This window comes from Nocardia sp. bgisy134 (assembly GCF_057708325.1).
On record NZ_JBYIRW010000006.1, the window covers coordinates 1 to 54,072 of the forward strand.

Consider the following 54,072-nt stretch of genomic DNA (forward strand, 5'->3'; position numbering starts at 1 on the left):
CGGGCGGGGCGTGGGGGTTGCACCCCCACAAGGAAATACGAAGCGAGCCCCACATGCGCTTTCTGCATGTGAGGCTCGCTTGTGAGCGGAGTGGCAGGTGTAGGATTCGAACCTACGTAGGCTTTCACCGACAGATTTACAGTCTGCTCCCATTGGCCGCTCGGGCAACCTGCCTTACGTGCGCTTTCTCGGCGCGCAGAGCAGAATACAACGAACCCCGGTGTGTAATGCAAACCGGCTGGCCAACGGCCCTGCGGCGAGACTACGGTCGGTCTTCCGGGTAGAACTACGATGCCGGTTGCACCCGGTGTACGTGAGCCCGTCGGACCGTCAGGAACAGGAGCGCAGTGTGGCCGATTCGTCTTTCGATGTCGTCAGCAAGGTCGACCGGCAGGAGGTCGACAACGCTCTGCATCAGGCGGAGAAGGAGCTGAACACCCGCTACGACTTCCGTGGCACCGGCGCGAAGATCGAGTGGTCCGGCGAGGACAAGATCGTGCTGACGGCGGAGGCCGAGGAGCGCGTGAAGGCCGCGCTCGAGGTGTTCAAGGAGAAGCTGATCCGGCGGGACATCTCGCTGAAGGCGTTCGACGCGGGCGAGCCGGTGGCGTCCGGCAAGACCTACAAGATCACCGGCAGTCTGGTGCAGGGCATCGATGCCGAGAAGGCGAAGAAGATCTCGAAGAAGATCCGCGACGAGGGCCCGAAGGGCGTGAAGGCGCAGATTCAGGGCGACGAGCTACGGGTGAGCAGCAAGAAGCGCGACGATCTGCAGGCCGTGATCGCACTGCTGAAGGGCGAGGATTTCGAGATCGCGCTTCAGTTCGTCAACTACCGATAGCGGTTGCGCCGCAACGCCTTTCGTTGCCACACAGCCCAACGCCGACTCGGCGCGATACGAACCGAGCCCGCCAGTCATCCGGCCGGCGGGCTCGCTCGCTCAGTAGTTGCGCGGACCGCCCGCCATCTCCTCGAGCCGGGCTATCCGATCGGCCATCGGCGGGTGCGTGGAGAACCACCGCGCGGCCCGCTCACCGGCACGGAACGGGTTGGCGATCATCAGGTGCGACTGGGCCGTCAACTGCGGCTCAGGGGGCAGCGGAGCGGCCTGTACGCCGCGTTCCAGTTTCCGCAGGGCCGAGGCGAGCGCCAGCGGGTCGCCGGTGAGTTCGGCGCCGGACTGATCGGCCTGGTACTCACGGGAACGGGAGACGGCGAGCTTGATCAGGGTGGCCGCGATCGGGCCGAGCAGCGAGACCAACAACACACCGAGGATGTTGGGGCCGCCGTTGCCGCGGCCGCCGAAGGCCGACGCGAAGAAGGCCAGGTTGGCCAGGCCGGAGATGACCGCGGCCAGCGCGCCCGCGATGGACGAGATGAGGATGTCGCGGTTGTAGACGTGCGAGAGCTCGTGACCGAGCACCGCGCGCAGTTCGCGCTCGTCGAGGATCTGCAGGATGCCGCTGGTACAGCAGACCGCGGCGTGCCGCGGGTTGCGGCCGGTGGCGAAGGCGTTCGGCGCGTTGGTCGGACTGATGTAGAGCCGCGGCATCGGCTGCCGCGCCGCCGTCGCCAGTTCCCGCACGATCCGGTAGATGACCGGCGCTTCCAGCTCACTGACCGGCTGCGCGTGCATCGCCTTCAGCGCGAGCTTGTCGCTGTTGAAGTAGGCCCAGGCGTTCATGCCTACGGCCAGCAGGATGGAAATGACCAGGATCGTCGGGCTGCGGAACATAGCCCCGGCGAACACGATGATGGCCGAGAGCCCGACCATCAGACCGAAAGTCTTGAACCCGTTCGCATACCCGTGCCCGTGCATACGTCTCCTTGCCCACTCCCCCGTCCGTCGAGTGCGTTACGCCTGATCAACGATCGGCGCCGGGGCCAAAGTTCCTGAACGAGTCGGAGGCGCCGCGACGGCGCGTCCATTCACCCGACGCGTTCGATGGTGTAGCGGACGAGCTGTTCGAGCGCGTCGTTGGCCGGGCCGGCGGGCAGCGCGGACAGCTCAGCGTGCGCCAGGTCGGCGTAGCCCTGCAACTTCTCCTTGGCGAGCACCATGCCGCGCGAGCGGGCGAGCAGCGCCAGCGCCTCGTCGACCTCGTCGTCGGTCTCCAGCGGACGCGCCAGCAGCGTGCGCAGCCGGTCGCCCTCGGCGCCTTCGTCGCGCAGCGCGTACAGCACCGGCAGGGTGTGCACGCCTTCGCGCAGGTCGGTGCCAGGGGTCTTGCCGGATTGCTCGGAAGCCGAGGAGATATCGATGATGTCGTCGGAGATCTGGAAGGCGGTGCCGACCGCGTCGCCGAGCCGGGCCAGCCGCTCGATGTGCTCGGGGCCCGCGCCGGAGAAGGTGCCGCCGAAGCGTCCGGCCGCGGCGATCAGCGAGCCGGTCTTCTCCCACACGACCCGCAGGTAGTGCTCGACCGGGTCCTGCGATTCGCGCGCGCCGACGGTCTCGCGCATCTGGCCGGTGACCAGTTCGGCGAAGGTCTCGGCGATGATGCGGACCGCGTCGGGGCCGAGCGTCGAGGTGAGCCTGGACGCGTGCGCGAACAGGTAGTCGCCCGCCAGGATCGCGACGTTGTTGCCCCAGCGCGAGTTCACGCTCGGCGCGCCGCGGCGCATCGGGGCCTCGTCCATCACGTCGTCGTGGTACAGCGTCGCCAGGTGCACGAGTTCGACCACGGTGCCCGCGGTGATCAGATCGGGATCGGTCGGGCGCGGACCGAGCTGACCCGTGAGGATGGTGAACAGCGGCCGGAACCGCTTGCCGCCCGCCCGTGCCAGATGTAGTGCGGCGTCCTGGAGGAAGTCCTCGCCGTCGGAGAGCTCGGCGATCAGGAGTTTCTCGACCTCTTCCAGGCCGTTGCGCACGCTCGCCGCGAGCTCGGGGTCACCGAGTTCGACCCCGGCGACCACCGTGCTCTCATCACTAACAGCCGATGTGCTCATCTCATCTCCCAGCGCCGCGTCCGACCCCACGGTAGAGAACCTAGCGTGTCCGACCCGCGTGGCCCATGAACACCGTCACTATGCGGTGTATCAGACACTTTTCCACACGACGGCTCGGCCGGGTACGCCGCCCGGCGAGTGGTCCGGCGTCGACACCGATCCGGCTGTCCTGCAAGTATTGAGCGCATGGGTGCACCGGATGTCACAGCCGACGACCGCGCGGAGAACCCGCTGCCCGATCGCGCCGAGGTCCTGGTCGTCGGCGCTGGTCCGGCCGGTTCCGCCGCGGCCGCCTGGGCCGCGCGCGCGGGCCGCGACGTACTGCTCACCGATGCCGCGGTCTTCCCCAGGGACAAGACCTGCGGCGACGGCTTGACACCGCGGGCAACCAAAGAGCTGGAACACCTCGGGCTCGGCGAGTGGCTGCGCGCGCACACCGTCCACCACGGCCTTCGCATGACCGGCTTCGGCAGGGAAGCCCTGCTCACCTGGCCCGGCGGCTCGTTTCCGAGCTACGGAAGCGCTGTCGCGCGAACCGAACTCGACGACAAGCTGCGCGAGACGGCGGTGAAGTCCGGTGTAAGGATGCTGGACGGCATGAAAGTGGTGGATGTCACCAGGGCGGGCGACCGGGTCGCCGGTGTGACGGTGCAGACGGCGGAGGGCGCGCGCGAGATCGCCTGCGACATCCTGATCGTCGCCGACGGCGTGCGCTCGCCCATCGGGAAACTGCTGGGCCGCACCTGGCATCGCCGTTTCGCCTACGGCACCGCGGCGCGCGCCTACATCAAGTCCGGCCGCAGCGATGACCAGTGGATCACCTCGCACCTCGAATTGCGCGATGCCGACGGCCAGTTGGTGCCCGGTTACGGCTGGGTGTTCCCGCTGGGCAACGGCGAGGTCAACATCGGCGTCGGCTCGCTGGCCACCGAGAAGCGGCCCTCCCACATCGCGCTGAAACCGCTGCTGCGCCACTACACCTCGCAGCGTTATCAGGAGTGGCAGTTCGAGGGCGAGCTGCGCGCGGTGGCTTCGGCGCTGCTGCCGATGGGCGGCGCGGTGTCGAACGTGGCAGGCCGCAACTGGGTGCTGGTCGGCGACGCCGCAGGCTGCGTGAACCCGCTCAACGGCGAGGGCATCGACTACGGCTTGGAGGGCGGGCACATGCTCGCCGATCTGCTGGACGCGCCCGATTTCACCGGGCTCTGGCCGGATCTGCTCCGCGCCCGCTACGGCCGCACCTTCTCGGTGGCGCGCCGGATCGCGGGCCTGGCCACCCATCCGCGCATGGTGCCAACGGGCGGCCCGCCGGTGATGCGTTCGAAGTATTTGCAGCGCACCGCGGTCCGCGTGATGGGCAATCTCGTCACCGACGAGGATCTGGACATGACCGCGCGCGCCTGGCGTCTGGCGGGCCGGGCATCCATGCGCTACGACGACCTGCCGCCCTTCACCTGAGCGCGGGCACATGGGCGAACCCCGCGGATTGCCCGCGCTCTACCTGCTCCCGCACCTGCGCAAGGCGCGTGACCTCGCGGATCGGCACTACGCCGACCCGCTGAATCTCGACGAATTGGCCGCCGCCGCGGGCGTTTCCAAATATCACTTCTTGCGCGCCTTCGCCGCGGTGTACGGCGTGACGCCGGCCGCGTACCTGGCCGAGCGCCGCATCGAGCGCGCCCAGGATCTGCTGCGCGCCACCAACCTGACGGTCACCGAGGTCTGCATGATGGTCGGCTACACCAGTCTCGGCTCGTTCAGCTCCAAGTTCCGTCAGCTGGTCGGCGTCACGCCGTCGGAGTATCAGGCGAAATTCGCGGACGGCGCACCGCGCATTCCCGGCTGCTACGTCTTCATGCACGGCCTGTCCGACCGCAAGCGTCCCTGACGACACCGCAATTTCGGAGAAGCCGAAGCGTCGACAACGCTCATAGCCTGGGAGCATGACGACGATTACGAACATTTCCCTGGTCACCGTCTATGTCACCGATCAGGACGAGGCCAAGCGGTGGTACATCGACAAGCTCGGGTTCGTGGAGACCGGCGACGTCACCATGGGCGAGAACGGCTTCCGCTGGGTGACCGTCGCGCACCCGGATCACCGGGAACTGGAGGTCACGCTGATGATCCCCGGCCCGCCGCTCGACGAGAACATGGCCGAGGCGGTCCGGCGCGCACTGGCCAACGGCACGCACGGCGCGTTGGGTCTGCGGACGGAGAACTGTCAGAAGACCTTCGAGGAGCTCACCGCCAAGGGTGTCGAGTTCATCCAACCGCCTGCCGAGCGTCCGTACGGCACCGAGGCGATCATCCGGGACAACTCGGGCAACTGGCTGGTGCTGGTGGAGAACAAGGAGTTCGATCCGCGGAACTTCACCGAGCAGTGACGGGCGGACGAACGTCGGGCGCCCCGCGCCGGGGCGCCCGACTCGACGGAATAGGTCAGGCGGTCGCCTGCGCGCCGAACCACTCCTCGAAGAACTTGCGCTCGCTGTTGAGCACGCGGTGGAACAGCTGCTCGGCCAGCGGCTCGATGGCCCCGCCGACCAGCGTCACCTTCACCTCGACGGAGCCGACGACCTCGATCTCGCTGCCTTCGGCGGTCGGGCGCAGTTCGTAGGAGCCCGACATCCGGGTGGTGATACCCGCGGTGTCGGCCTGGAAGACGCCCTTGGCGATCTCGCCGTCCAACGCCTGCCAGTCGTCGGTGCGCGAGAGCACCAGTTCGTTCTTGAGTACTTTGCGTACGATCCCGGGAATCTTGTCCTGACGAGCCTTTTCGGTCATGTGAATGCGGATGGTGCCCGCGCCGCCCGGATGCGACAGCTCGAGTGTCGCGGTCTCGGCCCCCGCGAAGCGGGAGCGCCAGACGTCGTCGGTGGTGAGTGCCCGGTGAAGATCTTCGACCGGAACGGTGTAAGGCACGGTGAAGCTGAATTTTCGGGACATGGGCGCACACGCTAGCCGAGTCCATCGGTAGCCTGTTGCGGTGTCGGAAACCACCCAGTCCGTAAGGCGGACCGTCCGCCTGCGGCGGGCGAGAATCGGCGTACTCACCGCCGCGGCTGTTGTCAGTGTGCTCATGGTGCTGCTGGTGCTCGCGGCCTGGCGCAACGACTATCTGATCAGTTCCGACCGCGGGGTGACCACCGGCGAGGTGCTCTCGGCGGGCAGGCTGCGCTCGGCGGTCATCTACGTCACGCCCGACGGCGAGACGCACAATCCGAAGGTCGGCGTGCTGTATCCGACCAACCTGACCGCGGGCGAGCGCATCAACGTCGAGTACAGCCGCAGCGATCCCGATCTGGTCCGGGTGGCGGGTCGTGACGTCCGGGTCGCGATCCAGCCCGCCCTCTCGGTGATCGTGGTGGTGTGGGCGCTGGCCCTGCCCGCGCTGTGGTTGATCGTCCGCGCGGGCAGGCGCGAGCCCGAGCAGCGGGTCACTGCGCCCACGGCGGGCTGAGCTTGCTGCCGTCGGCCATGGTGGCCTGGAATCCGGCGGCGATCGCGACGTGCGCCACGGCCGGTTCGCCGGACGGGTTGGCGACCGAGATCGGCTCGCCCGCGGGCACGATGGCGACATCGCCCACGGCGAGCCGCTGACCGCTGACCTCCAGTACTCCGGAGAGCACGAGGAAGATCTCGTCGCGGTCCAGGACGTGCGCGTCGTCGCTGTCGCGGTGCGGCGCGACGGTGAGACGCCAGGTACAGATGTCCGCCGAGCCGCGGCTCGGCGCCGCCATGGCGCTGAACTCGATGCCGGGAAGCTCGAAGCGCTGCGCTTCGGCGGCCTTGATGACATGCATGGAAACTCCCACGAAAAGATAGACAAGCCAACTTGATCAAGTTGGCTTGTCTATCATGACGGGATGGCATCCACACCGCAAGACCCGGATCTCGGCATCCTGCTCGGCCTCGCCTGGGAGCAGTTCGTCGTCGAACTGCGAGCGTCCTTGGCGGAGCAGGGTTTCGACGACACGGGCCGTTCCGACGGCTATGTGTTCCGCTGCCTGACGAAACGGCCGATGAACGTCAGCGAGCTGGCCGAACGGCTCGCGATCAGCAAGCAGGGCGCCGCACAGATCGTCGACGACATGCAGCAGCGCGGGTACGTGGAACGCCGCCCCGATCCGGCCGACGGCCGCGCCAAACTCCTCTACCTCACCGAACGCGGCAACGCCGCACTCGCCGCCGCGCGGCGCTTCCACCGGAACCGGGAGCAGCGCCTCGTGCGCGAACTCGGCGCGGATGCGGTGAATACGCTGCGTACGGCGCTGGGTGCGATCGCGACCGAGGAGCGGCTGGCCGACCCGCAGCTGCGGGCGCTGCACATCTGACGCGCTGGGGACTGTCTGCGACAGCGCGAGGAGTTCGCCGGAACTTTCCGCGCCCTTCATGTCCGCGTGGCTGCGGCGCGCGCTGCGCGGGTCACGCTGAGGTGGTGCGCGTAGCCATCGTTTCGGAGTCCTTCCTGCCGAACATGAACGGCGTCGTCAACTCGGTGCTCCGGGTGCTCGATCATCTGGACAAGCACGGACACGAGGCGCTGGTGATCGCACCCGACACACCGCGCGGCCTGCCCGCCGCCGCATGGGCGCACGGTCGTTTCCCGGTACACCGGGTGCCCGCGGTGATGGTGCCCAAGGTCAGCTCGCTGCCGGTCGGGTTGCCGCAGCCGGGTATCACCGCCGCGATCGCCGAATTCGACGCCGACGTGGTGCATCTGGCCTCCCCCTTCCTGCTCGGCGCGGGCGGGCTCGGTGCGGCCCTGCGACTGGATCTGCCGACGGTCGCGGTGTATCAGACCGATGTGGCCGGCTTCGCCAAGAGCTACGGACTCGGACTGGCCAGCCGCGCGGCATGGGTCTGGACCAAGCGCATCCACGAGGGCGCCACCCGCACGCTGGCGCCGTCGCGCGCGGCCGCGGAAGACCTGGCCAGGCACGGCATCCCGCGCGTGCACCGGTGGGGCCGCGGCGTGGACATCGGCCGGTTCACCCCCTCGGCCCACCGCGCGGACCTGCGCGAACGCTGGCTGGGCGGACACGAGCGGCTGCTGGTCGGATTCGTGGGTCGGCTGGCCCCGGAGAAGCACGTCGAGCGACTGGCCGTACTGGCCGACGACCCCGGCATTCAGCTGGTGATCGTCGGCGACGGCCCGGAACGCGACCGGCTGGCCCGGCTCATGCCCGGCGCGGTCTTCACCGGCGAACTGGGCGGCGACGAACTCGCGCAGGCGTACGCGAGCCTGGATGTGATGGTGCACGCGGGCGAGCACGAGACCTTCTGCCAGGGCGTGCAGGAGGCGCTCGCCTCCGGCGTCCCGGTCATCGGGCCCGACGCGGGCGGTCCGCGCGACCTCATCGCGCACTGCCGCAACGGCTATCTGCTTCCGGTCGACCGCTTCACCGAACTGCTACCCAGCGCCGTGGCCGCGTTGCGCGACCCGGCACTGCGCGCCCGTTTCGCCAGCGCCGCCCGCAAGTCCGTACTGCACCGAACCTGGCCTGCCATTTGTGACGAGTTGATGGCGCACTACACCGACGTCACCGGCCAGGACTTCCGCCTGTCGAATACGGCGTGAGCCCGGCGCCCGACGGGCGAATATCGGCTCTGTGAGCGGTCACACGCGGGTCCGTAAAGGGCAGTCCCTTAAGGTCGTTGACGTGGCGAATACGCATGCAGGTCGAGCCTCACTGGACAAGCGGCCGAGCGAGGTCGCGTCGATGTTCGACGGGGTCGCGAAGCGGTACGACCTCACCAACACCGTCATTTCCGCCGGCCAGGACCGCTACTGGCGCTGGGCGACCCGCAAGGCGCTCGGGCTCCGGCCGGGCGAGCGGGTGCTGGACTTGGCGGCGGGCACCGGCGTCTCCACCTTGGAATTCGGCAAGTCCGGCGCCTGGTGCGTGGCGGCCGACTTCTCCAAGGGCATGCTCGCGGCGGGACGGTTCCGCGGTGTGCCGATGGTCGCGGGCGATGCCATGGCGCTGCCCTTCGCCGACGATTCCTTCGACGCGGTGACCATCTCCTACGGTCTGCGCAATGTCGCCGATCCCGATCTGGCGCTGCGCGAGATGCTGCGCGTCACCAAGCCGGGCGGGCGGCTGGTGGTCGCCGAGTTCTCGACGCCGATCGTGCCGGTGTTCCGCACCGTGTACATGGAGTACCTGATGAAGGCGCTGCCGCAGGTGGCGCGGGCGGTCAGCAGCAACCCCGACGCGTACGTGTATCTGGCGGAATCGATTCGGGCCTGGCCGAACCAGCGGCAGCTGGCCATGCGGATCGCCAAGGCGGGATGGTCGTCGGTCAAGTGGCGCAACCTCACCGGCGGTGTCGTCGCACTGCACCGGGGTTACAAACTGGGCTGAGCGCCGGATCTTCCCCAGGGCGGCCGCGTCGAACCGGCCGCGCTGGGGCTTTCAGGCCACGGCCTGGGGGCTTTCAGGCCACGGCCTGGGACTTTCAGGCCACCGCCGGGCGGCGACCGAGGCCGAGGCGGCGGGCGACGCGAGTCATCAGATGCGACATCCGCGAGGGGAAGGATTCCGGGGCGGGAACCGTGACCGGGCGGACGCGTCCGTTGTGGATGGCGGCGATGCGCCAGCCGTCGGGGGTGCGCGCCACGACGACGGTCTGCCGGGAGAGCCTGCGCTTCGGCAGCCGGGAACGCCACGGCATCAGCACCGACGCGGTGCCGTACAGGACGGCGACGTCGGGCGTGAGGTAGCGGATCGATTCGAGGTCACCCACCAGTGCCGAGTCCGCGAGCACGCCGCGGAACAACTGGTCGTGGTTGCGCTGATGCTCCGCGCGTCCGATGGCGCGGGTGCCGTCGTAGGAGACGTAGTCGGAGTCCTCGGTGAACAGCGCGCCGAAGGCGGCCGCGTCGTTGTCGGTCCACGCCCGCATGAAGCGCTGGAACAGGTCGCGGATCAGGGTGTCGTCGCCGGTGCGATCGAGAGTGTGGTTCATGGTGCGTTGCTCCGTGCTAATGTTTTGACTGTCGAACAATAAGATAACAGAAAGGTTCGAATGTCGAAAGATGAGAGGATCGACGCGGTCGGCGAACAGCTGCGACTGCTCCAGCGCAGCTTCGACACCTTCGACGAGGCCGCCGCCGCCCGGCTCGGCCTCAACCGCACGGATCTGCGCTGCCTGGACATCGTGCTCGGACGCGGACCGCTGCCCGCGGGCGAACTGAGCGCCGAGCTGAAACTCAGCCCCGGCGCCACCACAACGGTCATCGATCGGCTGCAACGCGCGGGATTCGTCACCCGCAATCAAGACCCGGCCAGCCGCCGCCGGGTGCTCGTCGAGGCCACCGACGCCGCACGCGCCGCCGCGGCCGACATCTTCGTACCCGTCGGCATCGCGGGAGCCCAGGCGCTGCGCCGCTACGACGCCGACCAGCTCGACCTCATCCTCGACTTCCTCGGCACCGCACTCGCCGTCCACCGCGCCGAGACCGAACGGCTCACGGCCGAAACATCGGAGCAACCGCGCTGAGCTGCGGCGACGTGACCGACGACACAGCTCACAGCCGCGATTGTTGGCTGTGAGGAGAATTGTCACCTGGCGATAACGTCCGGTAAATCCGGCGCAATCGGCGTTCCGCATGATCGGTGGCATGTCGGACGCAGCCAGCAGCCCCGCGCCGGGCACCGCCAGAACGGCGTGCTCGTACTGCGGCGTGGGTTGCGGCATCACGGTCGAGACCAAGCCGGGCGCCGAAGGGGCGCCGGTGATCGCCAAGGTCAGCGGCGACAAGCTGCATCCCGCGAACGCGGGCAGGCTCTGCACCAAGGGCGCCACCCACGCGGAGCTGATGCGGACGCCCGGCCGAATGGCCACCGCCTATCGGCGTCCCGAGCGCGGGCAGGAGCCGACGCCGATCGCCGTGGACGCCGCGGTGCGCGAGGCGGCCGATCGGCTGCGCGCGATCCTGGACGAGCACGGGCCCGACGCCATCGCGCTGTACGTCTCCGGGCAGATGTCGCTGGAAGCGCAGTACTTGGCCACCAAACTGGCCAAGGGCTACCTGCGGACCGTGCACATCGAGGCCAACTCGCGACTGTGCATGGCCAGCGCGGGCACCGGCTACAAACAGTCGCTAGGCGCCGACGGGCCGCCCGGCTCCTACGACGATTTCGAGCACGCCGACCTGTTCTTCGTCATCGGCGCGAACATGGCCGACTGCCATCCGATCCTCTACCTGCGCATGGCCGACCGGCTGAAGACGGGCGCCAAGCTGATCGTCGCCGACCCGCGCCGCACCGACACCGCCGCGCGCGCCGACCTGTACCTCCAGCTGCGCCCCGGCACCGACCTCGCGCTGCTCAACGGCCTGCTGCACCTGCTCGTCGCCAACGGCGACATCGACAAGGAATTCATCGCCGAGCACACCGAGGGCTGGGACGCCATGCCCGACTTCCTCACCGACTATCCACCCGCCGAAGTCGCCGAGATCACCGGCCTCGCCGAACAGGACATCCGCACCGCGGCGCGCTGGATCGCCGAGGCAGGCGAGTGGATGACGCTGTGGACGATGGGACTCAACCAGTCCACCCACGGCACCTGGAACACCAACGCGATCTGCAACCTGCACCTGGCCACCGGGGCCATCTGCCGTCCCGGCAGCGGGCCCTTCTCGCTGACCGGCCAGCCCAATGCCATGGGCGGACGCGAGATGGGCTACATGGGCCCCGGCCTGCCCGGTCAGCGCTCACTGCTCTCGCCCGCCGACCGCACCTTCGTGGAGACGGCATGGGGCGTGCACCCCGGCACCATTCGCACCGAGGCGGGGCCGGGCACCATCGAGATGTTCCGCGGCATGGCCGAGGGCGAGATCAAGGCGGCGTGGATCATCTGCACCAATCCGGTTGCCTCCGTGGCCAACCGGAAGACGGTGATCGCGGGCCTCGAAGCCGCCGAGCTGGTGATCGCGCAGGACGCCTACACCGACACCGCCACCAACTCCTACGCCGACCTGCTGCTACCCGCCACGCTGTGGGCCGAGGCCGACGCGGTGATGGTGAACTCCGAACGCAATGTCACGCTGTTGCAGCGCTCGGTCGACCCGGTCGGCGACGCGCGGCCGGACTGGCTGCTGATCGCGCAGGTGGCCACGGCCATGGGCTTCCCCGGCTTCGAATACGCTTCCAGCGCCGAGGTTTTCGCCGAGATCCAGGGCTTCGCCAATCCGGCGACCGGCTACGACCTGCGCGGCATGAGCTTCGACGCGCTGCGCGATGGCCCGATGCAGTGGCCGTGCGCCGAACCCGGCAAGCGCCGCAACCCGATCCGCTACTTGAACGACGGCGTCAGCCAGGATCTTTTCGTCGACGACGAGGGCCACCGCCCGCGTCTGGCCTTCGCCACCGCGAGCCGCCGCGCGATGTTCTGGCCGCGCCCGCACCTGCCGCCGGAGGAAATGCCCGACGATGACTACCCGTTCGTGCTGAACACCGGTCGCCTGCAACACCAGTGGCACACCATGACCAAGACCGGCAAGATCGCCAAGCTCACCAAGCTGACCGGGCAGCCGTTCCTCGAGGTGCATCCGGAGGACGCCGAGCGGCTCGGCGTCGGCGCTGGTGACCAGCTCGAAATCGCTTCCCGCCGTGGCCGAGCCGTGCTTCCGGTGCAGATCAGCGACCGGGTGCGCCCAGGCGACTGCTTCGCGCCATTCCATTGGAACGACGAACAGGGTGAGTACCTGACCATCAACGCCGTCACCAACGACGCCGTCGACCCGGCCTCGCTGCAACCCGAGTTCAAGCAGTGCGCCGTCTCGCTGCGCCGCGTCGCGCCGATGAAGCAGGCCGAGACTCCGGTCGCCGAAGGGGTTTCCGCGTCGCAGGCGGGCGCGCATCCGCTCGCGGTGATGCTCGGGCTGGACAGCGGGGTCGCGCCGACGCTCACCGACACCGAACAGATCTACCTCAGCGGGTATCTGGCCGCGCTGCACTCGCTGCCGGTGGTCGGTCAGCCGGTGCTGCCGGAGACCGCGCCGCTGTCCACCCGCAGCAGGCTCTGGATCGACGGACTGCTCGCGGGCATGTACTCGCGCGGCGCGCTGTCGTCCGAGGTCCCGGCTCCCCCGGCGGAGCAGCGGCCGGTCACGGTGCTGTGGGCCTCGCAGACCGGCAACGCCGAGGAGTTCGCCGCGGCGGCGGCCGAGCGCCTGGCCGAATCCGGCTTCACGCCGCGGCTTTTCGAGATGGATTCCTACGATCTCGGCGCGCTCACCGGCGACGCCCTGTTCATCAGCAGCACCTTCGGCGACGGCGGTCCGCCGGACAACGGCGTGGACTTCTGGGCCAGGCTCACCGACAGCGCGACCCGGCTCACCGGCCTGCGCTACGCCGTTCTCGCGCTCGGCGACTCCTCCTACGACGACTTCTGCGGGCACGGCCGCAAGCTGGACGAGAAGCTGGCCGAACGCGGCGCGACCCGGCTGCTGCCCCGGGTGGATTGCGAACCCGACTACGACGAGCCCGCGGCGCGCTGGCTCGACGCGGTGCTCGGCGCGTTCGGCGGCGGGAACGACAACGGCGGCGGCGGGAACGACGGCGGCCCCGACGACCGTGACGGTCCGGCTCCCTCTGGTGGTTCAGGCCTGCGCCCACCGGTGCGCGCCGCGAGTTCCGGCGGCACCATGGTGCTCACCAGGCCCGATGCCCCGGCTCCGGCACGTTCCCTGCGCGCCGCGCCCGCCCGGTTCACCCGCAACGCGCCGGTGGCCGCACCGCTCGTGCGCAACGAACAGCTCTCGCGCGCCGGATCGCCGAAAGAGGTGCGCCAGTTCGGTTTCGATCTGCGAGGCCTGGACGCGGGCTACGAGGTGGGCGATTCGCTCGGCGTGTGGCCGTCGAACTGTCCGTCGCTGGTCGAGGAGTGGCTCACCGCCACGGGCCTGGACGGCAGGCGCGTCATCGAGGTGGACGACCTGGAGATGCCGCTGACCGAAGCGCTGCGCACCCGGTACGACATCACCAAGGTCAGCCACGACCTGCTCGGCTTCATCGGCGAACGCAACCCGAGCAACCAGCTCGCCAAGCTGCTGCGCAGGGACAACCGCAACGAGCTGGACAGCTATCTGTGGGATCGCCAGGGCGTCGACGTGCTGCGCGACTTCCCGGTGCGCGCCGATCTGGTGGAATGGCTCGGCGCGCTGAAAAAGCTCCAGCCGCGCCAGTATTCGATCTCGTCGAGTCCGCTGGTCAGCCCGGACGAGGTGCAGCTGACGGTCGGCGTGGTGCGCTACGGCGAGCCCTCCGGCCCGACCGCCCGGCGCGGCGGAGTGTGTTCCACCTTCCTCGCCGACCGGGTGTCGGACGAGTCCGCCGACGCCACCGTGCCGATCTTCCTGCAGCGCGCACCGCATTTCCGGCCGCCGCTCGACCCGACGGCGCCGATGATCATGGTGGGACCCGGCACCGGCATCGCCCCGTTCCGCGGCTTCCTGCACGAGCGCAGGGCGCTGGGCGCGACGGGCCGCAACTGGCTGTTCTTCGGCGAACAGCACGCGGCGCAGAACTTCTACTACCGCGCGGAGCTGGAGGACATGTTCCGCACCGGTTTCCTGACCCGTCTCGACCTGGCGTTCTCCCGCGACCAGCGGGAGCGGATCTACGTGCAGCACCGGATGATCGAGCACGGCGCCGAGTTGTGGTCGTGGCTGCGCGACGGCGCCCACTTCTACGTGTGCGGCGATGCGGCGCGCATGGCCAAGGACGTCGACGACACGCTGCTCGCCATCGCCCGTATCCACGGCAAGCTGGACGAGGACGGCGCGCTGGCGTTCCGCAAGCAGCTCGTCGCCGAAAAGCGTTACGTGCGCGACGTGTACTGAGCCACCGCGGAGCGGCCCGCCCAGAGGCGGGCCGAATCCCGCTACACCACAGGCGGATTGAGCCGGGTGAAGTCCGGCAGGCGGTAGTACGGGTAGTAGGGGTACGGCGGGGTGACGGCGCCTGCCTTGTCCAGGCGGGCGAGCTGCTCCGGGTCCAGGCGCCAGCCGACGGCGCCGAGGTTCTGACGCAACTGTTCCTCGTTGCGCGCGCCGACGATGACCGTCGCCACGGTGGGGCGCGTGAGCAGCCAGTTGAGCGCGATCTGCGGGACGGTCCTGCCGGTCTCGGCGGCGATCTCGTCCAGCACGTCGACCACGTCGTAGAGCAGCTCGTCGTCGACGGGCGGACCGGCCTCGGCGGTCCGGTGCAGCCTGCTGCCCGCCGGAAGTGGTTGGCCGCGCCGGATCTTGCCGGTGAGCCTGCCCCAGCCGAGCGGGCTCCAGACCACCGCGCCGACGCCTTGGTCCCGGCCGAGCGGCATCAGCTCCCACTCGTAGTCGCGGCCGACCAGCGAGTAGTACACCTGGTGCGCGACGTAGCGGGTCAGTCCGTTGCGATCTGCGGCGGCAAGGGATTTCATCAGCTGCCAGCCCGCGAAGTTGGAGGCCCCGAGGTAGCGGATCTTGCCCGCGCGCACCAGGTCGTCGAGTGCGGCGAGCGTCTCCTCGACCGGGGTGTGCGCGTCGAAGGCGTGCAGCTGGAACAGGTCGATGTGGTCGACGCCGAGGCGGCGCAGCGAGCCTTCGACCGCGCCGATCAGCCGGGCGCGGCCCGAACCCGCGTCGCTGGGTCCCGGCCCGGTCGGCAGACCCGCCTTGGTGGACAGCAGCAGCCGCTCCCGCCTGCCCTTGATGGCCGCGCCCAGGACTTCCTCCGAGGCGCCGTCGGAGTAGACGTCGGCCGTGTCGAACATCGTGACGCCCGCGTCCAGGCTGATATCGATCAGCCGCCGCGCCTGCTCCACATCGGTGTCGCCCCACGCGCCGAACAGTTCGCCGCGACCGCCGAAGGTGCCCGCGCCGAAGCTCAGCGCCGGGACGAGCAGACCCGATGCGCCCAGCCGCCGGTACTCCATCTGCGTGTCCACAGTCCGAAGATTCACAGGACCGCCCTCCTAAAGGGTCTATAGTTCCGTTAACACCTTCGAACGGTACACGCCGTTCGGCACAAATGGAACTGGAGTCCCGTTATGACCTCCGAAGACCCCGCTCCCGGCTCGGTTCGCCCAGGTGGGCGCACCGCGCGCATACGCGAGGCCGTCCTGCGCACCGCGGGCGACCTGCTCGCCGAACGCGGTTTCGCGACACTGGATCTGGCGGAGATCGCCGCGGCGTCGGGCGTCGGCAAGACCACCGTCTACCGCCGCTGGGGCACCCCGGCCGGGCTCGTCGCCGATCTGCTCGACGACATGGCCGAGCAGTCGCTGCCGCGCGCCGACACCGGTTCGCTGCGCGGCGATCTCACCGCCAACGCGCGCCTGGTCGCCGAGACGCTGACCGACCCGCGCCAGAGCCGCCTCTTCCAGGCCGTGATCGCCGCGGCCACCGGCGACCCGGTCACCTCGGCGGCGCTGCGGCGCTTCTACGACGTCCGCCTCACCGAATGGGCGCCGTGCGTCGAGGACGCGATCGCGCGCGGCGAGGCGCCCGAGAGCACCGATCCGCGCGCGGTCCTCTCCGCGGTCTCCGCTCCGCTCTACTACCGCCTGCTGGCCAGCGGCGACCCCATCGACGAGGCCGTCGCCGACACCGCCGTTCGAGCCGCCATGGACGCCGTCGCCGCGGGCACGTTCGTCACGAGGCCGTCCGCCGACACCGACTGACAGCGCCGCTGGGTGCGACCGGACTTCCGGAACGCGGCCTAGGCGGACCAGCTAGGGGCGCGACCGGTCAGGCCGATCACGCGATCGAGGGCGGACGCGTCGGCGGGGACCTCGACAACCGGACCGAAGAGTCCGGGCGTGCCGGTCGACGGCGTTTCGCGGAGGAATTCGAACAAGATCGCGGCGTCGGAGTCGGCGCAGGTGAACGGCTGGCCGGTGGCGCGAGCCAGGTCCCAGCCGTGCACGACGATCTCGTCCAGCGCGATCACGGCCATCACGATCGCGGCTTCCCGGACGCCGCCCGCCTCGGTCTCGCCTTCCCACGCGCCCGGTTCCCGCCACGCGGCGACCAACTCCTTCAGCTGGGCCGCGATTCGGGTACGCCAGTCCTCGGGCAGTTTCGAGTCCCGCGCGACGGCGGGCGGGACGCTGCGGCCGACGGATTCCTTGGTCGCCGCCTGCCGGAACGCCTCGGTCAGCGCGAGCACGTGGTCGAGCAGCGCGGCGACGGTGCTGCCCACGCACGGCGTCGCGGCGTCGAGCTGGTCGTCGGAGATGCCCGCGACCACGGTCTCCAATGCGGTGGCGGCGGGCTCGAAATCGAACGTGGATGTCATCGGGTCTCCTGCCGGATGCGAGTTGTCTGCGTGAGTTGAGACCGTGCGGGGCCGCGGAATTCATCGGTCCCGCCGCGATCCTGCGCCGCCGAAACGGGCCCGCGAACGCCTCCGCGATCAACTCGTAACCGCGAAAAGTGCTGGAAAAGAGGAGAATTGGTGGATGAAGGGTGATCGAGTGGAGATCGTCGTCGACGTCGGCGACGGCTCTCGCAGTTACGAAATCGCCGCGACCCGTGCGGGGCGGCGGGTCGAGGTGCGCATCGCGCGCGGAGTGGTCGAAGTCAGCGAGGTGACGCGGACCGGGGTCGCCGTCCGCACGGCGCGGTTCATGGCCGGGCGCACGCTGGCGCTGGTCGAACATCCGGTGAACGGGGGCGCGGCCGTCGAGGGGGAATGAAGACATCCGGCGCGGACGGTTGCCGGAAACTCGCTGTCGGAGCATTCTCGACACTGTTGGACTTTTGTCCGCTTCCTCGAATGGGTATACCCGCTGCGGGAGAGCACCAGCGGAGAGGAGCACACGATGATCGATCGCAGCACGCCGCGCACGTTGGACGACGCCCCGGAGGCCGATCGCGTGGAGCAGTCCACGCCCGCCTATCAGACGGACGACACCGACGACCGGGCCGCCGCGGAAACCGGCGTCGAACGCGCGACGCGCGACGCCGTCGATCGCGACGTCTGGCAGGCGAACGAAGCCGACATCATCGAGCAGTCCATTCCCGTGCCGATCGACGACGAGGACCGCGACGCCGAATAGCCTAGGTCGCGATCCTGGCCCGCACCGCGGCGTGCAGCTCGCGCAGGCTCGACCGCTCCGTGGCCACCTCGAGCACCCGCAGACCGTGCGCGTGCCCGGCCAGTTCGGCCGCCAGCTGCTGGGAATCCACCTGCCGGTGCGGGATGCGGTACGCGGCGCACAGCGCGGCCAGATCCATGCCGTGCGGCGTGCCGAAGACGCGCTCGAAGACGCCCGCGTACTGCGGGTCGCCCTGTTCGAGCAGCTCGAAGATGCCGCCGCCGTCGTCGTTGGCGACCACGATCGTCAGGTCGACCGGCCGCGGCTCGCCAGGCCCGATCAGCAGGCCCGAGGCGTCGTGCAGGAAGGTCAGATCGCCGATCAGCGCGACGGTGCGTCCGCCGTGCGCCAACGCCGCGCCGACGGCCGTCGACACAGTTCCGTCGATGCCCGCCACACCGCGGTTCGACAGCACCTTGATGCCGGGCCGCGGATGCGAGACCAGGGCCGCGTCGCGCACCGGATTGGATGCGCCGAGCAGTAGCTGATCGCCCTCGCGCAGTGCGTCCATGACGACCGCCGCCACGTGCAGGCCGGTCGGCTTCGGGTGCCCGGCGAGCGTGGCGCGCACCACCTGCTCGGCGTTGTCGCTCACTTCGCGGCAGTGCGCGAGCCACTCCGCGCGCGGCGCTCCCGCGGTGATCGCGCGGGTGCCGGTGCCGACGACGTTGCCCGACACATCGGGCCAGCGCGGGCCGGTGGTCAACGCGAAGACGGTGACGGACGGATCGGCCAGCACCTTCGACACCTGCCGGTGCAAGGTCGGGCGACCGGTGATGATGGCCTGCTTCGGCTTCAGCAACGGCAGGGCGAGCGGGTGCAGCGCCGGGCCGTGCATGGGCGCGGTCGGCTCCGCGACGGTCGGCAGCTCGGCCAACTCGGGGCGCAGACCCGCGCCGTGCCCGGAGATCACCACGGTGTCCGGGGTCAGATCGATGTCGAGCGGCACATCCAGCGTCGCGTACTGCGTCGCCGTCCACGGCTGCCCGCCTGCGCGTCCTTCGGGACCGGCGGCCGCCACGGGGTCCGGCACCAGCGGCTCGCGCAGCGGAATGTCGAAATGCACCGGGCCCGCGTTGCCCGATCGCGTGCCGCGGGCCGCGGCGAGCACCCGGCACACCGCCGAGCGCCACACGCTGTTCTGCTGTCCGTACGGGCCGCTTCCGTTGCCACTGTGATCGACCTCGGCCAGCCCGAGACTGATGGTGGCGCGCACCTGGCTACCGAACAGACCCAGCTGCTCGACGGTCTGATTGGCGCCGGTTCCGAGCATCTCGTAGGGCCGATTGGCGCTCAGCACGATCAACGGAATCCGCGCGTAGTTCGCCTCCAGCACCGCAGGGCCGAGATTCGCCACCGCGGTACCCGAGGTCATCACCACAGGAACCGGATTGTTGCCTGCGATCGCCAGACCGATGGCGAGAAAACCCGCGGCCCTCTCGTCGATGCGCATGTGCAGCCGCAACCGACCGGCCGCGTCGGCGGCCTGGAGCGCGAAGGCCAGCGGAGCGTTCCGCGAACCGGGACACAACACCACATCGCGGACACCCCCGCGCACAAGTTCGTCGACGACTACTCGAGCCTGAGCGGTAGACGGGTTCACGGCTCCAGCCTCTCAGACAGTGTCCGCGCCGTCTCCGTCACCCTGGTCACAGTGTCTTTGGCGCGCTGGCGCGCGGGGTTCGCGGCCCTTCATGTCTCGCTTCCGAGCGGCCGAGACTCGCGACTTCGTCGCATGCGCTTCGGCCGCTCGGAAGCGAGACGGCCGCGAACGGGCTCGTAAGACTCGCCCTGGGGGTGGTTGGGAGGGTGGGATCGAGCGTTCGGAATTCGGTGTGCGCTGGGGTCGGGTGTGAGAGCGCTACTCGGGTATGTGAGCGGTTGCGCAGACGCACGGCGCATGTGTCTCGGCTACTTGGAAGCGAGACTGCCGGAAAGTGGCTCGTAAGGCTCACCCTCCGAGTGGTTGGGAGGGCGGGATCGAACCTGGATGCGCGGTGACCGCGCGATGAGCACAGTCGCACGCCGAGCTCGGGCGGCCGGGGCTCGGCGTGCGTCTGCTGCGTGCGATCAGTTCGCGTGGCGCTGCACCAGGTCGCCGAGGCGCGGGAGGGCCTCGATGACGTTCTTCTTGGCCGAGGAGCGCATCGAGGAGTACACCTTCTGCAGCGCGGGGCGGCTGGAGGCGTCGGCGCGGGCGTCGGTCACCGAGAGGAGCGCTTCGGCGACCTCGTCGGACTTGGACACGAGCAGGTCGGCGAACTGGCCCGAACCCGCGGCCTGGTACTCCTGCCAGAACGGCTCCAGCTGCTCGACCAGCTTGGGCGCCAAGGACTCCAGCGCGTCCGGCACGATGGACGGGCTGATCTTCTTCACCGCAGCGTAGCCGCCCTTGACCGCAAGGCCGGACGCCCCGCCCTTATCCGACACCTCGGCGTCCAGAACCTCCTTGGCATCGGCAAGGAAGGCCGAGCGCTTCGTGTCGTCGAGCAGGGATTCAGACAGTGCTGCAACCACTTTCAGGTTCCTCCGAAATAGATGTCGATGAACGAGCGCACGCCACTATACGCACTGGTGCGCGCGGTCACACGGGCTAGTTCCGCTCACGGCTGCCACGGCAGCAACTGCACCATCAACCCTTCGCAATCCGCAAGCAAATCGCCCTGCTCATCGCGCAATTCGGCGGTGATGAAGGTTTTGCGGCCTTCGACGCGGTCGACGCGTCCCGATACTGTCAGCGTCCGTTCCAGCGGAGTGATCTTGCGGTAATTCACGTGCAGATAGGCGGTCCGGCTGATCGGTCTTCCCGCGTAGTGCACGATCATGCCGAGCAGGTCGTCGAACAGCAGCGGAAGCACGCCACCGTGCGCCGCGCCGTTGCCGCCGAGATGAAAACGGCGAAACTCGCCCGTCATGGTGATGCCGTCCGGTCCGGCCGAGAGCACCCGCCATGGCAACAGCAACAGGCTGCCGCGCCCTGGCAGTTCCACCGCACGCCCGGCCGGGCCCTGCAATTCCGGCGCGCGATGCGGCTCCAGCAACTCGATGAGCTCGCGTGCCTGCGCCAACGCCGCGCCGAACACCTCGTCGGGCGCGTCGACCGAGACCGCCAGATCCTGCAGCGTGCGCATGGCTTCCACGAAAGGCCCGAAATTCGAACCGATCCGGGCGCGGGAAACCTTCGGGAATCCGCCGTGCGTTTCGTACCGGCTTTCGTCCACCGCGCTGCGATCGATGCGCGGGCGGATCGCCGTCCCCGGGGAACGCGGCGCATCCGATTCGGCGGGCGCCTCCGCGGCGGAATCTGGAACAGGTTTCACTCGCTCGCTCATACCTGCACGGTAACGCGTAGTTTTACACCGTCAAGTCCACGGTGGCGAAATGCACGGAAGTCGCTGGCACCGGATCTTTCGCCGCGGGCAATAATCACAAGCGTGACGTTCAATCCCAAGCTGTGGCGACCGGTCCCCGGATTCGAGAATCTGACCGACATCACCTATCACCGGCATATCGAGCAGGGCACGGTGCGGGTGGCGTTCGATCGGCCCGAGGTGCGCAACGCGTTTCGGCCGCATACGGTCGACGAGCTCTACCGGGCGCTCGACCACGCGCGAATGACTTCCGATGTCGGCGCGGTCCTGATCACCGGCAACGGACCGAGCCCCAAGGACGGCGGCTGGGCCTTCTGCTCCGGCGGTGACCAGCGCATTCGCGGCCGTAGCGGTTACCAGTACGCCGACGGCGAGACCGCCGACACCGTCGACCAAGCGCGGGCGGGCAGGCTGCACATCCTCGAGGTCCAGCGCCTCATCCGCTTCATGCCCAAGGTCGTCATCGCGCTGGTCAACGGCTGGGCCGCGGGCGGAGGGCACAGCTTGCACGTGGTCTGCGACCTGACGCTGGCCAGTCGCGAGCACGCCAGGTTCAAGCAGACCGACGCCGATGTCGGCAGTTTCGACGGCGGCTACGGCAGCGCTTACCTGGCAAAGATGGTCGGCCAGAAGTTCGCCCGCGAGATCTTCTTCCTCGGCCGCCCGTACACCGCCGAGGAAATGCATCAGATGGGCGCGGTCAACAAGGTCGTCGACCACGCCGAGCTGGAAGACGTCGCGCTGGAGTGGACCGCCGACATCAACGGCAAATCCCCACAGGCCCAGCGCATGCTGAAGTACGCGTTCAATCTGCTCGACGACGGCTTGGTCGGCCAGCAGCTGTTCGCGGGCGAAGCCACCCGGATGGCGTACATGACCGACGAAGCGGTGGAAGGCCGCGACGCGTTCCTGGAGAAGCGCAAGCCGGACTGGTCGCCCTACCCTTGGTACTTCTGACGAAGGGACTGGCCCCATGGAGATCCTCAGCAGCCGAGTGATTCTGCGGCCGGCGGACTACGCGAAAACGCTCGAGTTCTATCGCGACGGACTCGGTCTCGCGATCGCCAGGGAATACCCGGGCGGAACCGTTTTCTTCGCTGGACAGTCGCTGGTGGAGGTCGCGGCGCACGGCGGAACGGGCGCGTCGACGGCCTTCGACGGCGCTATCTGGTTGCAGGTGCGCGATGTCGACTCCGCCGCCGTCGAGCTGGCACTGAAGGGAATCCCGATCGACAGGGCGCCGAAACAGGAGCCATGGGGCTTGATCGAAATGTGGATTCGCGACCCGGACGGTGTGCCGGTGGTGCTGGTGGAAATTCCGCCCGAACATCCGATCCGGAGGGATTCCCGCTGGTCGGACGAGTGATCGACGGGCGGGGATCGGACCGAGGTCCGAATGCCGAGTTGCCAAGGGCTGCCTCGGCGAGGACGATAGCGCTCTAGCGGACGCCCGGCCGCCGATGTCCGGGCGACCGCCTTCCGCGACCCGTCCGACGAGTGAATCGCAGTCTCGATGTCTGGCTTAGCCGAGCCCCATTCCTTCGGGGCGGCCGCACGCTGCGCGCGCCGCCCCAGCAAACCGACCCGTTCCCCGCGCGACGGCGCGGGCATGACACGATCCCTATCGTGATGGAACCGAGCGACGGCGAGGTGCGGTCGTGAGTGAGCGCCAGAGCTTCAGCGAGGCGGAGTCGTGAGCAACACTTTGCGGACGCTCCCGATGCCTACCGGGTCCGGACTGGGCGACGTACTACCGCATCTGCGAGAAGCGTTGGAGGGCAACGGCCCCGCGTGGCTGCCCATCCCGACCAGCGACCGCAGGGAGGCTCGTCGGCTCAGCGACGCGCTCTCCCCCGGCGAATCGATCGACGACGACGTGGCGCTGGTGGTCACCACCTCCGGCACCACCGGCGTGCCCAAGGGCGCCATGCTCAGCGCCTCCGCGCTGCGCGCCAGCGGCACCGCGACCCATGACCGCCTCGGCGGCCCGGGCGCCTGGCTGCTCGCGCTGCCCACCCACCACATAGCGGGCCTCCAGGTGCTCTTGCGCAGCATTCTGGCGGGCGCCGAACCCACCGTGCTCGACGTCTCCGGCGGATTCCTCCCCGAGGCGCTGGCGGGCGCGGTGGCAGGCATGCGCGGCCGGCGCCGCTACACCGCCCTGGTGCCGACCCAGTTGATCAAGGCCCTCGACGCACCCGGCGCCGCCGAGGCGCTCGCCGATCTCGATGCCGTGCTGGTCGGCGGCGCGGCCACCCCGCTGCCGGTGTACGAGCGCGCGAAAGCCGCCGGTATCAACGTCGTTCGCACCTACGGCATGAGCGAGACCTGCGGCGGCTGCGTCTACGAGGGCGTGCCGCTCGACGGCGCGAAGGTGCGCATCGAAGACGGCCGCGTCCTGCTCGGCGGCGCCATGATCGCCAGCGGTTACCGAGGCCAGCCCGACCACCCCGCCTTCGCCGAACCCGGCTGGTTCCGCACCGAGGACGCGGGCACTTTCGCCAACGGCGTGCTCCAGATCACCGGACGGCTGGACGAGGCCATCCTGACGGGCGGATTGCTGGTGATCCCGCAGGTCGTCGAGGCCGTGCTGGTGACGCACCCGTCCATCAGCGAGTGCGTGGTGCTCGGCCTGCCCGACGAACGCCTCGGCCAACGCGTCGCGGTCGCGGTCGTCCCCACCGCGGGAGCCACCCCCACGCTCGAGGAACTGCGCGATCACGTCGTCCGCGAGCTCGACGCCATTGCCGCCCCCCGCGAACTGGCGCTCCTGGACGAACTGCCGCTGCACGGCCCCGGCAAACCCAACCGAGCCAAACTCCGCGAACTGCTCCTCGCCCAGTCCCCCAACTGACCTCCTCGCAGACTCTTCGTTCGCCTGTCGGTGTGATGCAAGCGGGCGTGCAATAGCGGTGTAAGGGCGGTGCAAGCGGGGGGCGACAGAGTTCGTGGCATGAAATCTTTCGCACCACATGCGGCACTGGCCGTCGAAGCCGACGCACTGGTCAAGGTGTTCGGGGAGCAGCGGGCCGTGGATGGCGTGAGCCTGGCGGTGCCGCAGGGCTCGGTGTACGGAGTGCTCGGGCCGAACGGGGCGGGCAAGACCACCACCATCCGGATGCTCTCGACGCTGCTGCGTCCCGACGGCGGTCGCGCCAGGATCTTCGGCCACGATGTGGTCGCCGAGCCGACCGCGGTCCGGTCGCTGCTCGGGCTCACCGGGCAGTACGCCTCGGTCGACGAGGATCTGACCGCCACCGAGAACCTGATCGTCTTCTCCCGCCTGCTCGGCCTGAGCCGGGCCGACTCCCGGCGTAAGGCGAGCGAACTGCTCGAGGAGTTCGATCTCACGGAAGCGGCGAACAAGCCGCTGAAGAACTTCTCCGGCGGTATGCGCCGCCGCCTCGACCTCGCGGCGAGCCTGATCGCCACGCCGCCGCTGCTGTTCCTCGACGAGCCGACCACCGGTCTCGATCCGCGCACCCGCGCGCAGATGTGGGACACCATCCGCCGCCTCGTCCGCGACGGCGCGACGGTGCTGCTCACCACGCAGTACCTGGACGAGGCGGATCAGCTGGCCGACCGGATCGCCGTGATCGACCGCGGCAAGGTGATCGCCGACGGCACCGCCGACGAACTCAAGGCCTCGGTCGGCGGTTCCTCCCTGCATCTGACCCTGGTCGACCGAGGCCAGCTCGCCGACGCCCGCCGTATCGTCGGCGATTTCCTCGGCGCCGACGCGCAGATCACCCCCGAGGCCGGTCGGCTCACCGCGCCGCTGCCGGACGCGAGCGTCACCACCGACCTGCTGGTCCGGCTGCGCGAGTGGGACATCGCGATCGACGAGATCACGGTGAGCAAGCCGAGCCTGGACGAAGTCTTCCTGACCATCACCGGCCACCCGGCCGACGACAACGAACGGAGCGCGGCATGACCACCCTCACCGCACCGACCGCCGCCACGGCGGCACCGATCCGAATCCCCGAAGCCAGCAACCGAATCGGCCTCCGCCAGACGGTGTCCAGCTCGTTCACCATGGCCTACCGGGGCATTCTCAAGATCAAGCACAAGCCCGAGCAGCTGTTCGACGTGACGATCCAGCCGATCCTGTTCACGGCGCTGTTCACCTACATCTTCGGCGGCGCCATCGCGGGCAACCCGCACGACTACCTGCCACTCATCATTCCCGGCATCCTGGTGCAGACCGTGGTGCTCACCTCGGTGGTCACCGGCACCCAGCTGCGCGAGGACATGGACAAGGGCGTCTTCGATCGCTTCAAATCGCTTCCGATCGCTCGCATCTCGGCGCTGAGCGGTGCGCTGATCGCCGACATGGTGCGCTATGGCATCGCCACCACGCTCACCGTGATCGTCGGCCTGTGCCTCGGCTACCGTCCCGGCGGCGGCGTGCTCGGCGTTCTGGTCGCCGCGGTGGTCATCGTGCTGTGCTCGTTCGCGATCAGCTGGATCTGGGCGCTGGTCGGCGTGACCGGCAAGAGCGCGGCTGGTGTGCAGGGCATCTCGATGATGGTGATGTTCCCGCTCACCTTCATGTCCGGCGCGTTCGCTCCGGCGCAGACCATGCCCGGCTGGATGCAGGGGATCAACCACGTCAACCCGGTGTACTACATGGTGAACGCGTGCCGAGAGCTGATGAACAGCAACGTCTACGGCAGCAACCTGGCGTGGTCGCTGGTCGGCTCGGCGGTCGTGATCGCCATCTTCGCTCCGCTGACGGTCAAGGCGTACATGCGCAGAGCCTGATCGACATCGCACGGCCGGAACCTCGAAAGGGGTTCCGGCCCTTTGTCGTCTCCGCTGGGCGTATCTCCGCGTTCACTCCGGCCGTGCCGCGGTTTGTGGGCTGACTTCGCCCGACTGTCGCTAAGCGTCCAGCATTCCGCTCAACTCGCGCAGCAGCGCGATGATCCGTGCCGCTCCGGTCCTGCGGCGCAGCCCGGTGGCCGCCCGCAGGGCCGCGTCCATCCGCTCGGCACCGACTCGTGATCGGTGGAAGTCCCTGTGCCGCCGCACCATCATCGAGGGATAGTCCTGCCGGGCGACGACCTTCGCCGACAGCGCGAGCAGCTCCAGACCGGCCGGGGCGTCCGGCTCGATCGCGAGCCGATGCGAGCCGACCGCGCATGCCACCGCGCCGATCTGCGGCAGGTCGTAGAACTGGGCCAGCCTGCCCGCCGCTCCCTCGGTGAGTTCGGCGGCGAGTTCCGTTGCCGCCTCGGCACGTCCGCACAGCACGTGCGCGCCGACCATCGCGCTGGCCAGCATGAGCCCGCCCGGCCCCGGCGTCAGATCCTCGTCCGGCCAGCCCAGCAGCTCCAGCGACCTGCGGTAGTACCGCAATCCGGTGTCCGTGTCGCCCTCGGCCAGTGCGAGTTCCGCGACGCCGCCCGACACGGTGGCCAGCCGATGGTTGCGCCGGACGTTCGGATCGTCGATCGGGGCGACATAGGCCGGGTCGTCGGACGCGCCGAGCGCGAAGTCCAATTCCTCGCGCGCCCGCTCCACCTGACCGACGCCGATCAACGCGACCGCGAGGTAGCTGCGGATCTCCACGGCCTCGTCGTGGGCCCGCAAGGTGCGCAGCACCGCGGCGGCCCTGCGGTAGTAGTCCACCGACTCGGCGTAGCGGGCGGTCTGGCCGCCGAGCTGGCCGAGATGCTGACAGACCATGGCGACGCCCCACAGGTCGTAGGACTCGAGCACCCGCAGGGCGCCGAGTCCGTCACGGGCCGAGCCGTGCACGTCGCCCGCGTTCTCCCTGATGTTCGCGCGGGCGATGAGCGCGGCCACCCGCACGTCCGGGTCGGGGGAACGCGCGCCGTCGGCGAGCATGCGCGCCACGCCTTTTCCGGACGCGTCCACCATCAGCAGTCCGCCGAGGAGGCGCAGCCCGGGGTTCATGCCGACAGCGGTGCGCAGCAGCACCCGGGTGCGCGCCCGCACGGTGGCCAGCGGGCGCGGATCGGCGCTCAGGAAGACCAGGTGTATTCCGATCGTCAGTCCGGCCAGCATCCGCAGATCCGCGAGGACGCCGCGCGCGGGTTCCGGCTCCGGCGCGCAGCGCAGCACTCGCGGCGCCCACGACGTCAGCTCCATGTGCGCGCCGCGCATCATCCACAGCATCGCGAGGACCGGGAACACGCGATACACCGTCGCGGCGTCGTCACGGTCCAGCGCGTAGCGCAGCACCCCCGCCAGATTGTCCTGTTCGGCGGCGACCGAGAGCACCGTCGTCACCTGGTCGTCGGTGCGGTAGCGCAGGGCGGCATCGGCCGAGTATTCGGCCGCCCACCGCGACATCCGCCGCATGACGAGCTCGGCCTCGCCGACGCTGGTCAGCTGTTCCTCGCCGAATTCACGGACCGTCTCCAGCATTCGGTACCGCGTGCCGTCCTCGTCCTCGAGCACGGTAAGCAGCGACTGGCTCACCAGGCCGTCCACCGCGGCGGCCACGTCGTCGATGTCCGGGCCGCCCGCCACCGCCTCGGCGGCGATCGACGTGAAACCCGCTGGAAAACGGCACATTCGGCGCAATGTCGCCTGTTGCGGCGGATCGAGCAGGTTCCAGCTCCACGCGATCACCGCGTGCAGCGTGCGGTGCCGTTCCGGTGACGAACGGTCGCCGCCACGCAGCAGCGCGAATCGGTGCTCGAGCCGGGACTCGATCTCCTCGACGCTCATGGTGCGGGCGCGGGCGGCGGCGAGTTCGATGGCCAGCGGCAGACCATCGAGCATCGCGCACAGCCTGGCGACGGCGTCTTGGTCGAGGCGCACCGTCGGCCGCACCGCGCGGGCTCGCGCGCTGAACAGGTCGGTGGCGGGCGAGCCCGCGGCGTCGATGGCCAAGGGCGCCAAGGGATAGACGCTCTCCGCGGTGATGGCCAGCGGGGCGCGGCTGGTGGTCAGCACGGTGAGCTGGTCGCAGCTGCCGATCAGGTCGGCGACGACCTCGGCGACGGCATCGACGAGATGCTCACAGTTGTCCAGGATCACCAGCATCGGACGGGCCGACAACGCGTCGCGCAGCCGCCTGCCCGTGTCGATTCGCCCCGGCCGCAGCAGACCCGGCTCGCGGACCACCTCGCCGATCCCGAGCGTCGTACTGATCGCCGACTCGATATCGGCCCGCGCGTCGTCGACGGAGGTCGAGCGCACCGACGCGAGCTCCACCAGCACCACGGATTCCTGCCGCGCCACCCTGGCGCCGACTTCGTTGGCCACCCTGGTCTTTCCGGTGCCGCCCGGCCCGAGCACGGTGACCACCCGCGCGGCGCGCAGCAGCCCGACGAGCTGGTCGAGGTCGGCTTCCCTGCCCAGCAGCGCGTTCGGCGCGGCGCGCAAGCCGATGGCCTCGCGCGGGGTGTCGGAGCGGGAACGGGGCTGCGTGTGCAGCGGCGACGTGCTCGTGTCCGGTGCCGGGAGGCCGACGGCTGTGACATGCGCCGACTCGTCCTGGCCGGAAGGGGTTGTCCATTCGGGGTTCTCGACGACGCTGAGCGTCACGGGCCTCCGCCCGTCGGAGGGGACGCTTCCACCGTTCGTCGTAGCTTCCGGGGCGCCCACCGCCTCACCCCGCAGGATGGCGGTGTTCAACTCCACCAGCGCCCGGCCCGGGTCCGCGCCCAGTTGATCGGCGAGGCGATTCCGGAACGCCGCGAAGGATTCCAGCGCCTCGTTGGCCCGGTCGGCCCGCGCGAGCAGGCGCATGAGGTCCAGGTGAGCGGGTTCGTCGAGTGGTTCGGCTGCCGCGCGGCGCCGCGCGATTTCGAGTGCGCCCCGAATGTCGCCACCGGATTCACGCGCCGTCAGCTCCACCGCGTCCAGCTCGGCGGCCAGCGAGGCCGCGACGCGGCCGAGTTCCTCCGCGATCTCACCGGGAGGCAGATCGGCGGCGGGTTCGCCGCGCCAGAGCGCTCGCGCCTCGCGCACCGACTCCAGGCAGGCGGCGACGTCCCCGGCCGCGAGCTCGCCGCGGGCGCGGGAAAGCAACGCACCACCGAGCGTCAGGTCGACCTGGTCGGGCGCGAAGGTGAGCCGGTAGCCCGAGGGGCCGACCTCCAGCGCTCCGTCGGGCAGCGTCGAGCGCAGCCGCGACACCTGGGTGTGCAGCGCGTTCATCGGCGCGCGGGGCGGCTGATCGGCCCACACGTCGTCGATCAGACCCGCTGCGGTGCGGCTGCGGCCGGGTCGCAAGGCCAGCGCGGTGAGCAGCAGCCGGGATCGCGTGCCGGGTACGGGTGTGAGCGCGCCGTCGCGGCGCAGCGCGACCTCGCCGAGCAGGGCCACCGCGACCGATGCGCCCGCCGACGGCGTAGCGGTGGGATTCGGGCCCTCAGGGCCGCGCCGATCTGGAAACATGCCGTGGTCATCGTATGCGAGGGAGCGGGTTGAGACTGACATCGTTTTCTTCCGTGGATTACGGCGGGCTTGCGCCTACGCTTTGCGCATGGCTGAGTTCGAAGTGGTCCGGCGGGTCGTCGTTTCGGCCGAGCCCGCGCACATCCACGCGCTCATCGACAATTTCCGGGAGTGGACGAAGTGGTCGCCCTGGGAGGATCTCGACCCGCAGCTCCAGCGCACCTACTCCGGCGCGGCATCCGGCGTCGGCGCGCACTACGCCTGGAGCGGCAACCGCAAGGCGGGCGCGGGCAGCATGGAGATCGTCTCCGACGAGGAAGGCGAGATCGGCATCCGTCTCGAGTTCCTCAAGCCCTTCAAAGCGACCAACCACGTCGACTTCGAGCTGACCCCCACCGAGTCGCGCGCCACCGAGGTGGTCTGGCGGATGACCGGCACGCAGCAGGGCCTGATGGCGCTGCTCGGCAAGGTGATCTCGATGGACCGGCTGGTCGGCAAGGACTTCGAGAAGGGACTCACCCGGCTGAAGGCGACGGCCGAAGCCTGAGCGCGGGCTGTCGGCGGGCTTCGCCCGGCTGCGCCTATTAGGCTGCGTTCATGGCTACAGCAGCGCAATGGATCGAGGGCGCACGGCCCCGCACCCTGCCGAACGCGATCGCCCCGGTCATCGCCGGTACCGGCGCCGCAGCCTCGCTCGACGCCGCGGTGTGGTGGAAAGCCGTTCTGGCGCTGCTGGTCTCGCTGGCCCTGATCATCGGCGTCAACTACGCCAACGACTATTCCGACGGCATCAGGGGCACCGACGACGAGCGCGTCGGCCCGCTGCGGCTGGTCGGGTCCAAGCTCGCCTCGCCGACGGCGGTCAAGAACGCCGCGATCCTGAGCCTGGCGATCGGCGGCGTACTCGGCCTGATCCTCGTCGCGACGACCGCGTGGTGGCTGCTGCTGGTCGGCGTGGCCTGCCTGGCGGGCGCCTGGTTCTACACCGGCGGCAGCAAGCCGTACGGCTACAGCGGTTTCGGCGAGCTGGCGGTCTTCGTGTTCTTCGGGTTGGTCGCCGTGCTCGGCACGCAGTTCGTGCAGGCCGAGCGCGTCGACTGGGTGGGTGCGGCGCTCGCGGTGGCGGTCGGTTCGTTCTCCAGCGCGGTGCTGGTCGCCAACAACCTGCGCGACATCCCCACCGACACCGAATCCGGAAAGACCACGCTCGCGGTCAAGCTCGGCGATCCCCGCACCCGCACCCTGCACATCGCGCTGCTGGCCGCGCCGTTCGTCGTCACCCTGCTGCTGGTGGTCCGCACCCCCTTCGCCCTGGTGGGCGTGCTCGCCCTCCCGCTCGCGGTGCGCGCCAACGCACCCGTGCGGTCGGGCGGCAACGGCCTCGAACTGATTCCGGCGCTGCGTGATTCCGGTCTCGCACTGCTCGTCTGGTCGGCGCTGACCGCGCTGGCGCTCGGTTTCGCCTGACCGGTCCGTCAGTCGTTGTCGGGAACGAGCACGCCGAGAACCCAGTTCACCAGCGAGATGATGATGCCGCCGAGGACGGCGGCCCAGAACCCGTTCACCACGAGGCCGTACTCGGGGGCGTCGGCGAGTTCGGTGATCTCCGCGGTGAGCCAGAGCATCAGCGCGTTGATCAACAGCAGGAACAGGCCGAGGGTCAGCACGATCAACGGCAGCGACAAAAGCTTCACGAGGGGCTTCACCAGCGCGTTGACCACGGTGAACACCACCGCGATGGCAAGGGCGACGAGAATCTCGCCGCCGGTGCCGTTCTCTTTCGGGCTCAGGATGTCGATACCGCCCACCCATTCGGCGGCCAACCATATGGCGAACGCGTTGATGATCAACCGAAGCACAAGCTGCATGCGCACATGCTAAGTCCGGTGGCCCGCCGCCGCTGGCGGGAAACAAGTTTCCGTGCTTGTCAGGCCGCACGGTCGAGCAGTGCGTGCACCTTCGGCCGCAGATCGTGGATCGGCCCGGAGCCACCGAACAAGCCGACCGTGGTCTGATTCGGCGCGCGCAGGATACCGAGCAGCACGTGCCCGGATTCGATGCTTTTGTCCTTGCGCGCGAGGGCTTCCCGGAGTGAGAGCTCGAGCACTTTCTTCGCGTCCCTGGTGAACGGGATGTGCCCGCTGGTCCACCGCGGCCGCCCGAGGAATCCGCGCCGCGGCTCGGGGAGCGGACGGTCCAGCACGTCCTGGCCGAAGCCTGCCTCCAGCGATTCGCGCACCGCGTCCAGGTCGATGCCGATCGAGCGCAGCGCCTCGGCGTCCTCGGCGCCGAGCGGCTCGCTGGGCGCTTCGACGTTCAACGCGCTCAGCACACCCTCGTGGGTGAGCCCGGCGTCCGCCAGCAACGCCTTCAGCTCGGGCTCGCCCTGTGCGAGCAGACCGAGCAGCACGTGCTCGACCTCGATGCTCGGCGACCCCAGCTCACGGGCGTCTTCCTGCGCGATCACCACGGCCGTCCGCGCCGACCTGCTGAACCGTTCGAACATCAGTTTCTGCCTTTCCGGTTGTACTTCTGGTGGACCGCCTGCTTGCTGACCTCGAGCGCGTCGGCGATCGCCTGCCATGACCAGCCCTGCGCGCGGGCATTGGTCACCTGGATCGCCTCCAGCCGTTCGAGCAGCCGACGCAGTGCGAGCACGGCGCGCAACCCGACCTTGGGATCGGGACTGCCCGCGGCGGCCGCCAGGGTGGTTGCCTCAGTCATGACGTCAATTTTGATTGACGCGCGCGGCGCGTGTCAACAAAAATTGACGCGCAATGTCGTGCGGGAGCGGCGTTTCGCTACGGGAGGAATGCCAAAGCCGGAGTTGCGCTCAGCCGTTCCAGATGCCGGTGGCGTGGAATTCGTCGAGGACGGCGGTCGGCTCGGCCAGGCTCATACCCTGGGCGGCGACCCACTCGTCGTCGAAATAGGTTCCGGCGTATCGATCTCCGCCGTCACAGAGCAGGGTGACCACGCTGCCGCTGCGCTTTTCGGCGAGCATCTCCGCGATCAGGTGGAACACGCCCCACAGATTGGTGCCGGTCGACCCGCCGACGCGGCGGCCGAGCACGTGGCTGGCGTGTCGCATGGCGGCGATCGAGGCGACGTCGGGGACCTCGATCATCCGGTCCACCACCTGCCCCATGAACGAGGGCTCCACCCGGGGGCGGCCGATGCCTTCGATCCGCGACGGCATGCCGGTCTGATATCCGGCGTCCCCGGTCTCGTAGCCGCCGTAGAAGGCGGAGTTCTCCGGATCGACCACGGCGAGCTTGGTGGCATGCCTGCGGTAGCGGATGTAGCGGCCGATGGTGGCGCTGGTGCCGCCGGTGCCCGCGCCCGCCACGATCCATTCCGGGACCGGGTGCGTCTCGAGCACCATCTGCTCGAAGATGGATTCGGCGATGTTGTTGTTGCCGCGCCAGTCGGTGGCCCGCTCGGCGTGGGTGAACTGGTCCATGTAGTGGCCGCCGCACTCGGCCGCCAGCCGCGCCGCCTCGGTGTACATGTCCGGCGGACGCTCCACGAAATGGCAACGGCCGCCCTGCGCCTCGATCAGCGCGACCTTCTGCGGCGAGGTGCTCGCCGGCATCACCGCGACGAAATCCAGACCGAGCAGCTTGGCGAAGTACGCCTCGCTCACCGCGGTCGAACCCGAGGACGCCTCCACCACCGTGGTGCCCTCGGTAACCCAGCCGTTGCAGATGGCGTACAGGAACAGTGAGCGAGCGAGGCGGTGTTTGAGGCTGCCGGTGATGTGGGTGGACTCGTCCTTCAGGTACAGCTGGATGTTCCACTCGACCGGCAGCGGATAGCGGAGCAGATGCGTGTCGGCGGAGCGCTGGGCGTCGGCGTCGATCAACCGCACCGCGTTGTCGACCCAGTCGCGCGGGGCGCTGTGGTCGCAGTACTTCACTTGTCCGCTCCGGACCCGTCCTCACCTCGCAGGCGCGCACGCAGCTGCGCCTTGTCCTTGCGGCGCTTCTCGTCGACCACCGCGATGTCCTCGTTGACCTTGGCGCGCAGCTTCTTGAACAGCGCCAGCGACAGCGGCATCGCGATGATCAGCGCGAACAGCGCGGCCACGACCAGCGGGATGTCCACCGAGACCAGTCGCGCGGCCCCCACGATCAGTGCGGTGATCACCGCGACCAGCGCCAGCCTGGCGAGCGTGTACAGCGCCAGATTCAGGGCCAGCCTGCGGCCGGGATGCGCGGTGGGCTGGGACGATGCGCCGTCCGGACGGGTGGAGTCGCTCACGTGGACCAGGGTATGCGAAGCTGTTGCCCGCCCTCGGCCCACACCCGTTCCCGAGGCCGGACGACGATCCGTTTTGTCCATTACTTCGCCTTTACCAACTGTAGGTGGTTCGCGTACCTAGGGGTCGGAGTGCAACGATGGCGCCATCTGATGAGGGAACTGTCGAGAACGGAGAGGTTTGCTATGACTGCGATCACCGTCGGCGGCCAGGACACTCTGCTGACACCCGGCCAAGTGGCTGCCCTGTTCCACGTCGATCCGAAGACCGTCACCCGCTGGGCCCATGCCGGGCGCCTCGGCTCGCTGCGCACGCCGGGCGGGCATCGCCGTTTCCGGGAGTCCGAGGTTCTCCAGCTGCTGAAGTCGCTGACCACGGAAGCAACCCCCACCCGCTGAACGACCACGACCGGCGCGGGCATCCATGCCCGCGCCCGGTCATGTCGGACCGATTCGGCTCCTGCGGTGTGCGTTGACGTCGCACGCGGCTACCCTCGATAGCAGGAGGTGAGCGAACGTGACGTATCTGTTGGCACTCATCGCCGTAGTGGCTGTCGCGGTGTTGTGCTGGAAGGCGTTCGGCCCCGTGCGTGCTGGTGATCGAATCCCCCGTTCACCCCAGCGCAAGCAGATCCTCGGGCCCGACGACGACCCGGAGTTCCTGTGGCGCATCTCGCGGCAACAGCATCCCGACGGTGATGGCACCACCGACCGCTGAATCGGGTCGGACCGCGTCCTGACGCGGGTCGTGCGCCCGGCCGGATGACTGCGCGCGGGTCGCCTGCATCGGCGGTCAGGGTTGGCTCAGCGGTGCGTTGCGGCAGACGTTCGGTCGCTGGTCGGGATTCGCCAGGTAGTGCCGCAGGAGGCTGTGGGCGATCAGCGGGTTCATGAGCAGGTGCCTGTCCGACACGGTCATGATGCCGAAATCGCCCCTGTTGATCGTCATCCGCCGCACGGTCGCGTTGACGGATTGCCAGACTTCGGCGGACGGATGCGCCTCGATGGCGATGAGGTTGTCATAGCGGCTTCCGCCCTGGCGTCGGATGCGAGCGTCGATACCAGATACCTGCTGCCACGGGATCGCGAAGACGCTGCCCGCGTTGTCGCGATACAGGATTCGCGTCGGCGTGAGCGTCAATCCCGGCACCACGCCTCGCCGTCCGCGCAGAATCAGATACGCCGACAGCAGCGCCAGCACACCGAGCGGCCCGACGAACACCAAGGCCAGCAGGCCGAGCCAGGTCCGTTCGACGACCGCGATCACCGCGTTCGCTCCGGCGACCGCGACCAGCAGCACTCCGAGCGCCGCCGCCAGCACTCCGTAGATTTTGCGCGGCGCGCGGAGCGCCAGCAACAGCCCGGATTCCCGCACCCCGTCGTGTTCGATGTCCTCCACCCGCACGCCCGCCCAGCCGCGCCGCTCGTAGTCCCGCGCGCGCTTTTCTTCCCATCGCCATCGTTCGGGCCACGCGTACTCGGCCCCCGAGATGTTCTCCCCACTCATCCGGCCGATCCTGCCACAGCGGATCCGGACGACACGATTCTTTTCGGACCTCGTGACACGCGCGCGGCCCGAGAACACGTGTGTCGCGCCGCAATTCGGAGAATCGGGCGCGCGTCCTGCTCGGTCGGCGCACACTGCTCGAACACTGGCCGAACCCGGTCATGATCGACGACGGCGTCCGTGCCGGGTGTCGGCCGCTCGCCCGCGATCGCAAGGGACCGATGGTAATGGCCGCGCCGATGTCCGAAGACGAAACATCCGCCGCGGGAGTGACGCCCGCGCCCGATTCGACACTGCCGCCCGCGACCGGAGGGACCGGGACCGGCGAACGCGACACCGGAGATGACGCCGGCACCGCGAGCGGCCTCGGCACTACGTCGAGCGAGATCAGCACCGCACCAGGCGACCTCAGCACCGCGGCGGGCGACGAAAGCGTAGCGCCGAGCGATGACAGCAGCACGGTGCCGGAGGCTCCTCCGATGGACGCACCCGTCGCGGAGGATGTGGAGGCAGCCCATGTCGCCCGCGAAAAGGCGAAGTTGGAGAAGGCCACGGCAACCTACGAGGCGTGCAGGGCGCGGGGCGAAGAGCTGGTCGCCAAGATGCGGACGGCCGCCGCCCGGTCGGCTAGCGAACATCGAGCGCACCGTGCGTCGATCGCTTGGCGCGAAAAGCTTTTCGACGCGGAGTATTCGACCGAGGACGCATCCGACTCGGTAGGCGCGGTGTGCACGCGATGGCACAGAGTCTCGGCGACATCGTCGTACTACTACAAGAATTGCCCGCGCCCCGGCTCGAATCACATCTACTCGTGGCAGAACTACCGGCACGGGGACGAGCGGTTGCGGAACTCCGATGTGTACTTCTACCAGTACGCCGCCGCCGCGGGAAAACCCGAAACCCTTCCACCGCTGCACTTTCTGATGCGCAACTCCGCCATGGCGGCCGACACCCAAGAGGTCTATCAGTATCTGATGCATCGCGATTCCGGCTCTGTCGAGGCGGGTATGCGCGAGGCGGGGACGGACGATTTCCACGCCCTGCTCGGCACCATGAACGGATCCGGACCCGCTTATCTCGTCATCGATCACGGCGAGGAGCTCGGAATAACAGGCATCAGCGGCATCGACATCGCGCACAACACGGACACCACCTATTACTTCCAGTCGGCTACATCGTCGGCCGGCTCATCGAGTTCCTCGTCGTCGAGCTCGAGCAGTTCGTCATCGAGCTCGAGCAGTTCATCGAGTTCGTCGAGTTCGTCCAGTTGAGTCGAGGCCCGTCGACCGCGGAGGTGGCGCGCCTGTTTCGATGACGCCATGATTCCGGTCTCGCGCTGGACGGGGCCGGCGAACTGGTCGTCTCGCGTGCGCCGGAGCTGCCCGCGCTGGGCGGCACCGGCGCGCTGCACTCGTTCGAGCGAACAACATCGTCGAACCAGTCGAAGACGACCGTGGCCGAGGACGACAGCGGTGGGTGTCGGCACACCCGGATCGAGTCAGCGGTCGGCGGCGGCGGAGTCCCGGGTCGCGATGATCTGGACGACTGCGGGAAGCAACAGGTGCTCGGCGGCCAGGACGCGCTCGGCCAGCGAATCGACCGTGTCGTCGGGCAGCACCGGCACTTCGCTCTGCGCGATGACCGCGCCCGTGTCGTACTCCTCGGTCACGAAGTGGACCGTCGGACCGGACACCGTATCGCCCGCCGCGAGAACGGCCTCGTGGACGGCCTTGCCGTACATGCCCAGTCCGCCGTGGCGCGGGAGCAGCGCGGGATGGATGTTGATGATGCGCCCGCCGAACTCCTCGCGCACCCGCGGCCCCAGCTTCTTCATATAGCCCGCGGTGACGACCAGAGCCGTATCGTGCGCGACGAGCGTCGCCCGCATCGTCTCGTCCAGTTCCTCCGGATCCGGATGCGTCCGCCCCGACATGTGCACCGCCGGAATCCCGGCCTCCCGCGCATACGCCAACGCCCCGGACCCACTGTTGTTCCCGATCACCAACGCGATCGCGAACCGCGCCTCCTCCTCCAGCGAGGCCCCGTGCAGCGCACGCAAATTCGACCCATAGCCCGACGCAAGCACCGCGACCCGAAGCCTCGACATACCCGCAGTCTCCCACAGCCCGAGCCGCGGCTCGACGACGGTCGAGACCCGGCCGATCAGAAATCGTGGGTTACGGCATGAGCAGCAGTTGGCCGGTCCTGGACCGAACGATGGAGAAGTGCTTGCGTTCCAGCGTGGTGACGGCGATGACGGCCGTCTGGGCGGCGATTCCGAGTCAGGTACCCAGTCGGATCAGAAGATGAACTGGCTGCCGTAGGCGGAGGTCTGCACCGTCCCCACCGCGGTACTCACCGTGGCGGTGATGAAGGGGACGGCCGAAACCGGTGAGGCACACTGGCCGACGTTCAACGCGGCGTTGTTGAAAATGAAGTGATACGGGAACACGGTCTTGTTGTCCAGGTTGGTCGTCACTGTCGTGACGGTGGTGATCTGGCCCGGCGCCAAGGTGGCTTCGAGGACCTCTGCCAGGCCCAGGGTCCCGCCGACGGTCGGTCCGAGGCTCGCGCTGGGGGCCGAGGCACTCGGGGACGTGGTGTCGACGCTCGGGGACGTGGTGTCGGCGCTCGGGGAGGTGGTGTCGGCGCTCGGGGAGGTGGTGGCGGCGCCCGCCGAGGTAGTAGCGGCGCCCGCCGAGGTAGTAGCGGCGCCCGCCGAGGTAGTAGCGAGACTCCGGGAGGTGGTGCTGGCACGCTGCGGTGTGGGCAGCGGCGTCAGCGTCGCACTCGGCGGTGTGGACACCGGAGTCACCTGTGTATTCGGTACTCGGGCGGCAACGTTCGACTGGCTGAATTCGGGGGAAATACTCGCCAACAGCCCTTGTTCTGGATCGATTCCGACGGTGAAGCCGTTGTCCAGACTGAGCGCGCAGCCGACGAGGAACCCCGCGACGGCCTCGCCGGACGTTATTCCATCACCCTCCACGTTCAGCGAGTAGTCGCCGGATAGCTGCGCGGCATGCGCGAACGTCATGAGGAAGTTCGGCATCCGGTCGCCCGGTGGGTCCACTTTGATGTTCTCCACCGATGTCGTCACATGAATCCCGGCACCGGATACGTCCGCGCCGGGCGGTTGGGCTCGGCTCGGCTCGGCGCCGGGCCACAGACCCACAGCCAGGACGGCCGCGACCACACCGGTCACGATAACGACGAATCGAGGTCGCATATCTGATTCCGTTCCGAATCGGATGTACATCAGCGGCGGCAGAATCGCATGAACAGACCGATATAGCTAATATTTGGCAAGCATAATGAGATACCGGCCCGGCTCGTTCAGGCTGCGGGGCGTGTTGCGCACCTTCCAGGGCTCAGCCATAGATTTGCCAAGCGCGGATGATGCTCAGGTTGCCTGAGGCGGCGTCGCCGCGGGGCACTATTGCGCTTCCCTGTTCATCAGCCACGGCGCCGACATCAAGACCGTGCAAGCGCGGGTCCGGCACGTCAGCGCGATCACCACGTCGCGGTACTACGCGCACCTTGGCCGGACACCGACGAGTCCACGCGGAACGCCGTGGGCGGCGTCCTCCGGGAACATCGCGAATCCACTGCGTACCGAGCCGGATTCAACCGCACCGGGAGATTCGAAGACAAGCGCTAACGCGCAGGTCGAAGCCAGTTAGTTCAGCCCCGCGTAGCTGTGCAACCCCGAGATCACGATGTTGATGATGAACAGGTTGAAGAGCATGGCGACGAAACCTGCGATGTTGATCCAGGCGGCCTTGGTGTCGCGCCAGCCGGAGGTGGCGCGGGCGTGCAGGTAGGCGGCGTAGAGGACCCAGGCGATGAAGGAGCAGGTCTCCTTGGGGTCCCAACCCCAGAAGCGGCCCCAGGCGGCCTCGGCCCAGATGGCGCCGAGGATGACGCCTGCGCCGAAGAGGGGGAAGCCGATGATGGTGGTCTTGTAGGCGAGGCGGTCGAGGGCGCGGGCGTCGGGCAGGCGGCGGGCGATCTTGCCGAGCGGGCTGTCGGACTCCTGGCCCTCGGGCTGACGCAGGCGGTACAGGAACAGCAGGCTCGCGACGCCGGACAGCAGGAAGATGCCGCTGCCGATGCTCACCACGGTGACGTGGATGGGCAGCCAGAACGATTTCAGCGCGGGCACCACGGGCGCGGCCTCCGCGTACAACACCTGCCCGGCGAGGAACATCAGGACGAGCACGGGCGCGATCAGGAACACCCAGATGGCGCGGAACTTCTGCTCGTACAGGAATCCGAGACCGACGACCAGCGCCGCCGCGCAGGCCATGGTGACGAACTCGTACATGTTGCCGAGCGGGAAGCGGTGGGTCGCGAAGCCGCGCAGCACGATCGAGGCGACGTGCAGGACGATGCCGACGATCAGCACGGAGAACGCCATGTTGCCGAACTGTTCGGCACGCGAACGGCGCGGTGGCGGCGCCACCTTCCCCGGCACGCCCGGCCCCGCGCCGCCACCGACGGTGACGAGTTCGCGCGCCTCGGCCTTGCGGGTCTGCACCGACGCGTACTGCGCGATCAGCAGACCGAGCGCGAGCACGTAGATGACGAACGCCGATTTGAAGGCGAGGTTGCTGTACCCGGCGAGGGTCTCGTCGATCGGCATGTTCACTCTCCCGTGCGTGTGGCGTCGGTCTTCACGTCGTCGCCCGCAGCCTCCAGCAGGCGCCCGCGGAGCCGGTCGAATTCGCCGCCCCAACCCGCCTGATCGGTTCTGGCGAGCCCGCCCATTTCTACTACGATGCGTCGTTGGTCAACGGTACCGGCAGGGTCGTCAGCCGGGTAGACCCGCACCCAGATCCGCCGCCGTTTCACCAGCAGCGAGACCAGCAGGCCTGCCATCATGGCCAGCGCGCTCACCAGCACCCACTGCTGGGCCGGGTCGTGCGAGACCTGCAGGTTCACGAATTCCTGCGCGCCGTCGAAGGTCACCTTCGCGCCGTTGGGCAGCGTGGTCGATTCGCCGGGGCGCAGGTTGACCCTGGCCTCCTTGGTGAGCCTGCCCTGCCGCACCATCTCCTGGTCCAGCGAGAACAGATCCTGCGATCGCCCGGTGTCGAGACCGGTGTCGCCGCGGTAGATGTCCACCGCGACGGCGGGGTCGTCCATGCTCGGGAAGGCCGAGGTGAGCAGGTTGCCATGGAACAGCGCGGTCGGCGCGAACAGACCCTCGATGGCGATCTGGTTCTTGCGGCGCTCCTCGTCGGTGGCGTACATGCCGCCGGGCGGGTCGATGCGCAGCACGCCGCTGGACAGGAAGGTCCGCGCGTCGTCGGGCCGCCACTGGATGGTCTCGGTCCTGGTCTGGCCGTTCGGGAAGGTCACGGTGAACGTCGGCGCGTACCCGTGGCCTTGGAGGTAGAGGCGATCGCCCTCGACCCGCAGCGGATGGTTGACCTGCAATGTGGCGGAGCGCCATGTGTCGGTGGCCAGATCCGGTCCGGCCTGGTAGTCGACGTCCGAGGTGAACATCTCGGCCTGTCCGGTGCGTAGGTAGTCGGCCTGGAAGTCCTTGACCCGCACGCAGACCGGCGTCATGCCGGTGCCGTCGTTGACGTTGCCCGCCCGGAAGGAGTCGAACACCGCGGGCGAGGTGGTGCAGAAGCCGGGGCCGTTGTTGGCGATCACGATGACGGTGCCCTCGTAGCCGAACAGCTTGCCCACCGCGATGGCCACCAGCAGGCAGACCAGCGCCAGATGGAAGACCAGATTGCCGAATTCGCGGGTGTAGCCCTTCTCCCCGGAGAGGGTGAGCTCGCCGGGGCGGTTGCCCGGCCGCACCTCGGTGCGCCAGCCGCGCAGCTGCCCGCGCGCGTGCTCGATCAACTGCTCGGGGGTGCTCGCCGACTCGCCCGAGTAGTGGTGCGGCAAACGGGACAGGTTGCGCGGGGCGCGCACCGGCGGGGTGCGCAGCGCCTTGTAGTGATCGAAGGTGCGCGGCAGGATGCAGCCGACCAGCGAGACGAACAGCAGCACGTAGACCGCGGTGAACCAGAAGCTGGAGAACACGTCGAACAGTTCGAAGCGGTCCATCCACGGTCCGAGCGTCGGGCGGTCGGCGATGTACTGTTCGACCTTCTGCTCGTTCAGGTTCCGCTGCGGCAGCAGGGCGCCGGGAATCGCGGCGAGCGCGAGCAGGAACAGCAGGACCAGTGCGGTGCGCATGCTGGTGAGCCCGCGCCAGGTGTTGCGGACGAGCGCGATGGCGCGGCCGGGTAGCGACTGCCGGGGCGGACGATGCGAGGCCGGTTCGGCCACGGGATGGTCGGTCACGGTCATATCGGCAGGGTCACCTCGGAGACGAACGCGTCGCGCACCCACGCCACGAACTGATCCCACGCCCCCGTGACCAGCGCGACGCCGACGGCCATGAGCAGGATGCCCCCGACGATCTGAATGGTTCGCGAATTGCGGCGCAGCCAGCCGACGCCGCGCAGTGCGCCCGCCGAACCGAAGGCCAGGATCACGAACGGCAGCCCGAGCCCGAGGCAGTACGCGACGATCAGCGCGACGCCGCGAACGGCTGTGGTGCCTTCGGTGCCCGCGGCCACCGCCATCACGCCGGACAGGGTGGGGCCGAGGCACGGCGTCCAGCCGAGCGCGAAGACGCCGCCGAGCAGCGGCGCGCCGACGAGGCTGGTGAGGCGGCGCGGCTCCATCCTGGTGTCGCGCTGCAAGGCGGGCACCAGACCGACGAACACCAGACCCATCAGGATCGTGACCACGCCGCCGATGCGTTGCAGCAGTTCACGATTCACGTTGAGGGTCTGGATGACGCCGAACACGGTGGCCGTCGCGAGCACGAAGACCACGGTGAAACCGGCGACGAACAGCCCGGCCGCACCGGCGACGCGCAACTTGCCCGCGCGCGCGGAAACCGCGACCGAGGAACGGCCTTTCGCCGACTCGGCGGTCGCGGGCGGGGCCTCGGCGCCGACCAGCCCGGCCAGATACGACAGGTACCCGGGCACCAGCGGAACCACGCACGGCGAGGCGAACGACACCAGCCCCGCCAGCAGGCACGCGCCGAGCGCGAGCAGCAGCGGGCCGGTCGCCGCCGTCTGCTGGAACGATTCCCCCACACTCGCGAGCACCATCACCGCACGCCCCACAAGGTCGGACGGCCCATCACTGCTCGCCCTCCTCGGCGAGTTTCGTCACGATCGGCTGCAGATCCTCCGCGATCAGCGACCGCAGGAAGACGGCCGCGACGCGATGCTGCCGGTCCAGCACGAGGGTGGTCGGGATGACGCTGGTCGGAAAATTGCCGCCGAGGGCGAGCAGGGTGCGCATGGACGGGTCGTAGATGGACGGGTAGCCGACCTTGTTGTCGGTGACGAAGTCCTGCGCCTTGTCCCGCTGGGGATCACGGACGTTGATGCCGAGGAAGGCGACGCCCTTGTCCTTGGTGGCTTCGTAGACCTTCTCCAGCGCGGGCGCCTCCGCGCGGCACGGCCCGCACCACTGGCCCCACAGGTTGACGACGACCACCTTGTCGGGGAAGTCGGCGACCGAGACGGTCTTGCCTTCGGTCATCAGATCGGGGCCGGAGAGCGCGCCGATGGTGCCGCGCGCGGCGGGCGGATCGTAGTAGATCTCGGTCTTGCCGCCCGGCGAGACGAATTCGAAGGTGCCGCCGGTGGCCACCGCGTCCGATCCGGTCGAGCAGCCCGCGAGCGCGGCCACCAGGGCCACGCACGCTACGAGCACCGGCGCGATCCGCCTGGCCGGCGTCCGTGCGGACGCGGACCTGACTGTCGCGGGGAACGACGCGGTGGCACGGATCATGCGCCGTGCACCGTGGGATCCGAACCGCCCGCGGGCTCGGAGTAGACGATGTCGACGAGCGTGTCACCCTGGTAGACCAGCGAGGTCAGCGAGGCGAGCGAGCACTGCCTGGCGCGCGGGTCGTGCCAGAGCCGCTGCCCTTGGAGGAACCGCCGCAGCGTCCAGACGGGCAGCTGGTGCGAGACGAGCACCGCCTCGCGACCCGCGGCCTCGACCCGAGCCTTGTTGACCGCGGCCAGCATGCGGTGCGCGATCTGCAGGTACGGCTCGCCCCAGGACGGGGTGAACGGGTCGCGCAGCTTCCACCAGTGCCGCGGCTTGCGCAGCGCGCCGTCGCCGACGGACACCCGCAGGCCCTCGAAGGTGTTGCCCGCCTCGATGAGGTTCTCGTCGGTGCGCACGATCACGCCGTGCTGCTCGGCGATCGGCGCGGCGGTCTCCTGCGCGCGCTGCAGCGGCGAGGCGATCACCACGGCGATGTCGTGATCGGACAGCGCCCGAGCGACCGCACCCGCCTGCGCCCGGCCGGTGACCGACAGGCTGAAGCCGGGCAGCCGACCGTAGAGAATGCCCTTCGGGTTGTGCACCTCGCCGTGCCGCAGCACGTGCACGATGGTCTCGACGGCCGGGCTCGCGTCGGCGAGGTCGGGCTCGCCGGAGCGCGGAGTGGCGGTGGTGCGCGAGGAGCGCGCGGGGGTTTCGGTGTCCTTGGCGCCGACGGCGGGCGGCTCGTCGGCGACCGCGTCGGAGAGTGTCGCGTCGGCTGCGGCGAGGTCGGCCGCGGACTGGTCGGCGGCGTTGGCCTCGGCGGTGTTCACATCGGCGTCGATCACAGCCTCGGCAGCGTTCAGATCGGCGGCCGCCTCGGCAGCAACTTCGGCAACCTCGGACTCAGCGGACTCGGCGGCCCCGGATTCGGCAGCGGCGTCGGCGATCTTGTCGGCCGCAACCGCCTCGGCATCGGCAGCGCTCACGTCCGCGGTGTTCTCGGCTGCATTCACATCGGTAGCAGCGGCCTCGACCTCTGCATCGACGGCATCAGACTCGACAGCAGCACCGGCCAGCTCGGCAGCAGCAACCATCTCAGTGTCGGCAGCGTTCGCTTTCGCGGCGGTCTCGGACTCGGCAGCAGCATCGACGGCGATCTCGGCAGCAGCATCGGTTGCGGCACCGGCAGCATTCACATCCGCGGCGGCGTCGGCAAGCTCGGCAGCGGCGTCGGCACCGGCGATCTCGTCGGCCGCGACGCTCTCAGCATCGGCATCCGCAGCACCCGCGTCGTCACCTTCCACCGGTGCGTCGGCGAGATCCAGGTCGGCGGCGGCAGCGGCCGACGCCGACGCGCGGGCGGCGGACTCCTCGGTGATCTCGGCTTCGGTGATCGCGCCGAGTGCCTCGGCCTCGCTGAACGGGGAGTCCGCGCTCGGCGGGGTGGTGGTCGTTGGGTCGGGGTCGGTCGGTAGTTCGCGGCGGGCGACGCCGGGCTTGTCGTGGTCGGAACTCACGCGCGGGATCCTTCGGGGGTGGCGGCCGCGGCCGCGTGCGCGGCGGCGGGCAGGGCTGCGGCGATTCGGTCGAACGCGTCCTCGTCGAGCGCCGCGGAGACGAACCACGCCTCGAACGCGCTCGGCGGCGCGTACACGCCGCCGTCGAGCAGCGCGTGGAAGAAGGCCGGGAAACGCCAGGTCTGGCTGGCCTTGGCGGTGGCGTAGTCGGTGACCGGACGGTCGGAGAAGAACACGCTCACCATATTGCCCGCGAACTGCACGTGATGCTCGACCCCCGCCGCGCCGAGCGCCTCGGTGAGCAGGCCGCCGAGCCGTTCGGCGTTGCGATCCAGTGCGGCGTAGACCGCGTCGTCGGCGGCACGCAGCGTGGCAAGGCCCGCGGCGACGGCGACGGGGTTACCCGAGAGCGTGCCCGCCTGGTACACCGGGCCGAGCGGGGCGAGCTGCTTCATCACCTCGGCGCGTCCGCCGAACGCGGCGGCGGGCAGGCCGCCGCTCATCACCTTGCCGAAGGTGTAGAGATCACCGGCGACACCGTCGCGACCGAACCAGCCGGAACGGCTGACGCGGAATCCGGTCATCACTTCGTCCATGATCAACAGCGCACCGTGCTCGGTGGTCAGCGCGCGCAGCCCTTCGTTGAAACCGGGCACCGGCGCGACCGCGCCCATGTTGCCCGCGGCGGCCTCGGTGATCACGCACGCGATCTGGCCGGGGTGCGCCGCGAAGGCCGCGGCCACCGCGTCGAGGTCGTTGTACGGAAGCACGATGGTGTCGCTCGCCTGCGCGCCGGTGACGCCGGGCGAGTTGGGCAGGCCGAGCGTCGCGACGCCCGAGCCCGCGTCGGCCAGCAGCGCGTCGACGTGGCCGTGGTAGCAGCCGCTGAACTTGATGATCTTGGTACGGCCCGTATAACCGCGGGCCAGCCGCACCGCGCTCATGGTGGCCTCGGTGCCGGAGTTCACCAGCCGCACCCGCTCCACCGGCGCGACGCGCTCGATGATCAACTCGGCGAGCTCGATCTCCGCCGCGGTGGGCGCGCCGAAGGACAGGCCGCCGACCGCGGCACGCTGCACCGCCTCGACGACCGCGGGGTGCGCGTGCCCGAGGATCATCGGACCCCAGGAGCACACCAGGTCGACGTAGTCGTTGCCGTCGGCATCGGTGAGCGTGTAACCCTTCGCGGAGTCGATGAACCGCGGCGTGCCGCCGACCGATTTGAACGCCCGCACCGGCGAGTTGACCCCGCCGGGGATCACCGCACTCGCCCGATCGAAGAGCTGAGCGGAAACCGGCACCGATGCCCTGGTCACGCGCGGAGAAGAACTCACGGCCTCCAGTGTCGCAGCCCCGGTGAACCCGGTCGACGACAGGGTGTAGGAGAGTGACGCGCGCCGCAGTCCGCCCGGCAACACGCCGGGCCGCGTTTGCCGCGATATCGGGCGACGCGTCCGTAATCTCTGCTGGTCGACTGCGACTACCCCTCGGGAGGCTCCTCATGCGGTTTGCCCTCGTCAGCACGGCAGCATTGGCCGTATTCACCTCCGCGGCAGCGCTATTCGGCGCTGGGACCGCCACGGCGGCCGACCCGGTCGCCGATCTGGACCAGGGCCGCATCGGCGTCCGGTTGAGCCACGAGGAGACGGCCGCGCTGGCGGGCGGCCCCGGCCCCGCGCTGATCACGATGTTCGTGCCGCTGGACCGGATCGGCGCAGGCTTGCACCAGGACACCGAGCTCTTCCGCGATCAGAGTGGCGGCGTGCGCGCCACCCTGCGCCAGGTGATCTCCGAATCCGCGAGCCACCCCGATGGTTCCGTAACCATCTATCTGAACGCGCCGGGGACTCGCAACGGCCGCGTGCTCGACATCTATCAGAACTGGTCCCGCTGAATGACGAACTCGCCCGCGGACCGAAGTCCGCGGGCGAGTAGTTCATTCGGCGACAGAGATTTCGGTTCCAGTGAGCGCCGGTACGCCTATGTGTAAACGCACGGCAGCGCGGCGGACAGGGTCTGCAACGAGCACAGGATCCCGTTCATGGCTCCCGCCGACCCGGTCTCCGGCACCAGACCGGCGACCGGCGCCGTCGGCTCCAGCGGCAGACCGGCCGGGTCCGCCAGCGCGGGCGAAGCGGCCAGACCGACCGCAGCGGTCGCGACCAGGGCCGCAACCGATCTCGTGACGAGAACTTTCACGAGTCACACCTTCCATTCGACAAGCCCACCGGCGAATACCGGTGCGCCACAGCACGAATCGTATGCGCATCGGAAGTTTTGTGAAGCGTTATCGTTTCAAATACTCGGGTTGGTGATGCCGACGCAGAACAACGCGAACCCGGTGGTGACCAGGCAGTCCAGTGGCGTGGGCAGCAACTCCAGCAGCCCGGGCGGCGGAGTCGCGGCGAACGCGGGCGCCACAGGCACAGGTGGCGGCGGGGTGGATTCGATGGGAGCGGCAGCGGCCGGTATCGCGGCGGCCGCACCGATCAGGCAACCCGCCGCAACCCCGACGGCGAGCTTCTCGGCGTGGATCGTCGGCTTCATGGTTGGGAGGTTCCCGCCCGCACGGCGGCAAAACGGGAGCGGCCGAGTTGTCCGGCCCCGCCTTACTTCTCGGCGGCGGAACGGACGGCGCGAGTGACGGCGTCGATGGCGAGCAGACCCGCCACCACGACCAGGAAAGCCGCGAGAACCAGCCACGGCGCGACATAGCGGGTCGCGTCGAAGGCGGGCATCTCGCCGAGCGCCGCGAACGACGTGGTGACGGTGCCACGACCCCAGCTCAGCGCCGCGAGCGCCAGCACGACGACGGCCGCCACGACCTCGCCGAGCGCCACCACCATGTCACGTCTCACCGGTCCGCTCCGTTCTCGCTGCGCTGCTCCTCGATGCCCTCGGCCGGCAACGCCTCCGCGCCATCGGCGGTGCGCCGCTCCTCGATGCCCCCGACCGGCAACGCCTCCGCGCCATCGGCGGTGCGCCGCTCCTCGATGCCCCCGACCGGCAACGCCTCCGCGCCATCGGCGGTGCGCCGCTCCTCGATGCCCCCGACCGGCGATGCCTCCATGCCATCGGCGCTGCGCTTTTCCTCGTCATGGGCGCTGCGCTTTTCCTCGACGCCCTCCGCCCGCTGCAGCTCCGCATCATCGGCCTTGTCCTGCGCCTCGACGTCCTCCGGCCGCAGCGCCGTGGCGAGCGCGGTCCGCAGACCGCGGTGATCGCGCGCCCACGCCTGCACCAGTCCGCCGTCGCCCAACCGCAGTCCGATCCCTTTCCGCCTGCGCGGCACACCGCTCAATTCGCCGAGCGCCCGCGCCGACTCCCACTCCTCATCGTTCCAGGAATGCTCGTCGCGCTCGGGCAACACGGCGGTGACGCCGGTGAGCGGCAGGGTCTCGGTGCCCTGACGCAGGGTGGACTCGGTGAGTTCGACGCTCACATGACGGCGGCCCGCGACCACTTGCAGCGCAACGAAAGCCGCGATGAGCGCCCCACAGAAGATCAGGGCGAACCAGTGCACCGGACTGGACGTGACCATTTCCAGTACCAGAACGAGAAGACAGAGCAGCGGGCCGTAAGCGACCGCGCGCCAGCGCGCACCCGGCTCCACGAACAGCACGGCGTCGCCATCGCTCACGCCGCGCTACCCATCAGATCGCGCCTCCGACGCAGCCCGGCGCCGGGTCGTCCCGCCGGTGAAATCAGCCGACCAGACCGGGCAGCAGCAGGACCGCGACGGTGACCAAGCCGAACAGGATCAGCAGGCTCAGGACGAGCAAGTCTCGTCGCATGCTCTGCGGCTGCTGGATCACCACTCGCATCTATGCCTCCGATCTCCCGGAGCCAACTGGATGACGCCCTCACGCAACGCAAGACAACGCATGACCAATAACTACCGGTTCCCATGATTACTGTGACAACCCTCACCATACATGTCCGCGCTACCGCGACAAACTCGATGCGGCCACCGTTATTCGTTCACCGGAGGTTGTTCTGGAAGTACTTCGTCGAGTCGGGACGGAAGCTGAGGAACAGTGCGCCGCCCGCGAGCACGCCCTGCACGATCGCCGCGCCGCCCGCGACCAGCGAGGCCGCGCCGGTCACCGCGTCCAGAGCGAACAGCGCCGCGACGGCGCCGAGCACCAGCCACACGGCCAGCACCGTCAGTACGGTGCGCGCCCAGAGCTTGCCGCGGCCGAACTGGTGTACGACCGCGAAAGCGCCCGCCGCCAGCGCCAGACCGGCGAGCACCATGACGACCAGCATCAGCGACACCAGCAGCTCGGCGGTGGCCATGGCGAAATTCGGGTCGCCCACCTTGCCCTGATCGAACATCCGCTGGTCGAGGTCCTCGCGCTGCTGCAACGAGGTCAGCACCGTGCCGACCAGCTGCACGACACCGAATCCGATGATCCCCCACCACAATTGGCGAGCCGTACGGATGTCTTCGGGCATCGGCGGCCGGTGCGGGACCGGCAGCACGCCCATCGGTCTCGGGGAGTTCGTCACGACAACCAGTGTGCGGCCTCGGTTGCCCAGTAGGTGAGCACGATGTCCGCGCCCGCCCGGCGGATGCTGGTCAGCGATTCCAGCACGGCGGCGCGGCGGTCGATCCAGCCGCGCTGCGCCGCCGCCGTGATCATCGAGTACTCGCCGGAGATCTGGTAGGCCGCCACCGGCACCGTGGACCGGTCGGCGACATCGCGCAGGATGTCCAGGTAGGACATGGCGGGCTTGACCATCACGATGTCGGCGCCCTCGGACAGGTCGAGCTCGAGCTCGCGCAGCGACTCCCTGCGGTTGGCCGGGTCCTGCTGATAGGTGCGGCGGTCGCCCTCCAGCGACGAGCCGACGGCCTCGCGGAACGGACCGTAGAAGGCCGAGGCGTACTTCGCGGCGTAGGCCAGGATGGCGGTGTCGGTGCGGCCGACCGCGTCGAGGCCGCGCCGGATCGCGCCGACTTGGCCGTCCATCATGCCGCTGGTGCCGAGCAGGTCGGCGCCCGCCTCGGCCTGCGAGATCGCCATGTCGACGTAGCGGTGCAGGGTCGCGTCGTTGTCCACCGCGCCGCCCGGCGCGAGCACGCCGCAGTGGCCGTGGTCGGTGAACTCGTCGAGGCAGGTGTCGGCCATGACCACCGTCGCGTCGCCGACCTCGTCGGCCAGCGCGCGCAGGCCGCGGTTCAGAATGCCCTTCGGATCGCTGGCCTGGCTGCCGGTGGCGTCCTTGTCCTCCGGCTTGGGCACGCCGAAGAGCATGAGCCCGCCGACGCCCGCCGTGACGGCCTCGACCGCCGCCTTGCGCAGCGAGTCCATCGAATGCTGGTAGACCCCCGGCATCGAACCGATCTCCCGCGGTTCGTCCAGCCCGTCGGCCACGAACATCGGCAGCACCAATTGCCGTGGTTCCAACGTTGTTTCGGCCACGAGACGGCGCAGAGCGGGAGTACGGCGCAACCGCCGCGGGCGGTCCATTCCGGTCATGAATCGCACGATACGCCTGCTCGGGGAAGGTGTCGCGAGCGCACCGGACGGGGGTGATCCGGCCCACCTCCGGCTTCGGGCCGGGACCGCCCCCATCGTCGTGAGCCGCGGCGAATCGGGTCGCGCATGGGACGCGACGGCGGCGGCTCGCTCCCACGGTCGCGAAATTGTGCGTCATCCTGAAGTCGGGGCACGCACGGACCTCGGAGGCAAGGCGATGACGGGTTACGACCGGTACGGATCGCGGGTGGCGGCGTTGCGGCGGTTCGCCGACGGCGGGGACGTGTGGGCGATGGAGCGGCTGGCCGAGGCGCTACGGGAGGCGAACGACCCGGGCGGCGCGGAACACTGGCTGCGACGGGCGGCGGAGCTCGGCAGCGGTTCCGCGCTCGTCCCGCTCGGCGAGCTCGCGGTGGCGGACGGGCGCGTGGCGGAGGCCATCGAATGGTGGGAGCAGGCCGTCGCCGCCGGTTGCGCGGGCGCGGATCTCCAGCTCGGGGCGCTGTATCTGGAGCGAGGGGAACTGGACGCGGCCGAGCGCTGGTTGCGACCGGCGGCGGAGGCGGGCGCCCCGGAGGCGATGACCAATATGGGCGTGATCGCGCACCGGCGCGAGGACGACGAGTCCGCCGTGCGCTGGTATGAGCGCGCCGCCGAGGCCGGAAATCCCACAGCAATGCGAAGTCTCGGTGTGCACCTGGCCCGCGCCGGTGCGTTCGAGCGCGCCGTCGAGCTGCTCGCCGAGGCCGCGCGTCGTGGTCGCCGCGACGCCATGGCGGTGCTCGGCGCGGCGTATTTGGATCGCGACGAATTCGACGAAGGCGAGCGCTGGCTGCGCCGAGGCGCGGCGGCGGGCGATCCCGAGTCGATGTTCCTCCTGGCGATGACGTTGCGGGACCGCCGAACCACCAGCACGCCGAACGGCGCCGCGTCTGACGAAGCCATTTACTGGCTCCGGAAGGCAGCCGATCTCGGCCACCCCGAAGCCCTTCGGCTGCTTCTCGACTCGTGACATCGCCGTCGCCCTGCCTGCCAGAGCATCGAGCGATCGTTCGGAGACGGCAGGCAGGATCAGCATTCCGTGCGCACCGACCGACGAGCCCGAAAAGTGTTGCAGCCAGCGGTTTTTGTCGGTGGGCACGGGTAGAATCGAAGCTGTGTTCGAGGGGATCCGCCGGGTTCCCGATCGCGAGGGGAGGACGCACATGCCCGCGACCGAAACCGCCCGAAAGTCCACGATCATCGCCCCGTACCGGCCGCTCGAGAAGCGGCCGCTGCCGCCGGGACGCCCGCGCAAGTGGTACGTCACGCACAACCGCAGGCTCAAGGCGATGCGGCTGAGCATCGCCCTGCTCGACTCGGGGATCTACCTGCCCACCCAGGCGAGCAACGAGAAGATCCGCAACACCGCCGAACTCGTCGGTATCCGCCCGCCCTCGGACACCACATGCCGCCTGGTGCGCACCCTCCTGCGTTACAGCCGATGACTGCGTCCGGCCCACGGCCGGGCGCGAAAGCGGAACGCCCACAACGAGGTGGGCGTTTCGCCGCGTGCGAGCTCCGTCAGCGCGGACGGACCGAAACGGTTTCAGCCGATGGGCGGCGTGAACAAACACCGCGGTGGGTACGGCATTGATGTACTGCTGCCCGGCAACTCGACGAAGCAGGCCAACAGCCTGACCAAGGTGCTGGATACGGCACTGGAGCCGGTCGCAGAACCCGATTCCAAATCCGCGGCCGAACCGGTCCCCGCCACGGGCGGCGCCACGGCGGGCGCCGCGCCGGCGGGTGCGGCCGAAGCGGCACCGATGGTCAACGAAAGCAGGCCAATCGCAAGAGTTTTCGTCATCAACTGGGGCATGGCGCTACCGCCTTTCCAAGAACACTGTCAATCGTGTAATCGGTGACGGTAGCGCTGTCCAGCAAAAGTGAAACGCCCACATTTCTATGGGCGACCGGCGAAGCTGTCCCCTACCAACGGGAGGCTCCTCGGGGCGCCGCGGCCCACAACGCGAAACGCCCACCGTGGGGCGGGCGTTTCGCCGCGCCGATCACCTTCCCGGGCGCGGAGCGGACGGCACCTACCCGGGCGCGGAGCGGACGGCACCTATCGGCTACGCCGGCTCTTCTTGCGCGGCGGGGGCAGCAGACCCTCGGCGCGCAGCCGGGCGGCGTGCTCGGCGAGCGCCTCGACCAGCGGGCCGACCTGCGCGGTCTCGGGCTGCACGTCCACGCGCAGGCCGAACTCGATGGCCGTCTCGGCGGTCTTCGGGCCGATGCAGGCCACGATGGTGCGTGCGTGCGGCTTGCCCGCGATGCCCACCAGGTTGCGCACCGTGGAGGACGAGGTGAACAGGACCGCGTCGAAACCGCCGGTCTTGATCATCTCGCGGGTCTCCGCGGGCGGCGGCGAGGCGCGCACCGTGCGGTAGGCGGTCACGTCGTCGATCTCCCAGCCGCGGTCGCGCAGACCCTCGGCCAGCGTCTCGGTGGCGATGTCGGCGCGGGGCAGCAGCACTCGGTTCACCGGATCGAAGACGTCGTCGTACGGCGGGAAGTCGGCGAGCAGGCCCTCGGAGGACTGCTCACCCGAGGGCACCAGCTCCGGGTTGATGCCGAACGAGCGCACCTTGTCGGCGGTGGCCTCGCCGACGCAGGCGATCTTCACGCCGCTGAACGCCCGCGCGTCCAAACCGAATTCGGCGAACTTCTCCCACACCGCGCGCACCGCGTTGGTGGAGGTGAACACCACCCACTGGTAGCGGCCGTCGACCAGACCCTTCACCGCGCGCTCCATCTGCGCGGGGCTGCGCGGCGGCTCGACCGCGATGGTCGGCACTTCCATCGGGATGGCGCCGTGGGTGACCAGTCGCTCGCTCATGTCGGCGGCCTGATCCTTGGTGCGCGGCACGAGCACAGTCCAGCCGTACAGCGCGCGCGACTCCCACCACGACATCTTCGACCGGGAGGCGACCGCCTTGCCGATGGTCACCACCAGCGGGCCGACCAGCTCGGAGGCGGCGCTGTTCAACGTGGCCAGGGTGGCCTCGATGGTGCGCTGCTGACGGGTGGTGCCGCGCACCGTCACCGCGACCGGGGTCTGCGGCGCCATGCCGTGCTCCACCAGGGCGCTCGCGGTCTCGGCCAGGTGACCGGAGGTGGCGTGCAGCACCAGCGGGCCGGGCGCGGCGGCCAGCGCGGCCCAGTCGACTTCGCCGCGCACGTCCGCCTCGGTGTGGCCGGAGCCGAGCGCGATGCCCGCGTAGCTGGGCACCGCGGAGCCGTTGGGCAGGCCGGGCAGCACCTCGAACACCATGTGCGAGCGGGTGACCGTGGTGACCTCGGTGATCACCGAATCGGCCGTCAGCGGATCGCCCGCGACCACGCGGACCACGTCGTGGCCGCTGCGGGCCTCGGCAATGAGCGTCTTGGCGACCTCGGCGGGCTCACCGAGGGCGGGGCGCACGTCGACCGGCCGCGTGCCGTCCTCGTTCTCCTCGACCGCGGTGCCGATCAGCGCGAGCACACCCTTGTCGACGTCGGGATCGGTGAAGGCCAGTGTCGCCCGCCCGAGCACCTCGCGCGCACGCACTGTCAGCAGCGCCGGGTCACCGGGACCCGACCCGACGAACAAGATCCGACCGGGGTGCTTCTTGGTGGCTCGGCTCATTGGCTGTTCTCCATTG

At 69.3% G+C, this 54,072-nt stretch carries 60 protein-coding genes and 1 tRNA gene (1 of these 61 only partly in view); 27 read left to right on the forward strand and 34 right to left on the reverse strand.

Annotated features, from left to right (window positions below; translation table 11 throughout):
* Positions 1–91: 91 nt before the first annotated feature.
* A tRNA-Tyr gene (locus tag AC3ERS_RS12490) sits at positions 92–174 on the reverse strand.
* A gap of 175 nt (positions 175–349) precedes the next feature.
* Between AC3ERS_RS12490 and AC3ERS_RS12495 the strand changes: the two genes are divergently transcribed.
* Positions 350–841: a YajQ family cyclic di-GMP-binding protein gene (locus tag AC3ERS_RS12495; RefSeq protein WP_431966809.1), complete on the forward strand. Its 492-nt coding sequence runs from the start codon at positions 350–352 to the stop codon at positions 839–841.
* Positions 842–940: 99 nt separating this feature from the next.
* On the opposite strand, the gene htpX is transcribed toward AC3ERS_RS12495, so the two are convergent.
* Together htpX and AC3ERS_RS12505 are read right to left on the reverse strand one after the other, a co-directional pair.
* Complete coding sequence (htpX, locus tag AC3ERS_RS12500) at positions 941–1,819, reverse strand: zinc metalloprotease HtpX (protein WP_431966811.1); 879 nt, start codon at positions 1,817–1,819, stop codon at positions 941–943.
* 110 nt (positions 1,820–1,929) lie between these two features.
* Positions 1,930–2,952: a polyprenyl synthetase family protein gene (locus AC3ERS_RS12505; RefSeq protein WP_431966813.1), complete on the reverse strand. Its 1,023-nt coding sequence runs from the start codon at positions 2,950–2,952 to the stop codon at positions 1,930–1,932.
* A gap of 186 nt (positions 2,953–3,138) precedes the next feature.
* Here AC3ERS_RS12505 and AC3ERS_RS12510 point away from each other — a divergent pair, with 186 nt between their 5' ends.
* Genes AC3ERS_RS12510 through AC3ERS_RS12520 form a run of 3 tightly spaced genes read left to right on the forward strand, consistent with a single transcriptional unit; the run spans position 3,139 to position 5,339 of the window.
* The gene (locus AC3ERS_RS12510) at positions 3,139–4,410 is read left to right on the forward strand and encodes a geranylgeranyl reductase family protein (protein WP_431966815.1); all 1,272 of its coding nucleotides are present in this window, start codon (positions 3,139–3,141) and stop codon (positions 4,408–4,410) included.
* A 10-nt stretch (positions 4,411–4,420) separates the two neighbouring features.
* The gene (locus tag AC3ERS_RS12515; protein ID WP_431966817.1) at positions 4,421–4,840 is read left to right on the forward strand and encodes a helix-turn-helix transcriptional regulator; all 420 of its coding nucleotides are present in this window, start codon (positions 4,421–4,423) and stop codon (positions 4,838–4,840) included.
* 55 nt (positions 4,841–4,895) lie between these two features.
* The gene (locus tag AC3ERS_RS12520; protein WP_431966819.1) at positions 4,896–5,339 is read left to right on the forward strand and encodes a VOC family protein; all 444 of its coding nucleotides are present in this window, start codon (positions 4,896–4,898) and stop codon (positions 5,337–5,339) included.
* A gap of 55 nt (positions 5,340–5,394) precedes the next feature.
* Here the strand turns inward: AC3ERS_RS12520 and AC3ERS_RS12525 are convergent, their stop codons facing one another.
* Positions 5,395–5,901 (reverse strand): DUF2505 domain-containing protein, encoded by a 507-nt coding sequence (locus AC3ERS_RS12525; RefSeq protein ID WP_431966821.1) that lies wholly within the window; start codon positions 5,899–5,901, stop codon positions 5,395–5,397.
* Between the two features lie 40 nt (positions 5,902–5,941).
* On the opposite strand from AC3ERS_RS12525, the gene AC3ERS_RS12530 reads away from it, so the two are divergent.
* Positions 5,942–6,415, forward strand: coding sequence for a DUF3592 domain-containing protein (locus AC3ERS_RS12530; RefSeq protein WP_431966823.1), 474 nt, complete (start codon positions 5,942–5,944; stop codon positions 6,413–6,415).
* Here AC3ERS_RS12530 and AC3ERS_RS12535 read toward each other — a convergent pair.
* Complete coding sequence (locus tag AC3ERS_RS12535; RefSeq protein ID WP_431966825.1) at positions 6,393–6,758, reverse strand: cupin domain-containing protein; 366 nt, start codon at positions 6,756–6,758, stop codon at positions 6,393–6,395. The genes AC3ERS_RS12530 and AC3ERS_RS12535 overlap by 23 nt on opposite strands.
* A 63-nt stretch (positions 6,759–6,821) precedes the next feature.
* Between AC3ERS_RS12535 and AC3ERS_RS12540 the strand changes: the two genes are divergently transcribed.
* From AC3ERS_RS12540 to AC3ERS_RS12550, 3 genes are all read left to right on the forward strand, one after another.
* On the forward strand, positions 6,822–7,289 hold the full coding sequence (locus AC3ERS_RS12540; protein WP_431966827.1) for a MarR family winged helix-turn-helix transcriptional regulator: 468 nt from the start codon (positions 6,822–6,824) through the stop codon (positions 7,287–7,289).
* 104 nt (positions 7,290–7,393) lie between these two features.
* Positions 7,394–8,536, forward strand: a complete 1,143-nt coding sequence (locus AC3ERS_RS12545) for a glycosyltransferase family 4 protein (RefSeq protein WP_431966829.1) — start codon at positions 7,394–7,396, stop codon at positions 8,534–8,536.
* 82 nt (positions 8,537–8,618) lie between these two features.
* Entirely contained in the window at positions 8,619–9,323 is a 705-nt protein-coding gene (locus AC3ERS_RS12550) for a demethylmenaquinone methyltransferase (RefSeq protein ID WP_431966831.1), read from the forward strand.
* A 94-nt stretch (positions 9,324–9,417) separates the two neighbouring features.
* On the opposite strand, the gene AC3ERS_RS12555 is transcribed toward AC3ERS_RS12550, so the two are convergent.
* Positions 9,418–9,927, reverse strand: coding sequence for an SgcJ/EcaC family oxidoreductase (locus AC3ERS_RS12555; protein WP_431966833.1), 510 nt, complete (start codon positions 9,925–9,927; stop codon positions 9,418–9,420).
* A 60-nt stretch (positions 9,928–9,987) separates the two neighbouring features.
* On the opposite strand from AC3ERS_RS12555, the gene AC3ERS_RS12560 reads away from it, so the two are divergent.
* Positions 9,988–10,461 carry a MarR family winged helix-turn-helix transcriptional regulator gene (locus tag AC3ERS_RS12560; protein ID WP_431966835.1) on the forward strand — a complete coding sequence of 158 codons (474 nt, stop codon included), beginning with the start codon at positions 9,988–9,990 and terminating at the stop codon, positions 10,459–10,461.
* Positions 10,462–10,582: 121 nt separating this feature from the next.
* Entirely contained in the window at positions 10,583–14,809 is a 4,227-nt protein-coding gene (locus AC3ERS_RS12565; RefSeq protein WP_431966837.1) for a bifunctional nitrate reductase/sulfite reductase flavoprotein subunit alpha, read from the forward strand.
* Between the two features lie 41 nt (positions 14,810–14,850).
* Here the strand turns inward: AC3ERS_RS12565 and AC3ERS_RS12570 are convergent, their stop codons facing one another.
* A complete protein-coding gene (locus tag AC3ERS_RS12570) occupies positions 14,851–15,885 on the reverse strand; it encodes an aldo/keto reductase (protein WP_431967408.1) in 1,035 nt (344 codons plus the stop codon).
* Between the two features lie 114 nt (positions 15,886–15,999).
* Between AC3ERS_RS12570 and AC3ERS_RS12575 the strand changes: the two genes are divergently transcribed.
* Complete coding sequence (locus tag AC3ERS_RS12575) at positions 16,000–16,632, forward strand: TetR/AcrR family transcriptional regulator (protein ID WP_431966839.1); 633 nt, start codon at positions 16,000–16,002, stop codon at positions 16,630–16,632.
* Positions 16,633–16,670: 38 nt separating this feature from the next.
* Here the strand turns inward: AC3ERS_RS12575 and AC3ERS_RS12580 are convergent, their stop codons facing one another.
* Positions 16,671–17,249, reverse strand: a complete 579-nt coding sequence (locus AC3ERS_RS12580) for a TIGR03086 family metal-binding protein (RefSeq protein WP_431966841.1) — start codon at positions 17,247–17,249, stop codon at positions 16,671–16,673.
* A 163-nt stretch (positions 17,250–17,412) separates the two neighbouring features.
* Between AC3ERS_RS12580 and AC3ERS_RS12585 the strand changes: the two genes are divergently transcribed.
* The gene (locus tag AC3ERS_RS12585; RefSeq protein WP_067791385.1) at positions 17,413–17,649 is read left to right on the forward strand and encodes a hypothetical protein; all 237 of its coding nucleotides are present in this window, start codon (positions 17,413–17,415) and stop codon (positions 17,647–17,649) included.
* Between the two features lie 126 nt (positions 17,650–17,775).
* Positions 17,776–18,012 (forward strand): hypothetical protein, encoded by a 237-nt coding sequence (locus AC3ERS_RS12590; protein WP_431966843.1) that lies wholly within the window; start codon positions 17,776–17,778, stop codon positions 18,010–18,012.
* A 1-nt stretch (position 18,013) separates the two neighbouring features.
* Here AC3ERS_RS12590 and menD read toward each other — a convergent pair whose 3' ends face one another.
* The 3 genes from menD to AC3ERS_RS12605 all read right to left on the reverse strand — a co-directional run bounded on the left by menD (position 18,014) and on the right by AC3ERS_RS12605 (position 21,299).
* Positions 18,014–19,654, reverse strand: coding sequence for a 2-succinyl-5-enolpyruvyl-6-hydroxy-3-cyclohexene-1-carboxylic-acid synthase (gene menD / locus AC3ERS_RS12595; RefSeq protein WP_431966845.1), 1,641 nt, complete (start codon positions 19,652–19,654; stop codon positions 18,014–18,016).
* Between the two features lie 467 nt (positions 19,655–20,121).
* On the reverse strand, positions 20,122–20,568 hold the full coding sequence (locus tag AC3ERS_RS12600; RefSeq protein ID WP_431966847.1) for a DUF6918 family protein: 447 nt from the start codon (positions 20,566–20,568) through the stop codon (positions 20,122–20,124).
* Positions 20,569–20,654: 86 nt separating this feature from the next.
* Positions 20,655–21,299 carry a PaaI family thioesterase gene (locus AC3ERS_RS12605; protein WP_431967410.1) on the reverse strand — a complete coding sequence of 215 codons (645 nt, stop codon included), beginning with the start codon at positions 21,297–21,299 and terminating at the stop codon, positions 20,655–20,657.
* 186 nt (positions 21,300–21,485) lie between these two features.
* Here AC3ERS_RS12605 and AC3ERS_RS12610 point away from each other — a divergent pair, with 186 nt between their 5' ends.
* The 5 genes from AC3ERS_RS12610 to AC3ERS_RS12630 all read left to right on the forward strand — a co-directional run bounded on the left by AC3ERS_RS12610 (position 21,486) and on the right by AC3ERS_RS12630 (position 26,186).
* On the forward strand, positions 21,486–22,379 hold the full coding sequence (locus tag AC3ERS_RS12610; RefSeq protein WP_431966849.1) for a 1,4-dihydroxy-2-naphthoyl-CoA synthase: 894 nt from the start codon (positions 21,486–21,488) through the stop codon (positions 22,377–22,379).
* Between the two features lie 16 nt (positions 22,380–22,395).
* Positions 22,396–22,788, forward strand: coding sequence for a VOC family protein (locus tag AC3ERS_RS12615; protein ID WP_431966851.1), 393 nt, complete (start codon positions 22,396–22,398; stop codon positions 22,786–22,788).
* A gap of 354 nt (positions 22,789–23,142) precedes the next feature.
* Positions 23,143–24,276: an o-succinylbenzoate--CoA ligase gene (gene menE / locus AC3ERS_RS12620; RefSeq protein WP_431967412.1), complete on the forward strand. Its 1,134-nt coding sequence runs from the start codon at positions 23,143–23,145 to the stop codon at positions 24,274–24,276.
* A 99-nt stretch (positions 24,277–24,375) separates the two neighbouring features.
* A complete protein-coding gene (locus AC3ERS_RS12625) occupies positions 24,376–25,356 on the forward strand; it encodes an ATP-binding cassette domain-containing protein (protein WP_431966853.1) in 981 nt (326 codons plus the stop codon).
* A complete protein-coding gene (locus AC3ERS_RS12630) occupies positions 25,353–26,186 on the forward strand; it encodes an ABC transporter permease (protein ID WP_431966855.1) in 834 nt (277 codons plus the stop codon). The genes AC3ERS_RS12625 and AC3ERS_RS12630 overlap by 4 nt, the downstream gene beginning before the upstream one ends.
* 120 nt (positions 26,187–26,306) lie before the next feature.
* Here the strand turns inward: AC3ERS_RS12630 and AC3ERS_RS12635 are convergent, their stop codons facing one another.
* The gene (locus AC3ERS_RS12635; RefSeq protein ID WP_431966857.1) at positions 26,307–29,801 is read right to left on the reverse strand and encodes an AfsR/SARP family transcriptional regulator; all 3,495 of its coding nucleotides are present in this window, start codon (positions 29,799–29,801) and stop codon (positions 26,307–26,309) included.
* Between the two features lie 88 nt (positions 29,802–29,889).
* On the opposite strand from AC3ERS_RS12635, the gene AC3ERS_RS12640 reads away from it, so the two are divergent.
* Both AC3ERS_RS12640 and AC3ERS_RS12645 read left to right on the forward strand, forming a co-directional pair.
* Positions 29,890–30,348 carry an SRPBCC family protein gene (locus AC3ERS_RS12640; protein WP_431966859.1) on the forward strand — a complete coding sequence of 153 codons (459 nt, stop codon included), beginning with the start codon at positions 29,890–29,892 and terminating at the stop codon, positions 30,346–30,348.
* 50 nt (positions 30,349–30,398) lie between these two features.
* On the forward strand, positions 30,399–31,268 hold the full coding sequence (locus AC3ERS_RS12645) for a 1,4-dihydroxy-2-naphthoate polyprenyltransferase (protein WP_431966861.1): 870 nt from the start codon (positions 30,399–30,401) through the stop codon (positions 31,266–31,268).
* Positions 31,269–31,276: 8 nt separating this feature from the next.
* Here the strand turns inward: AC3ERS_RS12645 and AC3ERS_RS12650 are convergent, their stop codons facing one another.
* From AC3ERS_RS12650 to AC3ERS_RS12670, 5 genes are all read right to left on the reverse strand, one after another.
* Complete coding sequence (locus AC3ERS_RS12650; RefSeq protein ID WP_431966863.1) at positions 31,277–31,669, reverse strand: phage holin family protein; 393 nt, start codon at positions 31,667–31,669, stop codon at positions 31,277–31,279.
* 59 nt (positions 31,670–31,728) lie between these two features.
* Positions 31,729–32,307 (reverse strand): Clp protease N-terminal domain-containing protein, encoded by a 579-nt coding sequence (locus tag AC3ERS_RS12655; protein ID WP_431966865.1) that lies wholly within the window; start codon positions 32,305–32,307, stop codon positions 31,729–31,731.
* Complete coding sequence (locus AC3ERS_RS12660; protein WP_431966867.1) at positions 32,307–32,525, reverse strand: helix-turn-helix domain-containing protein; 219 nt, start codon at positions 32,523–32,525, stop codon at positions 32,307–32,309. Before AC3ERS_RS12660 ends, AC3ERS_RS12655 begins: the two co-directional genes overlap by 1 nt.
* A 109-nt stretch (positions 32,526–32,634) precedes the next feature.
* A complete protein-coding gene (gene cds1, locus AC3ERS_RS12665; RefSeq protein ID WP_431966869.1) occupies positions 32,635–33,720 on the reverse strand; it encodes an L-cysteine desulfhydrase Cds1 in 1,086 nt (361 codons plus the stop codon).
* Positions 33,717–34,064, reverse strand: a complete 348-nt coding sequence (locus AC3ERS_RS12670) for a DUF4229 domain-containing protein (RefSeq protein ID WP_431966871.1) — start codon at positions 34,062–34,064, stop codon at positions 33,717–33,719. The genes cds1 and AC3ERS_RS12670 overlap by 4 nt, the downstream gene beginning before the upstream one ends.
* A gap of 183 nt (positions 34,065–34,247) precedes the next feature.
* Here AC3ERS_RS12670 and AC3ERS_RS12675 point away from each other — a divergent pair, with 183 nt between their 5' ends.
* Positions 34,248–34,460, forward strand: coding sequence for a BldC family transcriptional regulator (locus AC3ERS_RS12675; RefSeq protein WP_067792165.1), 213 nt, complete (start codon positions 34,248–34,250; stop codon positions 34,458–34,460).
* 118 nt (positions 34,461–34,578) lie between these two features.
* The gene (locus AC3ERS_RS12680; RefSeq protein WP_431966874.1) at positions 34,579–34,779 is read left to right on the forward strand and encodes a hypothetical protein; all 201 of its coding nucleotides are present in this window, start codon (positions 34,579–34,581) and stop codon (positions 34,777–34,779) included.
* 75 nt (positions 34,780–34,854) lie between these two features.
* On the opposite strand, the gene AC3ERS_RS12685 is transcribed toward AC3ERS_RS12680, so the two are convergent.
* Positions 34,855–35,568 carry a hypothetical protein gene (locus AC3ERS_RS12685; RefSeq protein WP_431966876.1) on the reverse strand — a complete coding sequence of 238 codons (714 nt, stop codon included), beginning with the start codon at positions 35,566–35,568 and terminating at the stop codon, positions 34,855–34,857.
* A 239-nt stretch (positions 35,569–35,807) separates the two neighbouring features.
* Here AC3ERS_RS12685 and AC3ERS_RS12690 point away from each other — a divergent pair, with 239 nt between their 5' ends.
* Positions 35,808–36,839 (forward strand): hypothetical protein, encoded by a 1,032-nt coding sequence (locus AC3ERS_RS12690; protein ID WP_431966878.1) that lies wholly within the window; start codon positions 35,808–35,810, stop codon positions 36,837–36,839.
* A 227-nt stretch (positions 36,840–37,066) separates the two neighbouring features.
* On the opposite strand, the gene purN is transcribed toward AC3ERS_RS12690, so the two are convergent.
* The 8 genes from purN to hemL form a co-directional block, all read right to left on the reverse strand.
* Complete coding sequence (purN, locus tag AC3ERS_RS12695) at positions 37,067–37,675, reverse strand: phosphoribosylglycinamide formyltransferase (protein ID WP_431966880.1); 609 nt, start codon at positions 37,673–37,675, stop codon at positions 37,067–37,069.
* A 192-nt stretch (positions 37,676–37,867) separates the two neighbouring features.
* Complete coding sequence (locus AC3ERS_RS12700) at positions 37,868–38,764, reverse strand: MspA family porin (protein WP_431966882.1); 897 nt, start codon at positions 38,762–38,764, stop codon at positions 37,868–37,870.
* 483 nt (positions 38,765–39,247) lie between these two features.
* Complete coding sequence (gene ccsB, locus AC3ERS_RS12705) at positions 39,248–40,213, reverse strand: c-type cytochrome biogenesis protein CcsB (RefSeq protein WP_431966884.1); 966 nt, start codon at positions 40,211–40,213, stop codon at positions 39,248–39,250.
* A gap of 2 nt (positions 40,214–40,215) precedes the next feature.
* Complete coding sequence (gene resB, locus AC3ERS_RS12710) at positions 40,216–41,886, reverse strand: cytochrome c biogenesis protein ResB (RefSeq protein ID WP_431966886.1); 1,671 nt, start codon at positions 41,884–41,886, stop codon at positions 40,216–40,218.
* Positions 41,883–42,704, reverse strand: coding sequence for a cytochrome c biogenesis CcdA family protein (locus AC3ERS_RS12715; protein ID WP_431966889.1), 822 nt, complete (start codon positions 42,702–42,704; stop codon positions 41,883–41,885). The genes resB and AC3ERS_RS12715 overlap by 4 nt, the downstream gene beginning before the upstream one ends.
* Before the next feature lie 31 nt (positions 42,705–42,735).
* Positions 42,736–43,395, reverse strand: coding sequence for a TlpA disulfide reductase family protein (locus AC3ERS_RS12720; RefSeq protein WP_431966891.1), 660 nt, complete (start codon positions 43,393–43,395; stop codon positions 42,736–42,738).
* Positions 43,392–44,009 (reverse strand): histidine phosphatase family protein, encoded by a 618-nt coding sequence (locus AC3ERS_RS12725; protein WP_431967414.1) that lies wholly within the window; start codon positions 44,007–44,009, stop codon positions 43,392–43,394. The genes AC3ERS_RS12720 and AC3ERS_RS12725 overlap by 4 nt, the downstream gene beginning before the upstream one ends.
* 887 nt (positions 44,010–44,896) lie before the next feature.
* The gene (hemL, locus tag AC3ERS_RS12730) at positions 44,897–46,234 is read right to left on the reverse strand and encodes a glutamate-1-semialdehyde 2,1-aminomutase (RefSeq protein WP_431966893.1); all 1,338 of its coding nucleotides are present in this window, start codon (positions 46,232–46,234) and stop codon (positions 44,897–44,899) included.
* A gap of 167 nt (positions 46,235–46,401) precedes the next feature.
* Between hemL and AC3ERS_RS12735 the strand changes: the two genes are divergently transcribed.
* On the forward strand, positions 46,402–46,794 hold the full coding sequence (locus tag AC3ERS_RS12735; protein WP_431966895.1) for a hypothetical protein: 393 nt from the start codon (positions 46,402–46,404) through the stop codon (positions 46,792–46,794).
* 86 nt (positions 46,795–46,880) lie between these two features.
* On the opposite strand, the gene AC3ERS_RS12740 is transcribed toward AC3ERS_RS12735, so the two are convergent.
* From AC3ERS_RS12740 to hemB, 6 genes are all read right to left on the reverse strand, one after another.
* Positions 46,881–47,099, reverse strand: a complete 219-nt coding sequence (locus AC3ERS_RS12740; protein ID WP_431966897.1) for a hypothetical protein — start codon at positions 47,097–47,099, stop codon at positions 46,881–46,883.
* 96 nt (positions 47,100–47,195) lie between these two features.
* Positions 47,196–47,447 (reverse strand): hypothetical protein, encoded by a 252-nt coding sequence (locus AC3ERS_RS12745; RefSeq protein WP_431966899.1) that lies wholly within the window; start codon positions 47,445–47,447, stop codon positions 47,196–47,198.
* Between the two features lie 62 nt (positions 47,448–47,509).
* Entirely contained in the window at positions 47,510–47,758 is a 249-nt protein-coding gene (locus tag AC3ERS_RS12750) for a hypothetical protein (RefSeq protein ID WP_431966901.1), read from the reverse strand.
* Positions 47,755–48,540: a hypothetical protein gene (locus AC3ERS_RS12755; RefSeq protein ID WP_431966903.1), complete on the reverse strand. Its 786-nt coding sequence runs from the start codon at positions 48,538–48,540 to the stop codon at positions 47,755–47,757. Before AC3ERS_RS12755 ends, AC3ERS_RS12750 begins: the two co-directional genes overlap by 4 nt.
* A 341-nt stretch (positions 48,541–48,881) precedes the next feature.
* Positions 48,882–49,412 carry a hypothetical protein gene (locus AC3ERS_RS12760; RefSeq protein ID WP_431966905.1) on the reverse strand — a complete coding sequence of 177 codons (531 nt, stop codon included), beginning with the start codon at positions 49,410–49,412 and terminating at the stop codon, positions 48,882–48,884.
* Positions 49,409–50,386, reverse strand: coding sequence for a porphobilinogen synthase (gene hemB, locus AC3ERS_RS12765; protein ID WP_431966907.1), 978 nt, complete (start codon positions 50,384–50,386; stop codon positions 49,409–49,411). The genes AC3ERS_RS12760 and hemB overlap by 4 nt, the downstream gene beginning before the upstream one ends.
* 217 nt (positions 50,387–50,603) lie before the next feature.
* On the opposite strand from hemB, the gene AC3ERS_RS12770 reads away from it, so the two are divergent.
* The 3 genes from AC3ERS_RS12770 to AC3ERS_RS12780 all read left to right on the forward strand — a co-directional run bounded on the left by AC3ERS_RS12770 (position 50,604) and on the right by AC3ERS_RS12780 (position 52,293).
* Positions 50,604–51,398 (forward strand): tetratricopeptide repeat protein, encoded by a 795-nt coding sequence (locus AC3ERS_RS12770; RefSeq protein ID WP_431966909.1) that lies wholly within the window; start codon positions 50,604–50,606, stop codon positions 51,396–51,398.
* Between the two features lie 193 nt (positions 51,399–51,591).
* Entirely contained in the window at positions 51,592–51,873 is a 282-nt protein-coding gene (locus tag AC3ERS_RS12775) for a hypothetical protein (RefSeq protein WP_431966911.1), read from the forward strand.
* Between the two features lie 108 nt (positions 51,874–51,981).
* A complete protein-coding gene (locus AC3ERS_RS12780; protein WP_431966913.1) occupies positions 51,982–52,293 on the forward strand; it encodes a hypothetical protein in 312 nt (103 codons plus the stop codon).
* A gap of 200 nt (positions 52,294–52,493) precedes the next feature.
* Here the strand turns inward: AC3ERS_RS12780 and AC3ERS_RS12785 are convergent, their stop codons facing one another.
* Both AC3ERS_RS12785 and hemC read right to left on the reverse strand, forming a co-directional pair.
* Complete coding sequence (locus tag AC3ERS_RS12785; RefSeq protein WP_431966915.1) at positions 52,494–54,056, reverse strand: bifunctional uroporphyrinogen-III C-methyltransferase/uroporphyrinogen-III synthase; 1,563 nt, start codon at positions 54,054–54,056, stop codon at positions 52,494–52,496.
* Positions 54,053–54,072 carry the 3' end of a hydroxymethylbilane synthase gene (gene hemC, locus AC3ERS_RS12790; protein WP_431966917.1) on the reverse strand. 1,078 nt of this gene lie beyond the right edge of the window, so only the last 20 of its 1,098 coding nucleotides appear in the window; the start codon falls outside the window, past its right edge; it ends in the stop codon at positions 54,053–54,055. The genes AC3ERS_RS12785 and hemC overlap by 4 nt, the downstream gene beginning before the upstream one ends.

Excerpts from the sequence above, each read along its gene's own strand:
- htpX (WP_431966811.1), bottom strand. The coding sequence starts at position 1,819 with ATGCACGGGCACGGGTATGCGAACGGGTTCAAGACTTTCGGTCTGATG.
- AC3ERS_RS12505 (WP_431966813.1), bottom strand. The coding sequence starts at position 2,952 with ATGAGCACATCGGCTGTTAGTGATGAGAGCACGGTGGTCGCCGGGGTC.
- AC3ERS_RS12510 (WP_431966815.1), top strand. The coding sequence starts at position 3,139 with ATGGGTGCACCGGATGTCACAGCCGACGACCGCGCGGAGAACCCGCTG.
- AC3ERS_RS12515 (WP_431966817.1), top strand. The coding sequence starts at position 4,421 with ATGGGCGAACCCCGCGGATTGCCCGCGCTCTACCTGCTCCCGCACCTG.
- AC3ERS_RS12520 (WP_431966819.1), top strand. The coding sequence starts at position 4,896 with ATGACGACGATTACGAACATTTCCCTGGTCACCGTCTATGTCACCGAT.
- AC3ERS_RS12525 (WP_431966821.1), bottom strand. The coding sequence starts at position 5,901 with ATGTCCCGAAAATTCAGCTTCACCGTGCCTTACACCGTTCCGGTCGAA.
- AC3ERS_RS12535 (WP_431966825.1), bottom strand. The coding sequence starts at position 6,758 with ATGCATGTCATCAAGGCCGCCGAAGCGCAGCGCTTCGAGCTTCCCGGC.
- AC3ERS_RS12540 (WP_431966827.1), top strand. The coding sequence starts at position 6,822 with ATGGCATCCACACCGCAAGACCCGGATCTCGGCATCCTGCTCGGCCTC.
- AC3ERS_RS12555 (WP_431966833.1), bottom strand. The coding sequence starts at position 9,927 with ATGAACCACACTCTCGATCGCACCGGCGACGACACCCTGATCCGCGAC.
- AC3ERS_RS12560 (WP_431966835.1), top strand. The coding sequence starts at position 9,988 with ATGTCGAAAGATGAGAGGATCGACGCGGTCGGCGAACAGCTGCGACTG.
- AC3ERS_RS12565 (WP_431966837.1), top strand. The coding sequence starts at position 10,583 with ATGTCGGACGCAGCCAGCAGCCCCGCGCCGGGCACCGCCAGAACGGCG.
- AC3ERS_RS12570 (WP_431967408.1), bottom strand. The coding sequence starts at position 15,885 with ATGGAGTACCGGCGGCTGGGCGCATCGGGTCTGCTCGTCCCGGCGCTG.
- AC3ERS_RS12575 (WP_431966839.1), top strand. The coding sequence starts at position 16,000 with ATGACCTCCGAAGACCCCGCTCCCGGCTCGGTTCGCCCAGGTGGGCGC.
- AC3ERS_RS12580 (WP_431966841.1), bottom strand. The coding sequence starts at position 17,249 with ATGACATCCACGTTCGATTTCGAGCCCGCCGCCACCGCATTGGAGACC.
- AC3ERS_RS12585 (WP_067791385.1), top strand. The coding sequence starts at position 17,413 with ATGAAGGGTGATCGAGTGGAGATCGTCGTCGACGTCGGCGACGGCTCT.
- AC3ERS_RS12590 (WP_431966843.1), top strand. The coding sequence starts at position 17,776 with ATGATCGATCGCAGCACGCCGCGCACGTTGGACGACGCCCCGGAGGCC.
- AC3ERS_RS12615 (WP_431966851.1), top strand. The coding sequence starts at position 22,396 with ATGGAGATCCTCAGCAGCCGAGTGATTCTGCGGCCGGCGGACTACGCG.
- menE (WP_431967412.1), top strand. The coding sequence starts at position 23,143 with ATGCCTACCGGGTCCGGACTGGGCGACGTACTACCGCATCTGCGAGAA.
- AC3ERS_RS12625 (WP_431966853.1), top strand. The coding sequence starts at position 24,376 with ATGAAATCTTTCGCACCACATGCGGCACTGGCCGTCGAAGCCGACGCA.
- AC3ERS_RS12630 (WP_431966855.1), top strand. The coding sequence starts at position 25,353 with ATGACCACCCTCACCGCACCGACCGCCGCCACGGCGGCACCGATCCGA.
- AC3ERS_RS12635 (WP_431966857.1), bottom strand. The coding sequence starts at position 29,801 with ATGTTTCCAGATCGGCGCGGCCCTGAGGGCCCGAATCCCACCGCTACG.
- AC3ERS_RS12640 (WP_431966859.1), top strand. The coding sequence starts at position 29,890 with ATGGCTGAGTTCGAAGTGGTCCGGCGGGTCGTCGTTTCGGCCGAGCCC.
- AC3ERS_RS12645 (WP_431966861.1), top strand. The coding sequence starts at position 30,399 with ATGGCTACAGCAGCGCAATGGATCGAGGGCGCACGGCCCCGCACCCTG.
- AC3ERS_RS12650 (WP_431966863.1), bottom strand. The coding sequence starts at position 31,669 with ATGCAGCTTGTGCTTCGGTTGATCATCAACGCGTTCGCCATATGGTTG.
- AC3ERS_RS12655 (WP_431966865.1), bottom strand. The coding sequence starts at position 32,307 with ATGTTCGAACGGTTCAGCAGGTCGGCGCGGACGGCCGTGGTGATCGCG.
- AC3ERS_RS12660 (WP_431966867.1), bottom strand. The coding sequence starts at position 32,525 with ATGACTGAGGCAACCACCCTGGCGGCCGCCGCGGGCAGTCCCGATCCC.
- AC3ERS_RS12675 (WP_067792165.1), top strand. The coding sequence starts at position 34,248 with ATGACTGCGATCACCGTCGGCGGCCAGGACACTCTGCTGACACCCGGC.
- AC3ERS_RS12685 (WP_431966876.1), bottom strand. The coding sequence starts at position 35,568 with ATGAGTGGGGAGAACATCTCGGGGGCCGAGTACGCGTGGCCCGAACGA.
- AC3ERS_RS12690 (WP_431966878.1), top strand. The coding sequence starts at position 35,808 with ATGTCCGAAGACGAAACATCCGCCGCGGGAGTGACGCCCGCGCCCGAT.
- purN (WP_431966880.1), bottom strand. The coding sequence starts at position 37,675 with ATGTCGAGGCTTCGGGTCGCGGTGCTTGCGTCGGGCTATGGGTCGAAT.
- ccsB (WP_431966884.1), bottom strand. The coding sequence starts at position 40,213 with ATGCCGATCGACGAGACCCTCGCCGGGTACAGCAACCTCGCCTTCAAA.
- resB (WP_431966886.1), bottom strand. The coding sequence starts at position 41,886 with ATGACCGTGACCGACCATCCCGTGGCCGAACCGGCCTCGCATCGTCCG.
- AC3ERS_RS12715 (WP_431966889.1), bottom strand. The coding sequence starts at position 42,704 with ATGGTGCTCGCGAGTGTGGGGGAATCGTTCCAGCAGACGGCGGCGACC.
- AC3ERS_RS12720 (WP_431966891.1), bottom strand. The coding sequence starts at position 43,395 with ATGATCCGTGCCACCGCGTCGTTCCCCGCGACAGTCAGGTCCGCGTCC.
- AC3ERS_RS12735 (WP_431966895.1), top strand. The coding sequence starts at position 46,402 with ATGCGGTTTGCCCTCGTCAGCACGGCAGCATTGGCCGTATTCACCTCC.
- AC3ERS_RS12745 (WP_431966899.1), bottom strand. The coding sequence starts at position 47,447 with ATGAAGCCGACGATCCACGCCGAGAAGCTCGCCGTCGGGGTTGCGGCG.
- hemB (WP_431966907.1), bottom strand. The coding sequence starts at position 50,386 with ATGACCGGAATGGACCGCCCGCGGCGGTTGCGCCGTACTCCCGCTCTG.
- AC3ERS_RS12770 (WP_431966909.1), top strand. The coding sequence starts at position 50,604 with ATGACGGGTTACGACCGGTACGGATCGCGGGTGGCGGCGTTGCGGCGG.
- AC3ERS_RS12775 (WP_431966911.1), top strand. The coding sequence starts at position 51,592 with ATGCCCGCGACCGAAACCGCCCGAAAGTCCACGATCATCGCCCCGTAC.
- AC3ERS_RS12780 (WP_431966913.1), top strand. The coding sequence starts at position 51,982 with ATGGGCGGCGTGAACAAACACCGCGGTGGGTACGGCATTGATGTACTG.
- AC3ERS_RS12785 (WP_431966915.1), bottom strand. The coding sequence starts at position 54,056 with ATGAGCCGAGCCACCAAGAAGCACCCCGGTCGGATCTTGTTCGTCGGG.